Here is a 55,941-nt window from a genome sequence, read left to right on the forward strand (position 1 = left end):
GTCATTTATTGCGCAAATCCGCGCCAAATTTCGCGCCGCGCTACACCAGCCCGGTTCAGCGGGACAGCTTGCCGTCCAGCGAGAACTTGCCGGCGCCATCGATCAGCAGCGCCACGCTGATCATCAGCAGGGTCAGGGCATATTCATAGCCGTTGTCGGTGATGAAGAAGCCATTGCCGATGTGCACGCTGAAGATCGCCACGATCATGGTGAAGCCCACCACCACCGACGCCGGACGCACCAGCAGGCCGATCACCAGCGCCAGGCCGCCGAAGAACTCGGCGCTGCCGGCCAGGGTCGCCAGCAGGTAGCCAGGGGTCAGGCCGATGGATTCGAACCACTGCGCCATGCCGTTCAGGCCGGCGCCGCCGAACATGCCGAAGAGCTTTTGCGAACCGTGGGACATCAGGGTAAGACCGGTGACGATACGCAGGATGGCCAGGCCGGCACCGGCGTTGGTCGACAGGATGGTCTTGATCAGTGGATTCATGGTGCGTCCTCAGGTGTGGGATAAGATGGGCACACTATAGGCAAGATAATTCGATATTAAAACCGTAAAAAACGCGTTATCAATATCGAATTTATAGATTATTTTTGAGCCGTCGCCGTCTTCGCACGTACCCCGGGCTCCAGGCGAACCCGTTCGCGTTCATATGCAAGGTAGTACTTGTTGACGCTGCTGACATAACTCACCACACCCATGCCTATCTCTTCCGCAGCCACCCGCTCTACCTGGAAGAACCAGCGATTCGGATCGAGCCCCCGGCGACGCGCCTGGGTGCGCAGGTTCTGCACCCGCTCCGGGCCCATGTTGTAGGCCGCCAGGGTGAACGCCAGGCGCTCGCGTTCGTCGAGGTGCTTGCTGGAGAAGAACTGCTTGCGGATCTTGGTCAGGTAGCGACTGGCGGCCAGCACGTTGCTGTCCTTGTCGTGCACATTGCCGACCCCGACGCTGCGCGCCGCCGCCGGGGTGATCTGCATCAGCCCGCTGGCGCCGCCGGAACCGCGCGCCTTCGGGTTCAGGTGCGACTCCTTGTAGGCCACCGCCGCCAGCGCCAGCCAGTCCATGCTGCTCTGCTGCGCGTAGCGCTGCAGCAGTGGACGGACCGCTTCCAGGCGCTTGCGGTCCGCCGCGCCGAGGGGGTTGCGGACCTTGTAGGCGCGCCGGTAGACGCGCTGGAAAGCCACGTCCTGGTCGGCCGGCGCGCGGTAGTCGGCGAGGAAGCGGTCGATGGTCGCGCGCAGGGTGCTGGCATCGCGGCGCACGTACCAGGCCATGTCGGCGCGATTGTCCAGCACCAGGTGGCGGTCGACGCGCAGCTTCGGCAGCACCTTGGCCCAGCGTTCGGCGATGGGCTGCTCGACCACGGTGAAGCCGAGGATGCCTGCCTGGACCATTTCCATCACATCCTCGACGGCCAGGGAAGCGTCCAGCTTTTCGATACGGATCGGTGCCATGCGGCGTTGCGCCAGGCGCTGGTTGACCAGTTCGATGGCGCCCTCGGCGGCGCTGCCGGCCGGCAGCGGGATGGTCCGCCCGGACAACTGCTCCAGGCGCGTGTAGCGCCGATTGCCCTTGCGCGCCACCAGCACCAGCGGTACATCGGCGCGCACCGGCGCGCTCGGGCTGACCTGCAGGCCGTCGTGCGCCGGCAGCAGTTCGCCGGGGGCGACCAGGTCGCCTTCGCCACGCTGCAGGGCGGCAAGCAACTGGTCCTTGGGCTTGGGTATGAGCTTGAGGGTGAGGTTCCGCGCGGACGGCGAGCGGCTGTTGAGGTATTGCTCGAAGGCGCGCAGGCGACGGTACTCGACGCCGATCGGCTCGCCCTTCACCTCGCCCGAGCTGTTGCGGCTCTGGTTGACCAGCACCTTGAGCACGCCAGCGCGGCGGATGCTCGCCAGGTCGCGGGTCTCCGGCTGTTCCTTGTGCCAGTTGTCCGGCTGGCCGGTGATGCGCGCAGCCGCCGGCAAGGGTGCGAGCACCAGCAGGCAAAGCGAAAGCAGCAACAGACGCGTCATCCAGGTCTCCAGAGGCCAGGCTCGATGTCCCTCTCCGGGGGACCGGATCAATCAGAGCATGGCAGTCTTGGCAAGTTCCTCTCCGACAGCGGCTGCAAACGGAGGCATTGGGTAGATAATCCGGGCGCCGAAGAACCCGATCTGCGATTATAACGGATTGTTCTACAAGCGGTTTGCCACCCATCCCCCGGCGGGTCCGGCGCGATCGAGGGGGCGCCGCCTCGCTGCGAATTCCAGGAAGGCACCATGCAACTCATCGATATCGGCGTCAATCTGACCCACGCCAGCTTCGCCCCGGAACGTGAAGCACTGCTCGCCCGCGCGCGCGCCGCCGGGGTGGTGCAGATGGTGATCACCGGCACCAGCCTGGCCGACAGCGAACAGGCGCTGCAGCTTTGCGGAGAACTCGACGAGGGCGGCCGGCTGTTTACCACCGCCGGCGTCCACCCCCACGAGGCCAGCCACTGGAACGCCGACACCGCTCGCGGCCTGCGCGCCCTGTTCGACGACCAGCGGGTACGCGCGGTGGGCGAATGCGGTCTCGACTTCAATCGCGACTTCTCTCCCCGTCCGGCCCAGGAAAAGGCCCTGGAGGAACAACTGGCACTGGCCGTCGAGCTACAGCGTCCGGTGTTCCTCCACGAACGCGACGCCAGCGAGCGCCTGCTGGCGATCCTGCGCGACTTCCGCGATCGCCTGCCGGCCGCCGTCGTACACTGTTTCACCGGCGAGCGCCGGGCGCTGTATGGCTACCTCGACCTCGACCTGCACATCGGCATCACCGGCTGGATCAACGACGAGCGCCGCGGCACCCACCTGCATGATCTGGTAGGCGAGATCCCGGTCGGCCGTCTCATGCTGGAAAGCGACGCGCCCTACCTGCTGCCGCGCAGCCTGCGGCCGAAGCCGAAGAACGGGCGCAACGAGCCAGCCTACCTGGTCGAGGTGCTCGACTGTGTGGCCCGCCATCGCGGCGAGAGCGCGGAGCGCCTGGCCGCTCACACCAGCGCCGCGGCGCGGGCGTTCTTCGGCCTGCCGACGATCGACTGAGATCGCCCTCAAGCTCCCGGCGGATCGGCCGCTAAGCTGACGAACGGTCTCGTTGACCCGCATCAACGATTGCCCCTTACTCAGCTTTCAAGATAATGGCGCCTTGCCATTAGCTTGCCGATAAGAAGAAATCCCCCTATGGGCACCTGGATCAGCGACATTCCACTGAAATACAAGTTCTGGGCCGTCAACGCGGTGGCCTTCTTCACCACCCTGCTGTTGGTGTTGTTCGCCATGCAGCAGGAAGCCGCCGGGCGCAACGCTTCCGCCCAGCGCGCCGCCGCCGCCGAGGGCGAGCTGGTTCAGAGCTGGCCGGCGGGCAGCGCCCTGCCCGCCCGCAGCAACCTGCTGCCGCTGGAACAGGCCGCGAACCTGGGCGGCACCGCTGCCCAGGCGCTGGGCAAGGGGCAGGGTTGGATCGAGTTGTCCGGCGCGCGCCAGGGCGATACCCCGCTGCTCGGCGCCTGGGTCGGCCAGACCGGCTCCGGCCAGCGCTTCGCCGTGCTTGCCCCGGCCAGCGACCTGTGGCAGGTCTTCGCCGACCGGGCCGGCGCCTACGCCGTCGCCGTGCTGGTGCTGATGCTGGCGCTGCTGGCGGCCTCGCAACTGCTGATCCGCTTCATCCTCACCCACCTGCATACCCTCAAGGACGTGATGCTGCACGTCGAAAAGAGCGGCGACCTGTCCGCTCGCGTACCGCTGCAGGGACGCGACGAAGTCGGCCAGATGGCCAGCGCCTTCAACGCCATGCAGGCCGGCTACCAGCGCATCGTCGGCACCGTCGCCGCGGCCGCTACCAAGCTCGACGAAGGCGCCCAGGCGCTGGCCCGCAGCATGGGCCAGGTACGCCAGGGCATGCTCGGCCAGCAGAGCGAGACCGACCAGACCGCCACCGCGATCAACGAAATGTCCACCACGGTCTTCCATATCGCCCAGCACGCCGCCGATACCCGTGACCAGTCGCAGGAAGCCGACCGCCTGGCCGGCGCCGGCCAGCAGGCGGTGAGCCGGGTCAGCGCGTCGATCGCCGGGTTGTCCCAGGGCGTCCAGGACACCGCCGAGATGATCCAGAAGCTGGCCGAAGACAGCCAGAAGATCAGCGGCGTGGTCAACGTGATCCACGGCATCGCCGAACAGACCAACCTGCTTGCCCTCAACGCCGCCATCGAGGCCGCGCGGGCCGGGGAAATGGGCCGCGGCTTCGCCGTGGTGGCCGATGAGGTGCGCAACCTCGCCCGTCGCGTGCAGGACTCCACCGACGAGATCACCCAGATGATCCTCGCCCTGCAGTCGGGTACCCGCGACGCCGTGGAGTTCATGCAGGAAAGCTCGCTCAAGGCAGACGGTTGCGTCAGCCAGGCCGGCGACGCCGGCGAGGCGCTGGCGGCGATCGCCAACGCGGTGGCGCAGATGCGTGAAAGCAACACGCAGATCGCCGTCGCCGCGGAACAGCAGAGCCAGGTCGCGGAAGAGATGACCCGTTCGGTGGTGGGCATCCGCGACGTCACCGAACTCACCGTGCAGCAGACCGTCGAGTCGGCGGCCACCAGCCAGCAACTGGTCGACCTGGCGGGCGATCTGACCCGCGCCATCGGCCAGCTACGCCTCTGATCCGCAGGCGCACCTGCCTATCGCCCGGATAGGCAGGAATCATTCGCCGCGCTGCCGCACCCCGCCTAGACTCGACGACATGCAACGACCCGCCTCGCGGGTCGCCGTCACGGAGTACCGAGAACATGGGCAAACGTCATCCCAACCTGCTCGCCTGGCAATGGCGCGGCTATGCCGCCAACCACCGCAACCCGACCAACCTGGTCCTGCACCTGATCGCCGTGCCGCTGTTCGTCGTCGCTGCGATCCTGCTGCTCGGCGGCCTGTTCGGCCTGGACCTGCTGCAGGTGGTACTCGGTGTCATCGGCATCGGCGCCGGCCTGGCGATCCAGGCCAAGGGACACGCGCTGGAGGAACAGGCACCCGAGCCATTCAGCGATCGGCGCGACGCTGTCAGTCGCCTGCTCGTCGAGCAGTTCGTCACCTTCCCCCGTTTCGTCCTCAGCGGCGCCTGGTGGCGGGCCTGGCGCGAACGGCATAAGTGACAGTTCGTCCGGGATTTTGCACAGCCCTTCAGTTTTAGCGCGACGCTGCCGATATAATCGACGGAATCCTGTCGTGGACCGACAACATGCCGTCAATGCGTCAATTAATCGTCTTTTCCTGTTGCCTGGGGCTGCCTCTTGCCCAGGCCGCGGAACCCGTGCCGCTGGGCGGACGTCCGATCGTCACCCTGCAGCGGTCCGGCGGCGCTCCCGTACGGCTGACCCTGTCCGACCTCGAAGCCCTGCCCAGCGAGACCCTGGAAGCCCAGCTCCCCGGCGAGGCCAACGCCCGCTGGCAAGGCGTGCGCCTCAGCCTGTTGCTGCGCCACCTGGACCTGGCGCCGCCCAAGCGCCTGCGCGTGCTGGCGCTGAACGACTACTCGGCGATCATCCCGTACAGCGACCTCGACAGCTACCAGCCCATCCTCGCCTATCGCCGCAACGGCGCCTACATGGCGATCCGCGAACGCGGACCGCTTTTCATCATCTACCCGATGGCCCGCTATCCTGAGTTGAGAAACCAGGTCTACTACAACCGTACCGTCTGGCAGGTCAGCTCCATCACTCTTGAGTAAGTAACGGACATGACTGTGCCGCTGCTCGATCCGACAAAGCTGCGCCGGCAACGCCAGATCATGGGGCTGTTGCTCGGCCTGGTGCTGCTCATGGCGCTGATCGCCGGGGCTGCGCTGTGGCTGGCGGTGCGCCAGGCCCAGCAACTGGCCCAGCCGAACCTGCACAACGAGCTGTGGCAGACCTACTCGCTGCGCGCCGAACTGGATCGCACGCTGGACGCCGCGCGGCACATCGAGAGCGGCGAAGGCCAAGCCGACGACCTGGCGATCCGTCTCGAAGTCCTCGCCAGCCTGATCGCGCCGCTGCGCCGCCAGTCGTTGTTCAGGCATCTCGCCGAACCGCGTCCGGAGGTACAGGCCACCCTGCAACGCCTGATCGAGCTCAGCGATCGCTGGTCGGACCAGGCCCCCTGGGGCGATCCCGTCGCCGCGCGCCGCCTGGCCGCGGAGATCGTCCAGCAGGTCCCGCCCTTGCTCGAACCGACCCACCAGATCGTCGTCGCCAGCAACATCGCCCTGACCAACCAGTTGGACGTCGACCGCAAGCGCCTGCACCGGGCGTTCTACGCGTTGTTCTGGGCGCTGCTCGGGATCGGTGCCGGCGGTGCCCTGCTGGTGCTGCGCCTGGTCGCCGACTTCAAGCGCGCGCAGCAACTGGCCGGGCATCTGATCGAGCTTAACGCCACCCTGGAGAAACGCGTCGGCGAGCGCACCCGCCAGCTCAGCGAAGGCAAGGCGCTGCTGCATTTCATCCTCGAGGCCAGCCCGAGCGACGTGGTCCTGCTCAGCGCCTGCGGCGCCAGCATCCATTACGTCAGCCCGCGCCTGCTCAAGCGCCTGGGTTGCCAGGCCCAGGACGACTTCAACCTGCCCCGGCTGTTCGCCAGCGCCAGCGAATACAGCCGCCTGCAGAACGCCCTGGAGGCGCGCGGCCAGGTGGATGGCTGGGAAGCCCAGCTATGCGGGGAAACGCCTTGCTGGGCGGTGATCTGCGCGCGCCACCTGGAAATCGACGGCGAGCCGGCGACCCTGATCTGGTGCTACGACATCAGCCGGCGCAAGGCCATGGAACAGGAACTGCGCCTGCTGGCCAGCACCGATACCCTGACCGGCCTGCACAACCGCCACTCGTTCCTGCACCAGGCGGAACTCATGCTCAAGGCCGCCGAACGCTTCCGCCACCCCTGCGTGGCGCTGATGCTGGACATCGACCATTTCAAGAACATCAACGACAGCCACGGCCACCTGACCGGCGACCGCGCCCTGCAACGTGTCGCCGAGACCCTGCGCCAGGGCCTGCGCGAGGTGGACCTGCTCGGTCGCCTGGGCGGCGAGGAATTCGCCGCGCTGCTTCCGGAGGTCAGCCTGGACCAGGCGCTGGACGTCGCCGAACGGCTGCGCGCCGGCGTCGAGGCGCTACGGGTGAGCAATCCCGACGGCGAACCGTTGCGAATGACCGTGAGCATCGGCGTCGCCCTGCGCAGGGACGCCGGGGACGACCTGGAAAGCCTGCTGGTGCGCGCCGACAGCGCGCTCTACCAGGCCAAGAGCGGCGGGCGCAACCGCACCGAGTACGCGCCCGCCTGACATGCGCCTCAGCCGAACACCGTGACCATCTGCCGGCTGATCGCCAGCAACTGGCCGTCGGCGCTCCACATCCGCGCCGCCACGTGGCCGTAGCCGTCGCGCGCCTCCTCGATCTCCGCCAGGTAACGGCACCAGTCGCCGCTGCGCTGCTGCGGCAGCGGCTGGAGGAACTCGGCGGTCCAGGTCAGCGAGCTGGCCATCGCCGGGGTACCCAGGTGCGGCAACAGCGCCGGCGGCCAGGAGTCGAGCAGCGCCAGCAAGTGGGAAACCTCCATGGGCTCTCCCTCGGGTTCGTCGCGGAAACGCATCCAGCCGCCCATCTGGCGCGACTTGTTCGAAGAGAACGGCAGGCCGCCCACTGCCCAGCGCATGGCGATGTAGCGAGTGAACTCCGGGGTCACGTTACGGATATAGGGCAGCTCCTGGCTCTCTTCGGGGCCCTTCATCCCGGCCGCCGGCAACGCTTCCACCGCCACCGCCGACGCGCGGGCGACGCCGAAACTGGCCTGGACCAGCGTCACCACCTGCTCGCCCTGACGGACCTCGACCTGTACCTGGCTCACCGCCTTGCCCTCGCGCAACAGCCGGGCGCTGAAGCTCGCCGGCTGCTCGGGGGCCAGCGGTCCGACGAAGCTGACGCCGATGGAGCGCAACGGACGCCCCGCCTCGACCACCGCAAGCATGGCCTCGTAGGCCAACGCCACCACCAGGCCACCGAAGGTGGCGCGGCCCTGGCCCCAACTGGCCGGTACTACCACCGAGGAAGGGTCGCGGCGGACCGCCTGGATCAATTCGGAAAAATTCATGTGTGCCTCGCGAGGGGATTCGAGGGCCCATCTTAGGCGAGGCGATCCTTGGGAAAAAGCCGATCGGAATACCGGCGGCCTCAGTGCCCGGCAAGCGCCTGCTGCAATGTCGACAGGGCCCGTCCGGCACGCTCCCGGGCCAGTTCGAAGCGCGCCGTCCAGACCTCTCGCACAGGCGCCAGGTCCGGCTCGCGCTGGCATCGCAACAGCCACTGTTCGAGGTCGTGCCAATCGCCCAGCGCCGACTGGGCCGCCTTGAGCGGCGCCAGCAGCGAGCCGGGAATGCTGCAATCGTGCGGATAGGCCTCCAGCCCGTAGCGCACGCGCTTGATCCGCAGCCGTAGCGGGTGCCAGTGCTCGTAGGTGGTGTCCGCCAGCTCGGCGCGCAGGGTCTTCCATTGCCGGCGCAGGCGCTTGCGCACCCGGCCGTGCAAGCCATCCAGCACGGCATGCCGCTGGGCCGTACGCAACAGGGCCGGCCAGACGTCCAGGCAAAGCTGCAGGCGGTGCAGCGGCTGGCTGGCGAGAACCGCCACGTAGCCGGACTCCAGCACCGGCCGGCGCACCGCCAGCGCATCCCGCAGCCCTTCGGCGGCGAGCGCCGGCAGCAGCACCTCCAGGTCGCGGATCGGCCCGCTGAGCCGCCCGACCTCGGCGGCGGCATGCTCCAGCTCCTCGACGCCGGGGACTCCGCGGATCGGCCGCAGCAGGCTGCGCAGACGGCGCAGGGCGATGCGCAGGTCGTGCAGTGCCTCGCCATCCGTGCGCGCCTCCAGGCGGGCGACCGCCGACATCAACGCCACCTGCTGGCCGATCACCTCGGCCAGCAGTTCATCGATGAACCCCGTCATGCCTTCTCCTCTCCCCGGCCATCCCGCGTGGGCGCGCGCACCAGGCGCCAGGGCAGCGCCCGGCGCAATGCGCGCAGACGCAACCCTGGATCATCGGCACCGCCGTGTCCATAGCGTTGCGCTTCGAACGCGCCGACGAAGGCCGCGATGGCTGGCGCCTGCGCCGGCAGGACGCGGGCGGCGCGCTCGCCGTAGGAGCGTAGCCCTTCGCCGGGGGAACGGCGCAGGCCATGCATCTCCAGCAGGCGTTCGAAGCGGCGCAGTTGGCGGCTGCGTAGATCGCCACGGCCTTGCCAGGGCTTGAGCAGGAACAGCGCGAGCAGACCGACCGACAATATCGCCGCGGCACCGAGCAACAGGCCCAGTCGGGTCGGATCGAGCCCGCCGAACCAGCGCTGCAGGAAGGCGCCCTGCTGCTCACCCTGGTAGGCCAGGACCCAGCGTTGCCAGCCGTAGTTCAGGCTGTCCCAGGCCAGACGCATGTCGTTGAGCCAGGGCAGGCCACGGTAGCGCAACGGCGACAGCGGCGCGTCGGCGAGGTACTCGCTGTCCCCGGCCAGGGCCTGCTCCAGCCCCTGTTCGATCCGTTCGGGCGCCACCTGGTAGGTCGGGTCGACGCTCAGCCAGCCCTGCTCCGGCTGCCAATACTCGACCCAGGCGTGGGCGTCGAACTGATGCACCAGCAGGTAGTTGCCCGCCGGATTCAGCTCGCCGCCCTGGTAACCGGCCACCACTCGCGCAGGAATGCCCGCAGCGCGCAGGACGAAAGCCATCGCCCCGGCGTAATGCGCGCAGAAGCCGCTGCGCGTGTCGAACAGGAAATCGTCCACCCCGTCGGCGCCGGTCGCTGGTGGTTTCAGGGTGTAGGCGAAGGGCTCGTGGTTGAAGCGCTGCAACAGGGCCGCGACCAGCGCCTGCGGTTGCGCATGGGCCTGGCGCAACTCGTCGGCCAGCGCTCGCGCGCGCGGATTGCCGTGCATCGGCAACTGCAGGTTGCGCCAGCGCGTGCGCGGATCGATGCTGGACTCGCGCAGCGCCTGTGGCCAGGAACTGACTCGGTAGAACAGACGTTGCTCGACCGGCTGCCGCCGCTGCAGGTGGAAATCGCTCATCAGGCGCGTGTCGGTCTGGTCGGTCTGCGCCACGTCGAGGGCGAACAGCCAGGGCTGCGAACTGGGCTGCATGATCACGTCGTAGCGCAGCTCAGGGCCACGCTTCTGCCAGTGCAGAGCATCCTCGCCCGGCCATTGCGGCGCCTGAGCCCAACGTCGTCCGTCGAAACGCTCCATGGTCAAGGCGCGCCAGTAGAGCTGCTCGCGCGGCGGCGGTGCACCCTCGAAGCGGACCCGGAACGCCAGTTCGGCGGAGCGCCCAAGCTCGGCGATATCCCCTGGCGCCATGCTCTCCGAGAGTCCGGTGACCCCCTTGTTGCCGGGCATCGGCAACGACCACAGCGGCCCCAGGCGGGGGAAGAACAGGAACAGCAGGAGCATCAGCGGCAGCGCCTGCAGCAACAGCCCGCCGGCCAGCCGCAGGGTCGGCCAGGGCCGGCTGGCGAAAGCGCTCTGCTGCAAGCCGATCAGCGCCGCCAGCAACGCGGTCACCGGCAGCAGGCTGTACAGCGCGGCGAGGAAACCGTCGTCGAACAGGTAGCCCACCACCACTGCGAAGAAACCGAGGAACACCAGTACCAGCGCATCGCGGCGGGTCTTCATTTCCACCAGTTTGAGGATGAACGCGGCGATCAGCAGCACCGCCCCCGCGTCCAGGCCCACCAGGCTGCCGCGCGACAACCAGACCCCGGCCCCGGCGAGCAGCGCCAGGGCCAGCTTGACCCAGGCGCGCGGATAGCCGGCACGCATGCGGAAGACCTGCACCCGCCAGGCCGCGCAACCGACCCACATGGCCGCGATCCACAGCGGCATGTAGGCCAGGTGCGGCAGGATCACCAGTACCTGCGCCACCAGCAGCCAGACCAGCGCGACCCGCGGAATCGCGTTCATCGCGCCGCTCCGAACAACGCCAGCGCGCGCAGGCAGGCCTCGCGCTGGGCCTCGCCGCTGGCCGGTTGCAGGCGCGTGCCGGGCAGCGCCAGGCCATAGGGCTGCTGCCGCGCGGAGAGTTCCAGGACTGCATGGCACAAGCGGCCCAGGCGACTTTCGAGATCCCCGCCGAGGCGCTCGAATTCCAGCCACAGGTCTTCCCCGCCGAGCGCGGCGAAGTCCTTCACCAGCAGCCCCTGGCCACGGGAAAACGCCTTCCAGTGCAGGCGCCGCCGCGAGTCGCCCGGCTGATAGGCGCGCAGTCCCTGGTAGTCGTCGACGCCCGTGCTCGCCAGCGCGCGCCCCTGGTCCTCGGCATCCTCCGCGCCCGGCGCGAGGAACGGCTCGCCGGCCAGCGGCCGAGGGTAGACCAGCGCCTGCTGGCGCAGGTCGACCCAGCTCCAGGCCACCAGCAGGCCGAGGGGAAAGCGACTCTCCACCCGCAGGCGCCCCGGCCGCAGCCAGCCGCGTCGCTCGGTCGGGTGGAACAGCAGCACCTCGGCAGCCGCGTCGCCTGCCAGGTCGGCGTATTCCAGCGGCCGCTCCGGCCAGCCGACGGCGATGGCCTGGCGCGCCCGCCGCGGGCTTTCCAGGCGCACCCGGAAACCGGCGCGCTCGCCGGCGAACACCGGGTCCGCTCCCAACGCGGTGAGGCGCAGGCCGGCAAGGTTGCGATAGGTATGGAGGATGGTCACCACGCCCAGGGACAGCAGCAGGAAGGTCAACCCGTAGGCCAGGCTGTTCTGGTAATTGATCGCCGCCAGCAGCATCACCAGCAGCGCCAGACCGAAAGCGCCGCCCTGGCGGGTCGGCAGGATGAATACGCGGCGCTGGTTCAGCTCGACGCTGCTCGCCGGCGGTATCCGCCGGTTCAGCCAGCGCTGCCAGCGCGGCCAGTTGCGCAGGCGCATCAGAGCGCCGGGACTTCGCGCAGCAGCCATTGCACCAGCGCGCCGCCACCGTGCCCGGTGGGGTCCGCCTGGTCGCGCAGGCGATGCCCGGCGACCGCCGGCAACACCGCCTGGACGTCTTCCGGAATCACATAGTCGCGTCCCGCCAGCAGCGCCCAGGCACGCGCCGCGGCGAGCAACGCCAGGCTACCGCGCGGCGACAGGCCGAGGGCGAAGGCCGGCTGCGTGCGGGTCGCTTCGACCAGGCGCAGCACGTAGTCCACCAGCGCATCGCTGGCGCGGACCTTCGGCACTTCGGCCTGGAAAGCGGCCAGCGCCGCGTGGTCGAGCAAGGGCTCCAGGCGCGGCAGCAGATCGCGCCGGGCTTCGCCGAGCAACAGCGAGCGTTCCGCCGCGCGTCCGGGGTAGCCCAGCGACAGGCGCATCAGGAAGCGATCCAGCTGCGATTCCGGCAGGGAGAAGGTGCCGCCCTGGCTGGCCGGGTTCTGCGTGGCGATGACGAAGAACGGTTCCGGCAAGGGCCGGGTGGCGCCCTCGATGGTCACCTGGCCTTCTTCCATCGCCTCGAGCAAGGCGCTCTGGCTTTTCGGCGTGGCGCGGTTGATCTCGTCGGCGAGCACCAGCTCGGCGAAGATCGGCCCGGGATGGAAGACGAATTGCCCGCTGTCCTTGTCGAACACCGAGGTACCGAGGATATCGCCCGGCAGCAGGTCCGAGGTGAACTGGATGCGCTGGAAACTGAGCCCGAGCACCCGCGCCAGGGCATGGCTGAGGGTGGTCTTGCCCATCCCCGGCAGGTCTTCGATCAACAGGTGCCCACGGGCCAGCAGGCAGGCCAGGGCCAGGCGCACCTGGCGGTCCTTGCCCAGGAGAATCTCATCGACCGCCTTCAGGCAGGCTTCCAGGGTGTTCAGCATCCCGACCTCGCGTTTCCGGGGAAAACAGCGATCCTACTGGCCTGGGGCCAGCCGGCAAGGCACTTGCAATTTTTCCTCACGAAACTGTGAAACCGTTGCCACCGGTACTTGCCGGAGTGCCCGCTACAAGCCTAGACGCTGGGGAGGGACAGGCGCCCCCCTGGGTGCCGGTGCGGATGATGCCTGCGCCATGTCCGGCTCGACACGACGCGCGACGGTCACCGACGGCAGGCGTGGGGGAAGCCGCCTCAGCCCAGTTCGGCGACGATCGCCGCCAGCGCCTTGGCCGGGTCGGCGGCCTGGCTGATCGGCCGGCCGATCACCAGGTAGTCGGAGCCGGCGTCCAGGGCCTGGCGCGGGGTGAGGATGCGCCGCTGGTCGTCCTGGGCGCTGCCGGCCGGGCGGATGCCCGGCGTGACCAGTTGCAGGCCCGGATGGGCAGCCTTCAGCGCCGGCGCTTCCTGGGCCGAGCAGACCAGGCCGTCCATGCCGGCCTTCTGCGCCAGGGCGGCGAGGCGCAGTACCTGCTCCTGGGGCTCGATGTCGAGGCCGATGCCCGCCAGGTCCTCGCGCTCCATGCTGGTCAGCACGGTCACGCCGATGAGCAACGGCCTGGGTCCGCTGAAGGCCTCCAGCGTCTCGCGGCAGGCGGCCATCATGCGCAGGCCGCCGGAGCAGTGCACGTTGACCATCCACACGCCCATCTCGGCAGCGGCCTTCACCGCCATCGCCGTGGTGTTCGGGATGTCATGGAATTTCAGGTCGAGGAACACCTCGAAGCCCTTGCCACGCAAGGTCTCGACTATACCCGCGGCACAACTGGTGAAGAGTTCCTTGCCGACCTTCACCCGGCACAGTTTCGGGTCCAGCTGATCGGCCAGCGCCAGGGCGGCCTCACGGGTGGGGAAATCCAGGGCGACGATGATGGGGGACTGGCAGGCGGACATGGGCTCTCTCGCGGCGAATCGAAAACGGCGCGCATTGTCGCAGAATCCGGCCGTTTGCCGTAGCCCGGAACGCGCCGGGGAGATGAACGTCGCGGACTAGAGGCGGGCGCGGAGCAGTTGCTCCAGCCAGTCGACGAATGCCCTGACCCGCCGCGACAGATGCCGCCGGTGCGGATACAGGGCGTACGCCGGCATCGCTTCGGCCCGCCACTGCGGCAGCACCTCGCGCAGCTCGCCGCGTTGGAGGTGCTCGCGCACGTCGTAGGCAGGGATCTGGATCAGGCCCAGTCCGGACAGGCAGCAGGCGATGTAGCTTTCCGCGTTGTTCACCGTGACCCGGCTGCGCAACGCGCGGGTCAGGGTGCGCCCATCCTCGCGGTACTCCCAGGGCAACACCCGGCCGCTGCTGGGCGAGGCATAGTTGACCGCCCAGTGCCGGTCGAGGTCGGCCGGCGTCCGTGGCTCGCCATGCTCTTCCAGGTAGGCGGGACTGGCGCAATTGATCAGTTGCATCTCGCCAAGGCGTCGCGCCACCAGGCTGCTGTTGCCCAACTGGCCGACCCGCAGGACGCAGTCGACGCCCTCCTGCACCAGGTCCACCGAACGGTCGCTCGAGCCCAGTTCCAGTTCGATGTCCGGATGCTGGCGGAAGAATTCCGGCAGCGCCGGGGCGATCAGCAGTCGCGCCACCCGGCTCGGCACGTCGACCTTGAGCCGGCCGCTGGCACGGCTGCCGTCGTGGAACAGGCTCTCCAGCTCTTCCATGTCTTCCAGCAGGTGACGGCAACGCTCCAGCACCACGCTGCCGTCGTGGGTCAGCTGGACCTGCCGGGTGGTGCGATGCAACAGCCGGCTGCCGAGTTGCGCTTCGAGCTGCTGGACCGCCGCCGAGACCGTCGCCCGCGGCATGTCCAGCAGGTCCGCGGCCTTGGTGAAGCTGCCGGTTTCGGCAACACGCAGGAACACACGCATGCTGTCCAGACGATCCATGGGCAGGCCCCTTCTCTCTATTCGGGATGGCTGGACAGTCTATCCATGCCACCCACGTTTATCCAAAGAACCCGGACCAATAGCCTGGAGTCCCTACTCTACTTCCTGGATCCGCAGATGCCCCATGCAGTGCTTTTGCCTCCTCCCAGCGCGTCCCCGCTGCCGGAAGTGGTCGGTTTCTGGCGCGATGCCGGCCCTACCCTCTGGTTCGCCAGGAACGCCGATTTCGACCGGCGCTTCCGCGAGCGCTTCGCCCACCTCTACGAGCTTGCCTGCGCCAACGCGCTGCGCCCGGCTGCCGGTGAAGCCGAGGACCATCTCGGCCTGCTGTTGCTGCTCGACCAGTACCCGCGCAACGCCTTCCGTGGAACCCCGCGCATGTACGCCAGCGACGCCCAAGCGCGGCGCTGGGCGGAGCGGGCTCTGGGACAAGGCCTCGACCGCCAGGTCGGGGACGCGCTGCGGCTGTTCTTCTACCTGCCGTTCGCCCATGCCGAGAACCTTGCCGACCAGGATCGCTCGGTAGCGCTGAACCACGGACTCGGCCAGCCCTTCCTCGCCCACGCTCGTGAGCATCGCGAGATCATCCGCCGCTTCGGGCGCTTTCCCCATCGCAATCCGATCCTCGGTCGCCCGTCCAGCGCCGAGGAACTCGCCTTCCTCGCCGCCGGCGGCTTCGCCGGCTGAACCGGGGCTCAGCCGGCCCTCCCTAGATAGGCAGGTCGCGATCCAGCAAGCGGTCCAGCAACCAGTTGGCCGCCGGTCCCAACGGCCGCTGCCGCGACCAGACCACGTCCACCGCCTGGCTGCGCGGCCAGCCGGACACCGGCAACTCCTTCAGCCGTCCGTTGGCGTAGCCGCTGACCAGCCAGCGCGGCAGCTCGGCCCAACCGAAGCCGTGGGTGGCCATTTCCAGCAGCAACAGGTAGTTGGGCGCCGACCAGCAGCGCCCGCCGCTGGACGGCAGGCCGTCGTTGATCGCCGCGCCGGTCTCGCTATAGGTGTTCAGGCGCAGCAAACGCCATTCGGAAAGGTCGCGCTCGCTGACCCGCTCCAGGCCCGCCAGCGGATGGTCGACGGCGGCGAACAGGCCGAACTCGGCACGCTCGGCGACCGCCGCCACGCCCAGCTCCGGCGGGTAGTGCGGCTGCGCGGCGAGCAGGCCGAGGGTGGCGCGGCCGCGGCTGACCTGGGCGATCACGTCCTGGTCCTCGGCGATCAGGCATTCGAACTCCAGCTCAGGGTAACGCTCGTCCAGTTCGGCCAGGCGCGCCTCGTAGCGCGCCGAATGGTAGGTGTCGGATAGCGCCAGGGTCACCCGTGGCTCCGAGCCGCCGGCGAGCAGCGCGGCGACCCGGCGCAGGCGGTCGGATGCGCCGAGGACCTCCTCGACCCGTCCCAGCAGGGTGCGTCCGGCCTCGGTCAGTTGCGGCTGGCGGCCACTGCGATCGAAGAGTTCCAGGCCGAGGTCGATCTCCAGCCGGGCAATGGCCTCGCTGACGGTCGACTGGCTCTTGCCCAGCTTGCGCGCGGCGGCGCTGAAGGAGCCGAGGGAAACGGCCTGGACGAAGGCCTCGAGGGATTCGGGCGACAAATGCATATCGGTTTTTCCGATGGTATCCAACTTAACCCTATCCCAAAGACCGATGACAATACAGCCCGACTTCAACGACGAACCGGGAGCGTTCGCCATGACCCACACCCACACCGCCCTCGACAAGACTCTCAAGGAGCGGATCTTCCACGCCCTGGCCTTCGAGGGCCTGGCCGTCCTCCTCACCGCGCCGGTGCTGTCGCTGGTGATGAACAAGCCCCTGGCGCACATGGGTGCGCTGACGCTGATGTTCTCCACCGTGGCGATGCTCTGGAACATGCTTTTCAACAGCCTCTTCGACCGCGCCCAGCGGCGCATGGGCTTCCAGCGCACCCTGCAGGTCCGGGTGCTGCATGCGATGCTCTTCGAGCTGGGGCTGATCGTGGTGCTGGTACCGCTGGCCGCCTGGTGGCTGTCGATCGGACTGGTCGAGGCGTTCCTCCTCGACATGGGCCTGATCCTGTTCTTCCTGCCCTACACCATGGCCTTCAACTGGAGCTACGACGTACTCCGCGCACGCCTGGTGGAAAGCCGCCAGACCAAGGCCGCCGGTTGCGACGCCGGCTAGGCCGGCGTTCAGGCCGTCAGCCGCTCGCGCAGGCGGCCGAGCATGCCGAGCAGGCTGCCGACCCGTTCCTTCTCGCGCTCGTCGCGCGGCACCTCGGCCAGCCGGTCGACCTCCGGCAGGCTTCGCCCGCGCCACAACAAGGCCTGCTCGGCGGCCGCCTTCAGGCCTTTCTCGAACAATCCCCTGCGGATCGGCTTGGGCAGGTAGCGGAATATCTGCGCCTGGTTGATCAGCTCGAGCAGGGCCTGGGTGTCGCGGAACGGCGTAACCACCAGGCTGAGCAGGCGCGGATGGGCCTGGGCCAGGGATTTCAGCAGCGGCGCGGTATGCTCCCCGGCCAGCTTCAGGTCGCTGACCAGCACCTCCACCGGTTCGGTGTTCAGCCACACCAGCGCCTCGGCCAGGTTGCGCGCGCGCAGCAGGCGATGCCCGCCGGCATGGCAGAAGGCCCCGACGCAGTCCAGGGTTTCCGGGTCGTCGTCGAGCAGCAGCACGCTCAGCGGCGCCGCCAGCGTGGCCGCGGGCGGTGCCGGCAGGCCCTGGCGGCTGGCGATCTCCGCCGCCTGGCGCAGGGTGAAGGCCATTTCCTGGGGATTCCAGGGCTTGGTCAGGTAGCGGAAGATGCCGCCGTCGTTGAGCGCGTCGACGGCGGCGTCGAGGTCGGAATAGCCGGTGAGGAGAATCCGCAGGGTTTCCGGATAGCGCTCGCGAGCCTGCGCCAGCAGTTCGGCGCCGCTCATCTGCGGCATGCGCTGGTCGCTGACCAACACCTGTATCCGTTCCGTCTTCAGGCGCTCCAGGGCGCGCCGCGGGTCGCTCTCGGTGAGCACCTCGTAATGGCGACGGAACTGCATGGCCAGGCTGCGCAGGATGCGCTCCTCGTCATCGACGAAGAGGATGCGGACGGGAGATGGGCTCATGTCAGGCGCTCCGTTTCAGTTCGCGGGCCTGCTCTCGCGGCAGGCTGATGAGGAAGCGGGTTCCGCGGCCCGGTTCGGAGGCCACGCGGATGGTCCCGCCATGTTGCTGGATGATCTTGTAGCTGATCGACAGGCCGAGCCCGGTGCCCTGCCCCACCGGCTTGGTGGTGAAGAACGGGTCGAAGATCCGCCCGAGGACCTCGGCGGGCATGCCCTTGCCGTTGTCCTGCACGGAGAGGAACACCTGGCGCTCGTCGGCCCAGCTCTTCAGCAGGATGCGACCGAAACGCTCCATGGCCTGCGCGGCGTTGGTCAGCAGGTTCAGCAGCACCTGGTTGATCTGCGACGGCGCGCAGGCGATAAGCGGCAGCTCGCCAAGCTGGCTGCTGATCTCGGCCTTGTCCTTGATGGCGGTGCGGGCGATCAGCACGGCGTTGCGCACGCAGTCGTTGAGGTCGACCTCCTCGCTGAAGGCGCGGTCCAGGCGGGCGAAGTCCTTGAGCCCGGAAACCAGCTCGCCGATCTGACCGAGGCCGTAGCGGGTATCGACGAACAACTGCCGCAGGTCCTCGCGCAACTGTTCGACGGCGGCCTCGCGGCGCACCGCGTCGGCCGCCTGCAGCGCCTGCGCCAGGCGCGCTTCGTCGCACTGCGGGTCGCCCAGGCAGTCGACCAGCGCCGCCTGGGCATCGGCCAGGCGCAACAAGGGATCGCTCAGCTCCTCCAGCAGCGCCAGGTTGTTGCCGACGTAGCCGAGCGGCGTGTTCAGCTCGTGTGCGACCCCGGCCACCATCTGCCCGAGCGAAGCCATCTTTTCCGACTGCACCAGTTGCGCCTGGGACTCCTTGAGGTCCACCAGCGCCTTGCGCAGCACCCGGTTGCGCTGGGCGATGCGCGCCTCCATGGCCTTCAGCAGGTCGAGCACGGTGCCCAGGCCACGGTAGCGGCCCTCTTCGTCGACCAGGGCGAAGTCCTCGGTGATCGGATACTGCAGGCGACCGGTGACCTGCTGCGCCGCCTCTTCCAGGCTGGCGCCGAGGGAGACGCTGAGGGGCGCCCGGTTCATGACGTCGCGCACCGGATGGCGGCCCCAGAGGTCGCGGCCGAAACGCTGCATGAAGATGTCCTGGAGGGTGTAGCGGCTGACCAGGCCGAGGACCCGGCGCTCGTCGTCGACCACCGGCAGCGAGAGGAAGGCACGGTGCTCCGGCATCAGCAGGCGGTCGGCGACGTCGCTGATGCTCATCGCCGGAGTCAGGGGTTCCACCGGGCGCAACAGACGGGACAACGCGCTCGGAGACATCGGCAACCTCTCGCTGGCAGGCCCGGACGGGGCAATGAAGGGATACCCGCCAGTTAAGCAATGTCAGATTGCCAACATGTGACAGGCATCACGCCGACCAGGCTCAGCGCTTTCTCCGCCCGCAACTTCCAAGCGCCGCCGGGAGTCTCAACCACAGGACCTCGCGCCGGAACGTTGCCTGACAGAAAGGCAAACCCGGCGTATGGTGAACATTCATATCGATGAGGGAGAACAACATGCCCTGGTACGCCTGGTTGATCATCGTCCTCGCCCTGGGCTCCATCGTCGGCGGACTCCTGCTGCTGCGCGACTCGGCGAAGAAGCTGCCGTTGAGCGAGGAACAGCTCAAACGCATCCATGAACGCAACGCCGAGCTGGACGCGCAGGAGGCGAAGGACCGCTGAACCTATTGGCCTGCCGGCGGGTCACTAGGTCTCGTAGGAAAACCCCGGCGGGCGAAAAACCGGCGAGGCGAAGGCTCGCGTGGCGGAGTCATGCGGGCCGCGCGTGGTTTTTCCTGCGCAACCTGGGGTTCGTTCCCCGTGTGTTTCCCTCTGGCAGAAGGTCCGTTCCTTGCGCTTTTCCCATCCGCGGGTCGAAATGCCTTTAGAATCCCTCCTTTAAACGGGAGGCTGCATGCTCGGGCGTCTGATACCGCTTCTACCCATTCTGTTCCTGCTCGGGGGCTTCTTCACCGGGCACATCGCGCTGCTGACGGCGGTCATCGTCCTGCTCTACATCATCTGGGTGACCTACGCCGAACGCTGGCTGCCGACCCTGCTCTGGTGGCCGGTGAGCCTCGCCGCCAGCGCCCTGATCGCCATCCACTACCTGCCCGGCTTCATTCCCCTGCGCCTGTTCCCCTGGGACCTGGCCAGCGCCAGCCCGCCGATCCAGATGATCTGGCTGCCCTGGGACAAGGCCCTGGTCGCCCTTACCCTGCTCGCCTGGTGGCTGCGCCGGCCGAAGCAGCCGCTGGTGTCGCTGGATATCACCGCGCTGGCCTTCTGCCTGACCTTCTTCGTGGTGCCGCTGCTGTCGATCATGACCAATGCCGCGAGCTGGCAGCCGAAGTGGCCGGATGCCTTCTGGTGGTGGCTGGTACTGAACGTCGGGGTGGTCTCCCTGGCCGAGGAGGCGTTCTTCCGCGGCCTGCTGCAAAGCCAGTTGATCCGCTGGTTCGGCGCCTGGCCGGGAATCATCGTCGCGACCCTCGCCTACGCCGCGCTGCACCTGCTGGTGAACCCGGTGTACGCGCTGCTGGCCGGGATCGCCGGGCTGGGCTACGGCATGGTCCTGCACTTCAGCGGGCGGCTGTCCCTGGCGGTGCTGCTGCACGCTTCGATCAACACCCTGCACTTCCTCCTGCTGAGCTACCCGTTCCGCCTGATCTCCGAGTGATCAGGCGTTCTTGATCACCAGCGCCAGGGCCTCCTCGGCGAGCTGGTCGAGACTCATCGGTCCTTCCGGACGGAACCAGGTGGTGGTCCAGGACAGCGCGCCGGTGAGGAAGCGCCGCAGGATGAACGGATCGCCCTGGCAGTAGCCGGCCAGCCGCGCCTCCCCCAGCACGTCGAGCCACATCTGCTCGTAGATGTCGCGCAGGCCGAGGATGTACGCCTGGCCGTCGGCGGACAGCGAGCGCCACTCGTAGACCAGCACCGCCATCGCCTCGCCGGTGCCGCCCATGATCGATTGCAGCTCGCAGCGGATCAGTCCCAGCACCCGCTCGCGCAGGTCCTCGGCGTCGGCCAGGGCGGCGCGCATCAGGGCGGTGTTGTAGAGGATGGTCTCTTCCATCACCGAGCGCAGGATCTCGTCCTTGCTCTTGAAGTGATGGAAGATGCTGCCCGACTGGATGCCCACCGCGCTGGCCAGGTCGCGCACCGTGGTGCGTTCGTAGCCTTTGCTGCGGAACAGGTGGGCGGCGGTCTGCAGCAGCTTGCCGCGGGCGCTTTCCGGATCGGTGAGCTGTCCGGTAGCCACCAGCTCCAGCATCACTTCCCGGGCTTTCTGATCGTCCAACGCTGAGTACCCCTTTTCCGGATCGTCGGCGGCTCGGTGCCGCTCATCCGCGCGCCCGGCCGCTCCGTATTTGCCGACCGGCCTCGGGATTGCCCCGCAAGTGTTTGTCGGCATTCATGAAATGTATGCCTGCGAAGACGACCGAGCAAGCGCTTGGGTAACAGCCGAGAACGGATTTGTTTCTGCCCTCTTCTCAACCAAGCGCTTGCTTGGTAATGTCGCCCCACACTTCCGCCGTCACGGGTCAAGAACAATGCAAAAGACCGTACGCATCGGCTGCGCCTCGGCCTTCTGGGGCGACACCTGCACCGCGGCCGCGCAGCTGGTGCGCGGCGCGCCGCTGGACTACCTGGTGTTCGACTACCTGGCCGAGATCACCATGTCGATCATGGCCGGCGCCCGCCTGAAACAGCCGGACGCCGGCTACGCCACCGATTTCGTCGAGGTCCTCGCACCGCTGCTGGGCGAGATCGCCGAGAAGAAGATCCGCGTCATCAGCAACGCTGGCGGGATCAATCCGCAGGCCTGTGCCGCCGCCCTCGCCGCGGCCTGCGAGAAGGCCGGGGTGCAGTTGAAGATCGCCGTGCTCCATGGCGACAACCTGCAAGCGCGCCAGGCCGAACTGGCCAAGTCCGGCATCCGCGAGATGTTCAGCGACGCGCCTTTCCCGTCGATGTGCGTCTCGCTCAACGCCTACCTCGGCGCGCCGGGCATCGTCGAGGCCCTGCGCCTGGGCGCGGACATCGTGATCACCGGCCGGGTGGTCGACAGCGCGGTGGTCAGCGCCGCCCTGGTGCACGAGTTCGGCTGGGCCTGGGACGACTACGACCGACTGGCCCAGGCCGCCCTCGCCGGGCACATCGTCGAATGCGGCGCGCAATGCACCGGCGGCAATTTCACCGACTGGGAGCAGGTGCCGGACTACGAGCACATCGGCTTCCCCATCGTCGAGGTCGAGGCCGACGGGCGCTTCGTAGTGACCAAGGCGCCCGGCACCGGTGGCCTGGTCAGCGAACTGAGCGTCGGCGAACAGATGCTCTACGAGATCGGCGACCCACGCGCCTACCTGCTGCCCGACGTGGTCTGCGACTTCACCGAGGTGCGCCTGCGCCAGGCCGGTCCCGACCGGGTCGCGGTGGAAGGCGCGCGCGGCCTGCCGCCCACCGACCGGTACAAGGTCAGCGCCACCTATCCGGACGGTTTCCGCTGCACCGCCAGTTGCCTGATCGCCGGCATCGATGCGCTGAAGAAGGCCGAGCGGGTCAGCCAGGCGATCATCGCCAGGACCGAGGAAATCTTCGCCGAGCGCGGCTGGGAGCCCTACCGCGAGGTCAATGTCGAACTGCTCGGCAGCGAAGCCACCTATGGTCCCCATGGGCGACGGCAGGACAGCCGCGAAGTGGTGGTCAAGCTGGCCGTCCGGCATCCGCGCAAGGAAGCCCTGGTGCTGTTCTCCCGCGAGATCGCCCAGGCCGCCACCGGGATGGCGCCCGGCCTGACCGGCATCGTCGGCGGCCGGCCGACGGTGTATCCGGTGATCCGCCTGTTCTCTTTCCTGATCGACAAGGCGCAATGCGCGTTGAGCGTGGAGATCGACGGCCAGCGCCATCCGCTGGAACTGCCGGTCCTCGAAGCCTTCGACCCGGCACGATTGGCCGAGGCGCGCCAGCCTCCACGCCCGGAGCAGCCCGCCAGCGCCAGCGTGCCGCTGGTGAAGCTGGCGGTGGCGCGCTCCGGCGACAAGGGCAACCACAGCAACATCGGGGTCATGGCGCGGCGTCCGGAGTACCTGCCGTGGATCGCCGAGGCGCTGGAGGAAGGCGCGGTGGTGGACTGGATGCAGCATGTGCTCGACCCGCAGACCGGCCGGGTCGGCCGCTGGTACCTGCCGGGCAGCCACAGCCTGAACTTCCTGCTGGAGAACGCCCTCGGCGGCGGCGGCGTCGCCAGCCTGCGCATCGACCCGCAGGGCAAGGCCTTCGCCCAGCAGTTGCTGGAGTTCCCGGTGGCGGTGCCGCAGGCGCTCGCCGACGCGCTGGAAACGCAGGGCAGATAACCACGACCAGGAACGACGAATGCGGCGTTCCGCTGCAACCACCCCACGGGATTCATCGGAGTCACCAGAACAATGAGCTACGACTCGATCTTCCGACCTGGCCTGTTCGACGGCCAGACCATCATCGTCACCGGCGGCGGCAGTGGCATCGGCCGCTGCACCGCCCATGAACTGGCGGCCCTCGGCGCCCACGTGGTGCTGGTCGGACGCAAGGCGGAAAAGCTGGAGAAGACCGCCGGCGAGATCGTCGAAGACGGCGGCAGCGTCAGCTGGCACGCCTGCGACATCCGCGAGGAGGAAGCGGTGAAGACGCTGGTGGCGAATATCCTGGCCGAACGCGGGACCATCCATCACCTGGTCAACAACGCCGGCGGCCAGTATCCCTCGCCCCTCGCCTCGATCAGCCAGAAGGGCTTCGAGACCGTGCTCCGCACCAACCTGGTCGGCGGCTTCCTGGTCGCCCGCGAAGTGTTCAACCAGTCGATGAGCAAGACCGGCGGCAGCATAGTCAACATGCTCGCCGACATGTGGGGCGGCATGCCCGGCATGGGTCACTCCGGCGCCGCGCGCTCCGGCATGGAGAATTTCACCAGGACCGCCGCCGTCGAGTGGGGCCATGCCGGCGTGCGGGTCAACGCGGTGGCGCCGGGCTGGATCGCGTCCAGCGGCATGGATACCTACGAAGGCGCGTTCAAGGCGGTGATCCCGACCCTGCGCGAGCACGTGCCGCTCAAGCGCATCGGCAGCGAGTCGGAAGTCGCCGCCGCCATCGTCTTCCTGCTCTCCCCCGGCGCCGCCTTCGTCAGCGGCAACACGATCCGCATCGACGGCGCCGCCAGCCAGGGCAGCCGCGCCTTCCCGCTGCTCAAGGGCAAGCCGGGACAGAGCCGCGCGTACAACGGCTTCCACCGCGCCTACCTGCCCGACGTGCTGAAGGACCAGGAGGACTGACATGCCCGCGATCCAGTCGGAACTCGACGTCAACGGCGAGGACTTCGCCCGTAACCGCGAGGCCATGCTCGCCGCCGTGGCCGGCTTCCGCGAATTGGAGCAGAAGGTCCTGGACAAGGCCGCCGAGGCCAGGCCGAAGTTCGAGAAACGCGGACAACTGCTGCCGCGCGAACGCCTGGCGTTGCTGCTCGATCCGGGCGCGCCGTTCCTCGAACTGTCCTCGCTGGCCGGCTACAAGCTGCACGACGACAAGGACGGCACCCAGGCCGGCGGCGGGATCATCGCCGGGATCGGCTACATCGCCGGGGTGCGCTGCCTGGTCAGTGCCAGCAACAGCGCGATCAAGGGCGGCACCATCTCCCCGACCGGGCTGAAGAAGACCCTGCGCCTGCAGCAGATCGCCATGGAGAACAAGCTGCCGGTGGTGACCCTCACCGAAAGCGGCGGCGCCAACCTCAACTATGCGGCGGAGATCTTCGTCGAAGGTGCGCGCGGCTTCGCCAACCAGGCGCGGATCTCCGCCATGGGCATTCCCCAGGTCACCGTGGTGCATGGTTCCAGCACCGCCGGCGGTGCCTACCAGCCGGGGCTGTCGGACTACGTGGTGGTGGTGCGCGGCAAGGCCAAGATGTTCCTCGCCGGGCCGCCGTTGCTCAAGGCCGCCACCGGCGAGATCGCCAGCGACGAGGAACTCGGCGGAGCCGAACTGCACGCGCAGGTCGCCGGCACCGCGGAATACCTGGCGGAAAACGACGCCGACGGCGTGCGCCTGGCCCGCGAGATCGTCGGCATGTTGCCGTGGAACGCACAACTGCCGGCGCGCCCGGCGCGTTCCTGGCGCGAACCGCTGTACCCGGTGGAGGAGCTGCTCGGGGTGGTTCCGGCCGACCCGAAGAAGCCCTACGACGTCCGCGAGATCGTCGCGCGCATCGCCGACGGCTCCGAGTTCCTCGACTTCAAGAACGAGTTCGACGGCCAGACCGTCTGCGGCCACCTGCGCATCGAGGGCCACGCCTGCGGCCTGATCGGCAACAACGGACCGATCACCCCGCAGGGCGCGGCCAAGGCGGCGCAATTCATCCAGCTCTGCGAACAGAGCAACACGCCGCTGCTGTTCCTGCACAACACCACCGGCTTCATGGTCGGCACCGAGTCGGAGCGCCAGGGCGTGATCAAGCACGGCTCGAAGATGATCCAGGCGGTGGCCAACGCCCGCGTGCCCAAGCTGACCCTGGTGGTCGGCGGCTCCTACGGCGCCGGCAACTACGCGATGTGCGGACGCGGCCTCGACCCGCGCTTCATCTTCGCCTGGCCGAACAGTCGCACCGCGGTGATGGGCGGTGCCCAGGCCGGCAAGGTGCTGCGCATCGTCACCGAGGAGAAACACGCCAAGGAAGGCAAGGAAGCCGATCCGAAGATGCTCGAGATGCTGGAAACCGTCACCGCGCAGAAGCTCGACAGCCAGTCCACCGCGCTCTACGGCACCGCCAGCCTGTGGGACGACGGCCTGGTCGACCCGCGCGACAGCCGCAGGCTGCTCGGCTACCTGCTGGATATCTGCGCGGAAGCCGAGGCGCGGCCGCTGAAGGGCAACAGCTTCGGGGTCGCGAGGTTCTGACTGCAACAGGCGAGCCGGCGACAGCCCCTCTCCCCGCTCTCCCTGAAGGAAGAGGGTTGGGAGAGAGCAAGCGGATCCTGCCGGAAAACAATGATGCCCAGGAGGAAAGACAACCCATGATCTTCACCCAGGAACACGAGGAACTCCGCCGCACCGTTCGCAGCTTCGTCGAGCGGGAAATCAACCCCAACGTCGACCAGTGGGAAAAGGACGGCCGCTTCCCGATCCACGAGATCTTCCGCAAGGCCGGCGAACTCGGCCTGCTGGGCATCTCCAAGCCGGAGAAGTTCGGCGGCATGGGCCTGGACTACAGCTACTCGATCGTCGCCGCCGAGGAATTCGGCAGCATCACCTGCGGCGGCATCCCGATGGCCATCGGCGTGCAGACCGACATGTGCACCCCGGCCCTGGCCCGCTTCGGTTCCGACGAGTTGCGCGAGGAGTTCCTCCGCCCGGCCATCGCCGGCGAGATGGTCGGCTGCATCGGCGTCTCCGAGGTCGGCGCCGGCTCCGACGTCGCCGGCCTGAAGACCACCGCGCGCAAGGACGGCGACGACTATGTGATCAACGGCAGCAAGATGTGGATCACCAACTCGCCGTCGGCCGACTTCATGTGCCTGCTCGCCAATACCTCCGACGACAAGCCGCACGTCAACAAGTCGCTGATCGTGGTCCCGATGAAGACCCCGGGCATTACCCTCAGCCCGCACCTGGACAAGCTCGGCATGCGCAGTTCGGAGACCGCCCAGGTGTTCTTCGATAACGTCCGCGTACCGCAGCGCAACCGCATCGGCGCGGAAGGCGCCGGCTTCATGATGCAGATGCTGCAGTTCCAGGAAGAACGGCTGTTCGGCGCGGCCAACATGATCAAGGGCCTGGAGCACTGCATCGACGTCACCATCGAGTATTGCAAGGAGCGCAGGACCTTCGGCCAGCCGCTGATCGACAACCAGGTCATCCACTTCCGCATGGCCGAGATGATGACCGAGGTCGAGGCGCTGCGCGCCCTGGTCTACCAGGCCACCGAGCTGTACGTGAAAGGCAGGGACGTGACGCGCCTGGCTTCCATGGCCAAGCTCAAGGCCGGCCGCCTCGGCCGCGAGGTCAGCGACGCCTGCCTGCAGTACTGGGGCGGCATGGGCTTCATGTGGGACAACCCGGTCTCCCGCGCCTACCGCGACACCCGCCTGGTATCCATCGGCGGCGGTGCCGACGAGATCATGCTCGGCATCATCTGCAAGCTGATGGGCATCCTGCCGGGCAAGAAGAAAGGCTGACGTTCCAGGAGGAAACCGGCATGAGCCTGCCGCATTGCGAGACCCTGCTGCTGGAACCCGTCGAGGGCGTCCTGCGGATCACCCTGAACCGCCCGCAAAGCCGCAACGCCATGAGCCTGGCGATGGTCGGCGAACTGCGCGCGGTGCTCGCCGCCGTGCGCGACGACCGTAGCGTGCGGGCGCTGGTGCTGCGCGGCGCCGGCGGGCACTTCTGCGCCGGCGGCGACATCAAGGACATGGCCGGTGCCCGCGCCGCCGGGGCGGAAGCCTACCGCACGCTGAACCGCGCCTTCGGCAGCCTGCTGGAGGAAGCCCAGGCCGCCCCGCAACTGCTGGTGGCGCTGGTGGAAGGCGCGGTGCTCGGCGGCGGTTTCGGCCTGGCCTGCGTGTCGGACGTAGCGATCGCCGCCGCCGATGCGCAGTTCGGCCTGCCGGAAACCAGCCTCGGCATTCTCCCGGCGCAGATCGCGCCTTTCGTGGTCCGCCGCATCGGCCTGACCCAGGCCCGCCGCCTGGCCCTCACCGCCGCCCGCTTCGACGGCCGCGAGGCGCTGCGCCTGGGCCTGGTGCATTTCTGCGAGGCCGACGCCGATGCCCTCGAACAGCGCCTGGAGGAAACCCTCGAGCAACTGCGCCGCTGCGCGCCGAACGCCAACGCCGCCACCAAGGCCCTGCTGCTGGCCAGCGAAAGCGGCGAACTCGGCGCTCTGCTGGACGATGCGGCGCGCCAGTTCGCCGAAGCGGTGGGCGGCGCCGAAGGCAGCGAAGGCACCCTGGCCTTCGTACAGAAACGCAAGCCGGTCTGGGCCCAGTGAGCCACGACCGCGAAACAGGGCAACAGCCTCCAGGAGCCGAACGACATGCCCAGCTTCAACAAGATCCTCGTCGCCAACCGCGGTGAAATCGCCTGCCGGGTGCTGCGCACCGCCCATGAACTGGGCTACCGCAGCGTCGCCGTGTACAGCGAGGCGGACGCCGACGCCCGCCATGTGCAACTGGCCGACGAGGCCGTGTGCATCGGCCCGGCAGCGGTGGCGCAGTCCTACCTGAACCTCGAGGCGATCCTCGACGCCGCCCGTCGCAGCGGCGCCGAGGCGATCCACCCCGGCTACGGCTTCCTCTCCGAGAACGCCGAGTTCGCCCGTGCCTGCGAAGCCGCCGGGATCGTCTTCATCGGCCCGGATGCGGAAGCCATCCACCTGATGGGCAGCAAGCGCCTGTCGAAGATCGCCATGCTCGCCGCCGGGGTGCCGTGCATCCCCGGCTACGAAGGCGCCGAACAGGACGACGCGACCCTGCGGCGCGAGGCCGAACGCATCGGCTACCCGCTGATGATCAAGGCCAGCGCCGGCGGTGGCGGCCGCGGCATGCGCCTGGTGCAGGAACCCGGCCAACTGCTGGAACAGTTGCGCACCGCGCGCTCGGAAGCGCTGGGCGCCTTCGGCAGCGCCGAGCTGATCCTGGAGAGGGCCGTGCCGCGCCCGCGCCACGTGGAGATCCAGGTGTTCGGCGACCGCCACGGCAACCTGCTCTACCTCGGCGAACGCGACTGCTCGGTGCAGCGCCGCCACCAGAAGGTCATCGAGGAAGCCCCCTGCCCGGTGCTCGATGCCGACCTGCGTCGCGCCATGGGCGAGGCGGCGGTGAAGGCCGCGGCCTCGGTCAACTACGTGGGCGCCGGCACCGTCGAGTTTCTTCTCGGCGAGGATGGTCGCTTCTACTTCCTGGAGATGAATACCCGCCTGCAGGTCGAACACCCGGTCACCGAACTGGTCACCGGCCAGGACCTGGTGGCCTGGCAGATCCGCGTCGCCGAGGGCCATCCGCTGCCGCTGCGGCAGGAACAGGTGGAACTGCGCGGGCACGCCATCGAGGTCCGCCTCTACGCCGAGGACGCCGGTCGCGGCTTCCTGCCGCAGACCGGCACGGTGCTGCGCTGGGACCCGGAACTGCTGCCCGGCGTACGCATCGACCATGGCCTGGTCGAGGGGCAGGCGGTGACGCCCTTCTACGACCCGATGCTAGCCAAGCTGATCGCCTACGGGGCGACCCGCGACGAAGCCCGGCGCAAGCTGATCCGCGCGCTGGAGCGCTGCGTGCTGCTGGGGGTCGACGGCAACCAGCGGTTCCTCGCCAACCTCCTGGCGCATCCGGACTTCGCCGCCGGCGAGGCGACCACCGCCTTCATCGGCGAACGCTTCGCCGAAGACCCCAGCCTGCAACCGCGCCAACCGGGCACCGAGGAACTGGCCCTGGCCGCCGCCCTGCTCTACCAGGCCGGCGCCGAGGCCAGTGCGCACCAGCCCGGCCTGGCCGGCTGGCGCAGCGCCGCCGGGGCACCGTGGAAGATCGTCCTGAAGCACGCCGAACAGCGCCTGGAGATCGGCCTGGAGGTCCTCGAAAGCGGTCGTCGGCCGCGACTGCTGGCGCGCCTGGAGCGACGCGAGATCGCCGTGCGCCTGCTCGACTGCGACGGACGCTGGACCAGCGCCGAACTCGACGGCATTCGCCGTCGCCACGCCTACCACCTGGACGGCGGGCGCCTCTGGCTATACGGCCACGGCGGCAACCTCGAACTGCTCGACGTCACCCACGCCGGCGCCAGCGCCCAGGTCGGCGCCAGTTCCGGCACGCTCAAGGCGCCGATGGACGGCGCCATCGTCGAGGTGCTGGTCGGCGAGGGCGAACGGGTCGGCAAGGGCCAACTGCTTCTGGTACTGGAGGCAATGAAGATGGAACACCCGCTGAAGGCCGGAGTCGACGGCGTGGTCCGCCGCGTCCAGGTCGGCCGTGGCGAGCAGGTACGCAACCGGCAGGTGCTGGTCGAGGTGGAAGCCGACGCCTGAGACAACCCGCCGCTCATCCGCAACGACAACGACAAGAAAACGGAGACGCCCATGTCACTGCACGGCAAGACCCTGTTCATCACCGGCGCCAGCCGCGGCATCGGCCGGGAGATAGCCCTGCGCGCCGCGCGCGATGGCGCCAACCTGGTGATCGCGGCGAAGAGCGCCGAGCCGCATCCGAAGCTGGAAGGCACCATCTTCAGCGTCGCCGCCGAGGTCGAGGCCGCCGGCGGCCAGGCCCTGCCGCTGCAACTCGACGTGCGCGACGAGCAGGCCGTGGCGGCGGCCATGGCCCGCGCCGCCGAACGCTTCGGCGGGATCGACGCGCTGGTCAACAACGCCGGGGCGATCCGCCTGGTCGGGGTGGAAAAGCTGGAGCCCAAGCGCTTCGACCTGATGTACCAGATCAACACCCGCGCGGTGCTGGTCTGCAGCCAGGCCGCCCTGCCCTACCTGCGCAGGAGCGCCAACGGCCACATCCTCAGCCTGTCGCCGCCGATCAACCTGGCCGGCAGGTGGTTCGCCCAGCACGGCCCCTACACGGTCACCAAGTACGGAATGAGCATGCTTACCCTGGGGATGCACGAGGAGTTCGGGAAATACGCCATCAGCGTCAACGCGCTGTGGCCGAAGACCATGATCGCCACCGCCGCCATCGAGTTCGAGCTGGGCAGCCGTGACGCCTTCCGCCGCGCGCGCACCCCGGCGATCATGGCCGACGCCGCGCACGCCATTCTCACCAGCGAGGGGCGCAGCCTCAGCGGGCGCCTGCTGGTCGACGAGGAATTGCTGCGCGAGCGCGGCCAGAGCGATTTCGAGCAGTACCGCTACGACCCGGAGGGTGGCGCGCTGGTGCCCGACCTGTTCCTCGACTGAGGTCTCCGACGAAAGGCGCGCGGTGCTCTGCGGCGGGCTTCCGGGCTATTTGCCGAAGTGCCCCGGGGCGACCGCGCAACGGTCATAGCCGAGGCGGCGGCTGCGGTCTAGAGTCGCGGGAGCGTCCTACGCCCCGCACAACAACGACAAAGCGCGAGAGCCATGACCCACGCCGACCTGATCACTTTCAACCGTTTCGTTGCCCGCCTGCCTGCCACCTTCGGCCGCGTGCCGCGCATGCTGCGCGGCCTGTACTACACCGCGATCCGTAACCGCGAGAAGAGCCTGTCCCTGGGCTGGGCGCTGGAGCGCGCGGCACGCCTGTACCCGGACAACCCGGCGGTGCTCGACGGCCAGCGGCGGATCAGCTACGCCCTGTTCAACGGCTGGGCCAATCGCCTGGCGCGCGCCTTCAAGGCCGAGGGCGTAGGCCACGGCAGCGTGGTCGCGGTGATGCTGGAGAACCGCGTCGAGCTGCTGGCGATCCTCGCCGCCCTGGCCAAGCTCGGCGCCATCGGCGCACTGGTCAACACCACCCAGCGCGGCAAGGTCCTGGTGCACAGCCTGAACCTGGTGAAGCCCGGCCACTTCGTGGTCGGCGAAGAGTTGCGCGAGGTGTTCGAGGAAGTCCGCCAGGAGGTGCTCGGCAACGCCGGCCATTGCTACTGGGTCGACGACGGCGACACCCTCGGCGATCCCGGCTCGCCGCCGATGGGCTGGCGCAACCTGATGCGCCTGGCCCAGGGACAGACCTCGGAGAACCTCGAGGACACCGGCAGGGTGCGGCTCAAGGACTCCTGCTTCTACATCTACACCTCCGGCACCACCGGCCTGCCGAAAGCCTCGATCATGAGCCACGGCAAGTGGATCAAGGCCTACGGCGGCTTCGGCCATTCCGGCCTGGGCCTGGGCCGCGACGACGTGCTCTACCTGACCCTGCCCTGCTACCACAACAACGCCGTGACCGTCTGCTGGAGCGCGGCGCTCGCCGGCGGCGCGGCCATGGCCCTGCGCCGCAAGTTCTCCGCCAGCGGTTTCTGGAAGGACGTGCAGCACTACCGGGCGACCTGCTTCGGCTACATCGGCGAACTCTGCCGCTACCTGCTGAACCAGCCGCCGTGCGCCGAGGAACGCGGCAATAGCCTGACCTGCATGATCGGCAACGGCCTGCGCCCGTCGATCTGGGCCGAGTTCAAGCAACGCTTCGAGATCCAGCGGATCACCGAGTTCTACGCTTCCAGCGAAGGCAACATCGGCTTCACCAACGTATTCAATTTCGACAATACGGTGGGCTTCTCCCCAGCCACCTACGCCATCGTCCGCTACGACCTGGAGAACGACCGCCCGGTGCGCGACGCCAAGGGCTTCATGGAGAAGGTCGGCAAGGGCGAGGTCGGCCTGCTGATCAGCGAGATCAGCGCGAAGTGGCCGTTCGACGGCTACACCGATCCGGCCAAGAGCGAAGCGGTGATCCTCCGCGACGTGTTCAAGAAGGGCGACGCCTGGTTCAACACCGGCGACCTGATGCGCGACATCGGTTTCAAGCACACCCAGTTCGTCGACCGTCTCGGCGACACCTTCCGCTGGAAGGGCGAGAACGTTTCCACCACCGAGGTGGAAAACGCCCTCGGCGCCTTCGACGGGGTCGAGGATGCGGTGGTCTACGGCGTGGAGATTCCCGGCACCAACGGCCGCTGCGGGATGGCCGCACTGCGCCTGGCCGATGGCGTCGAACTGGACCGCGAGGCCCTCGCCGCGCACCTCGACCGCGAGTTGCCGGCCTATGCCACGCCGGTGTTCCTGCGCCTGCTGCGCGAAGTCGAGACCACCGGCACCTTCAAGTACAAGAAGACCGACCTCAAGCGCGACGCCTACGATCCCGCGCGGGTGAGCGACAAACTCTTCGTCAGGTTGCCCGGCAGCGCCGGCTACCAGCCGTTGGACGCGGAGCTGTACCAGGCGTTGCAGGAGCAGCGCTACCGCTTCTGAGCGCCGGGGCGGCCTACTGGCGGAACTCGAACTGCAACTCGGCCCCTTCCAGGGGCCGCGACACGCCCAGTTCGCGGTCGCGATAGAGCAACTGGCCGTTGAGGCGGAAGTCGCTGTCGTCCTTTTCCTCGAACATCGGCGGCAACAGCGGCTTGGGCTTATGGGTCTCTTCCGTGCCGGGCGGCGCCATCTTCTGCACCAGTTCCTTCGGCAGGCGCAGGTCCAGCTTGGCGCTCGGCAGCGGCTTGCGCACCTCGGGGTCGAGACGAGCGGTGGAAGCGCGCTTCGCCGGCGCCGGCTTGTCCTTGGCGACCGGCCTGCTGGCCGGCTTCGGCGGCGCAGCCGCAGGCTTCGGCTTGGCCGGCGGCTTGGGTTCGGCAACCTGCTCCGCGGCTGGCGCGACCTTCTTCGAAGCTGTTTTCGGCGCGGCAGGCACGGCAGGCGCTGGCTCCGCTCGTGCAGGCTTCACTGGCTTGGCAGGGGCGCGCTGCTCCTGCGGCGGTGCTTCCGGGGCTTTCTTTTCCGGTGCCTTGGAGCCGTCATCACAGGCCGCCAGGAAGCAACCGAAAAGAACAACGACGCAAATTCGGCAAAGACGTTTCATAGTCACGCAGGTATGGCCAATTGCGGCAATGCTGACGGCAGACTGCAACCAAGGCAAGGGGTCACTATCGTCATCCTGGCACTCTCTCGGTTGTTCGCCCCATGTCTAACCTGTCATGCACGGATAACCGCTTGATGTCAGCCCGCGACGCCATCACGGCGTCGCGGGCCATGGTCGTCACGGCCGTTTCTTGGCGCTCGCGGCTATCGTCGCGAGGCGTTCCAGTCGTTCCACCAGGTTCTCTCCGGGGAAACGTTTCTGCAGCTCGGCCAACTGGGTCGCGGCCTGCTCCGTCTTGCCCTGCTCACGCAGGGCAAGGACCGCCCCGAGCGCCTCGTCGAGCACCTCCGGCTTCACCGCAACCGCCTTGCCCCTGGCCTGGGCGACGAAGTCGTCAGCCAGCTCCGCCTGGACCTTCGCCTGCTGCGCGGCCTGGGCCGGCGGTCGGTCGGCCAGGGCAGCCGGAGCCGGCGGCGCGGCCTCGGCCATCAGTTGCGGCGCCTCCCCGGACGATGCGTAGCTGGCCAGCAAGGCCGGGGACTCCGACATCTCGCCGGACAGCGGAGCCGGCGCCGCCGGCGCGCGCATGGCCCGCTTCGCCGCAGCGGCCCCGGCGACTCCGTCGCGCAGGGGCACATCGCTGAACGCCACTTCGGGCCGGGCCTGGCGCTCGGCGTCGTCCAGCACGTTGTGGCTGACCAGCCCCAGCACCAGCGCCACGCCCAGCAGGCTGGCGAAGGCCGCCTGCCAACGCGGCCTGCGGGAGGCTTCCAGCCAGCGCCGCCACCAGGGCCGGGCAGGTTCGACATGCGCCGCCTGGCGTCGCGCGGCGGCGAGGATCGCCTGGTCCAGCGCCGGCGCCGGCTGCTGCGGCGCGTGGGCGCGGAAATGCGCCAGCATCTGCTCTTCGGCGACGCTCGCGGAATGCTTCTGTGGGTTCATACCGCCACCTCCTCGGCCAGCAGCCGGCGCAGCTTCTGCACCGCGTAGCGGAAACGGCTCTTCACCGTCTCCAGCGGCGACTGGGTGAGCGTGGCGATCTCGGCCAGTTCCAGTTCGCCGTGGGCGCGCATCAGGAATACCTCGCGCTGTTCCTCGGGCAGGGTCTCCAGCGCGCTCTGCAAGCGCTCGCCGTCGCGGCTCAGGCTGAGCTGCTGCTCGGGGCCGGCGCCCTGGTCGGGTTGCGCGTGCAACTGTTCGTCGTAGCTGTCCTGCAACGGCTGGCGCTGGCCATGCTTGCGCCAATGATCGATCAGGCGGTTGCGGGCGATCTGGTAGAGCCAGGTGCGGAAGCTCGCCCGGCCCTGCGGCTGGCTCTCGCTGCGGATCAGGCTGAGCCAGGTTTCCTGGTAGATCTCGTCGGCCAGTTCGGTCTGTCCGGCCAGGCCGCAGAGAAAACGGTAGAGACCTTGCCGATGGCGCTGGTAGAGCACCTCGAAGGCCGCGCTGTCGCCCTTGCGGTAACGCGCCAGCAGCGTTTCGTCGCTGCCGGCGGCCATCGTGGCGCTGGTGGAGGCATGCATGCCGCTGGTCGACTCCTGTCCTGTGTCAAAGGCGACCGAGAGCAGGCTCATCGGCCACATCCTTCGCGGCACGCATCGGCGTCGCCACGAAACGCCCGGACCGTCGCCAGAAGCGCGGCCGGAGCGGCTATCGGTAGACATTTTCCAGCGTCGGACAGTTCGGCGAAAGTGCCGGTCCGGATGGAAGCCGGGAAAAACATCGAGACGACCTCGTCGTGCAGCGGAGAGATACCCGCTGAGACGAAGCTGTCGGTGGATTCGGGTTAATCCCCGGGAAAATTCTTCGCGGACTGTCGCGGGGCGCCCCTCAGCCAGGGGAGCGCCTCGCGCTCAGGCGGCGATCAGGCCTTCCTGGCAAAGCTGCCCGGCAAGCATGCCGAGGGTCATGATCGCCCGCTCCGCCTCGCGGTTCCAGGGAATCCCGCAGGTCAGCCGCAGGCAGTTGTTGAACTGCTCGGTGTTGCTGAAGATCAGCCCCGGGGCGATGCTGATGCCCTGCTCCAGGGCCCGCACGTGGAGTTCCTTGGTGTTGACCTTGGCCGGCAGGCTGACCCAGAGGATGAAGCCGCCCTTGGGCCGGGTCATCTGCGTCCCCTCCGGGAAGTACTGCTGCACCGCCAACTGGTAGGCGGTCATGTTCTTCCGGTACTCCTGGCGGATGTAGCGCAGGTGGCGGTCGTAGCCGCCGTTCTCCAAGTAGGCGGCGACGCCCATCTGGGTCACGGTGCAGGCCGAATGGGTGGTGAAGGTCTGCAGGCGACGGATCTCCTCCTGGTAGCGCTCGGCGATGATCCAGCCGATGCGTACGCCGGGCGAGATGGTCTTGGAGAAACTCGAGCAGTAGATCACCCGGCCGTCGCGGTCATGGGACTTGAGCGAGCGCGCCTGGCCCTGGTCGAACATCAGTTCGCCGTAGATGTCGTCCTCGACCACCCCGATGTTGTGTTCGGCGGTCAGTTTCAGCAGTTGCTTCTGGCGATCCTCGGGAATCGTCCCACCGAAGGGATTGCTCAGCCGCGCGGTCAGCACCAAGGCCTTGATCGACCACTGGTTGGCCGCCAGTTGCAGCGCCTCCAGGCTGATCCCGGTGCGCGGGTCGCTGGGGATCTCGATGACCTTCAGGCCCAGCACGTCGGCCAGTTGCAGCAGGCCGTAGTAGCTCGGCGACTCGGTGGCGATCAGGTCGCCGGGACGGGTCAGCACCCGCAGGGCCATGTGGATCGCATCCACGCAGCCGTGGGTGATGGTCACCTGCGACGGGTCGACCACCACGCCGGCGTCGCGCATGCGGATCGCCACCTGCCGCCGGAGCGGCTCGAAACCGGGGCTGAACATGTAGCTGAACGCCCGTGGGCTCTGGAAGCGGGTGACCTTGGCCAGTTGCTGGTGCAAGGCGCGCACCGGCAGGTAGTCCACATGCGGCACCGCCGCGCCGAGCGGGAATACCCCTTCGCGGCGGGACTCGGCGAGCACCTGGTTGATGATGCTGCTGCGGGTAACCAGGCCGGGACGCTCGACCCGCGCGATATCCGGGGTCGGCGCGGTCAGCGCCGGGGTGCGGTGGACGTAGAAGCCGGATTGCGGACGGGCACGGATCAGTCCCTGGTCCTCGAGGGTGGCGTAGGCCTGCAGCACGGTGGCGTGGCTGACGTTCAACTGGGTGCTGAGCTTGCGCACCGACGGTACCCGCTCGCCCGGCTGGTAGACGCCACGGCGAATGTCCTCGGCCAACTGCTGGGCGATGCGTTGGTAAAGCAGCAGATTGGTCATGGCGGGTTTTCCTCGGCGATTGAACCGAAACAGTAGCTCAATTCGTGAAACTGCTCCAGAACAGTTCGGCCGACAACCAGGCATACAGTCGCAAAACTGTACGGGTCGGTCGCAGAGACGGCGCGTTTGCGAGGAAAAGAAAACCCGGTCGGTCGCCACCGGCCGGGTGCGGGCGGGAAATAGTCCGCCAAGAGCCGCCTGGGGAGCGGCCATAGGGAAAGTCAGAAACGCAACGCGTCCGCCGCCGCGCTCTCGCCGGTCGACGCTTGCCAGGCGAAGGGGCTTGGCGCCAGGCCGAGATCGCCGAACAGGCGGTAGTCCGGGACGGCGGCGGGCTGGCGGGAGGTCGGGGAAAAGTCATCGCGGCTGAGGCGGGTGACCAGAACCCGGGCCTGCACCTGCAATGCCACCAGGCTGAGGCTTTCCCGCGCCGTGCAGCCCGCCTCGCCGCACGCCACCGGCGAGTCCTCCAGCAGGAGTTCCTGGCGGCGTGCTTCGGCAACCGCGCGGAGTTCGGCGGCGAAGGACGGCTGGCACAGGCTCAGCAACAACGGCAGGACGAAACGGGCAAAGCGGGGCTGGCGGATCATGCGGATTCCTCGGCTGCGGCGGGATGGCTCCCGGGGGCTGGCGAGGATTGTTCCGCAACTGGCGGTCGAGATGTTTCGAACCCCGGTCAGGCGAGTTCGTGGAGCCAGTTCATCACGCCCAGGGCGATCAGTTCGGCGTCACTGTTGAGGCCTATCTTGACCATCGCGTTCTTCTTGTGGGTGCTGATGGTCGACACGCTGCGCATGGTCCGCTGGGCGATCTCGCTGACCGTGTCGCCACGCGCCAGGCGCCGGAGGATGTCCACCTCGGTGGGGCTCAGCGGCTTGCCGGTATGCCGCTGCGGGTGCAGGCCGGGGTCGAGGAAGGTCTGTCCGAGCGCCATGCACTCCAGCGCCGCCTTCAACGTCTCCAGCGGGCTGCGCTTGCTGATGTAGGCCGAGGCGCCGCTGCGCAGGACCGCCTTGGCCAGCAACGGCGCGCTGAACACCGAGTAGACCATCACCTTCATTTGCGGGCAGTGCCGGGTCAGCCATTCCACCAGGTGGATACCGTCGCGGCTGCGCTGGCCAGGCAAGCCCAGCTCGGTGATCAGGATGCTTTCCGGCGGCAGGTCGGCCAGACGCTCCACCAGGCTGTCGCTATCGCCGACCACCGCCAGCACCTGGCGTCCGCACTCCTCGCTGAGGTAGCGCTGCAGCGCCCACTGCATGACCGGGAAGGAATCGGCGATCACCAACCCCGGCAGGGTTTCGTTCGAACTCATGGCGCCTCTCTACTCGTTATAACGAAATACAAGGTGCTTATGCTGCACGGATTGCCGCTCGAACTAGTTCGATCCCGATGATAGCCCGCTCTTGCGCAAGTTCTGAAAGAGGAATCCGGCGCCACCCGGTTCGCCAGACGAAAAAAGCCCCGGACCCTTTGGGGTACCGGGGCTTCCCGCGGCGGCGCGGTTCTCAGCGCGGCGCGCTGAGCTGGCCCTTGTCGTTGGAGAAGACGATCTCCACCCGGCGGTTCTGCGCCCGTCCCCGGTTGGAGGCGTTGTCGGTGACCGGGAAGGCTTCGCCGTAGCCGACCACCTGCATGCGCGCGGGATCCACGCCAAGATCGGCGAGCACGTCGGCCACCGCCTGGGCGCGCTCGCGCGACAGGTCGAGGTTGGCCTGCCTGTCGCCGACGCTGTCGGTATAGCCTTCGATGCGGATCACCCGCCGCGGATTGAGCTGGAGGAACTGCACCAGCTTCAGCGCGGTGCGGTTGGCCGCCGGCTTGAGTTCGGCGCGGTTGAAGTCGAACAGCACGTCGCCAAGGGTGAGCACCAGGCCACGCTCGGTTTCCTCGGTGCTGAGACTGGCGATCTCCTCGCTCAGGCGCTGGCCCTGCTCCTGCACGCTGAGCAGCTTGGCTTCGCGCAGGGCCAGTTGCAGGCGCTCGCGCTCCAGTTGCAGGCGGGTCAGGCGCTCCTGGTTGAGGTTGAGCAAGGCGTGCTGGCGAGCGATCTCGCTGTAGCGCTGGCTCAGGTAGGCATACTGGATCACGTCGCTGCTGCTGCCCCAGTAGCTGGACAGGCGTTCGGCGCGGGCCAGCGATTCGCCGGCGCGAATCACATCCTTGGGCGCCGCGCGGAGCACGTCGGAATCTTCCTTGACCTGGTCGAACTCGCTCTGCGCCTTGGCCAGCGACTGTTCGCTGAGCTTGTGGTCGGCGCAGCCAGCCAGCGCTGCGCAGGCCAGCAGGGTGGCGAAGAGAGTCGCTTTGCCCGGCATCAGTCGGTCTCCCCCAGTTGCTTGCGCAGACGTTTCAGGCTCTTGTCCAGCTCGCCGAGCTGGTCCTTGCTCTTCTGCGTCAGCACCTTGGACTCGGCGAGGCGTGCGTCCAGCTCGGCCTGCTCGGCCAACAGGCGCGCCTTCTTGTAGGACTCCGCGGTCATCGCGATCTGCGCCGCGGCGTACTTGTCCTGGGCCAGTTTCAGCTCGGCCACGTCGTCGGTGGCACCCACCGCCTTGGCCTGCTCCAGCGCCTGTTCGGTCAGGCGCATCTGCTCCAGCGGAGCCGGGTCGTTGCTCGCACAACCGCTCAGGGTCAGCGCGGCGAGGCCTGCGGCCATCATCCATCGAATGCTCACAAGTCACTTTCCTGCGTAGTCGAACTGGCGCCGGAAGCCGGCAATTGCTGGGCTTTCCAGCGTTCGAGATTGTCCTGCAAGAGCGTTACGGGAACGCCGGCAGCCGACAATTCTGTCATCTTTTTCGCCAGTTGTCCGCGCAGCCACGGATCGTTGCAGGCGGAGTTGTGCGACAGCGTCAGGTACAGCCCCTCGCTGCTCAGCACCGGTTCCAGCGCCTCCAGGTCGTCGGCCATGCCCAGCGCCTCGACCTGGGCCTGCCCGGGCAGCGCCTGGTAGAGGAGGAACTCGCTGCGCTTGAGCATCAGGTCCTGCAAGCCCTGGGTCAGGCTCGGCACCGGCTTCAGGTCGAGGCTGGCCTTGGCGAAGCGGTCGAACTCCTCGCCCAGGCTGCTGCCGGCCAGCACGCTGCCCTTGTGCCCGATCAGGTCGTCGCGGCCGATGAACGGGAACGCGGCGTCCTTGTTCACCCAGACCACCCCGCTGGTCATCAGGAACGGAGGATGCACGTAGTCCATGCTGCCGAGCCGTGCCAGGGTCAGATAGGCTCCGGCGAGCAGGTCGGCGCGACCGCTGGTCACCTCTTCCTGGGCCTTCTCCCAGGAGCCGCTGTAGAGCACGTCGATGCGCACGCCAAGTTCCTTGCCCAGGCGCTGCAACAGGTCGGCATTGGCTCCGATCAGGCGCTTCGGATCCTGCGGGTCGCGCCACAGGTAGGGTGGGTATTCCGGGTTGCCGGTGGCCACCAGGCGCTCGCAGGAGCCGGCCGCCGCGGCCAGCCCCGGAACGAACAGCGCCGCCAGCAGGATGCCGGCCAGGCGGCACGGGGAACAGCGAAAGGACATGGATTCAGGCTCCGCGGTACAGGGATGCGCGCAGCAGTCTGCCACATTTCCGCGCGCTCTCCCGCCCCGCTATTCCGATGGGTACCAGCGCGGCGTGTAGACCCAGGCTTCGCCGTCGGCGCGCGGGAAGCTGCAGGTGGTGGACGAGCCGATGATCACCAGGGTGCGCATGTCCACCTGCTCCGCACGCAGCTCGCCCAGGGTGGTGCGCAGCAGGCGCTCGCCGGGCCGCCCGATGTCGCGACCGAGCACTACCAGGGTCTGCGGCGAACGATGGCGGGCGACGATCTCCAGCGCCCGTCCCAGTTGCCAGGGCCGCGCCCGCGAGATCGGATTGTAGAAAGCCATCGCCAGGTCGGCGGCGCCGGCCAGGTCGAGGCGCCGCTCGATCACCTCCCAGGGCTTGAGGTTGTCGGACAGCGACAGCAGGCAGAAATCGTGGCCCAGAGGCGCCCCCGCCCTGGCCGCGGTGGCCAGGGCCGCCGAGACACCAGGGAAGATCCGCAGCTCGACCGCGTCCCAGGCCGGCTCGCCAGCGCCATGCAGGGCTTCCAGCACCGCGGCGGCCATGGCGAACACGCCGGGGTCGCCGGACGATACCAGCACCACCGCCCTGCCCGTCGCCGCCAGTTCGAAGGCATGCCGGGCGCGCTGCAATTCCTCGCGGTTGTCGCTGCCATGCAGCACCTGTCCGGCGCGGAAGGGTCCGGCCATGTCGACGTAGGTCTGGTAGCCGAGGATGTCCTCGGCCTCGTCCAGCGCCCGTCGCGCCGCAGGCACCATCAGCTCGGCGCAGCCGGGCCCCAGGCCGATCACCGTGAGTCGGCCGCGACGCTGGCCGATGCGGTCCATCGCCAAGGGCGCGGCGGCCACCGCCAGCCGGTCGCCGACCTGCTCGGCGGCGGGCAAGGCCTGGCGCAGGCGCGCAGCGGGATCGGCCTGCGGCAGGAAGCGCAGCGGTACGCCGAGCGCATCGGCGGCGGCCTGCAGGCGCGGATCGGCCATCCGCGCGCTGTCGGCCAGCAAGCCGCCGAGCGCCGCCGCGGCCAGGCCGGCATCGACCAGCGCCTGGCGCACCGCGTCCGCCGCCGCGTCGGCAGGTTCGAGCGCCGCCAGCACGCAGCGCGGATGGATCAGCAGTTCCTCGGCCCGCGGCGCACGCGCCGAGGGCGTCACGTGAATCGCCAGCGTCGCCGCCGGGTCGCGCGGCAAACGGGCCGCGTCGAGCCAGCCGGCGGTACCCTCGACGCGCACCGGCTGGCCACCGAGCAAATCGGCAACGAAGCGCTTGCCCTGCTCCAGGTCGGCCAGGACATAACCGACGGGCGGGTTGAGCACGCAGGTGCCGAAGCGCAGCTCGCCGCTGGTGGTGATCGCCGGCGCCACGGCCAGCACCTCGCCGATTTCCCGCGCCAGCCGGTTGACCCCGGCCAGCCCGCCGAGCAGCGGCACCACCGCGCTGCCGTCCTCGGCCAGGGCCAGCACCGGCGGCTCCGCTCCCTTGCGTTGCAACAACGGCGCCAGGCTGCGAATGACGATGCCGGCGGCGCACAGGGCGACGATCGGGCGGTCGGCGCAATACAGTTCGCGCAGGGTGTCGCCGAAGTCCGTATAGGAACGGTCGGCCTCGACCCGCCCGGCGAGCCCATGGACCAGCGCTCCGGGATAGCGCGCCTGGACCCGCCGCGCGGTATCCAGCGCGCCCTGGCCGAGGATGACGATGGCCGGAACCTGCTGGGCGTCACTCACCGCCGGCCCCTCCCTGCCACTTGTCGCCGGGAACGACGATCAGCGAGAAGTACGGCGAGGCCATCGGCTCCACCCGTTCCAACGGCACGATCCGCTGGTTGGCCATGGTCGCCCGCTCGACGTACAGCGCGCGGCGCTCGAGGCCAAGCTCGACCAGCACGCGGCGGACCTTGTCGAAATTGCGGCCGAGCTTCATCACCACCGCCGCGTCGGCATCCGCCAGGCGCCGGCGCAACTCCTCCTCGGGCAGCACTCCGGAGAGCACCGAGAGGCTCTGGTTGCGGTACACCAGCGGCGCACCGAGCACCGCCGCGCCGCCGAGCATCGAGCAAACGCCAGGCACCACTTCGCTTTCGTAGCGCGTCGCCAGGCGGTCGTGGAGGTACATGTAGGAACCGTAGAAGAACGGGTCGCCCTCACAGATCACCGCCACGTCGCGGCCGGCGTCCAGGTGCGCGGCCAGCTGTTCGGCGGCGGTGTCGTAGAAATCGCTGATGATGGTCTCGTAGCACAGCGGCGGTTCCAGCTTCTCGGTGGTCACCGGATAGACCAGCGGCAGGCGCACTTGGGCCTGGTCCAGGTGCGCCTCGATGATGCCGAAGGCGTTGCCCTTCTTGCCCTTGGCCACGAAATAGCCGACCACCGGCGCCGCGCGCAGCAGGCGCAGGGCCTTGAGGGTGATCAGTTCGGGATCGCCGGGCCCGACGCCCAGGCCCAGCAGGCGGCCCTTCACGACACTCATCATTCGCGCTCCGTGGCCAGGGCGTTCACCGCCGCGGCGGCCATGGCGCTGCCGCCACGGCGACCGCGGACGATCACGTAGGGCACCCCGCGGCTATCGGCGGCGAGCATCTCCTTGGATTCCGCGGCGCCGACGAAGCCGACCGGGAAGCCCAGGATCAGCGCCGGTTTCGGCGCGCCGGCGTCGAGCATTTCCAACAGGTAGAACAGCGCGGTCGGCGCGTTGCCGATCACCACCACGCTGCCCTCCAGGTGCTCGCGCCAGTGCTCCAGGGCCACCGCCGAGCGGGTATTGCCGAGTTCCGTGGCGAGCGCCGGCACGTCCGCTTCGTTGAGGGTGCAGATCACCCGGTTGGCGGCGGGCAGCCGCGAGCGGGTCACGCCTTCGGCGACCATCCGCGCGTCGCAGAGGATCGCCGCGCCGGCGGCCAGCGCGGCGCGGCCGGCGGCGCCGGCGCCCGGCGAGAAGCGCAGGTCGTCGACCACGTCGACCATGCCGCAGGCGTGGATCACCCTGACCGCGAGCTTTTCCAGGTCGGCCGGGATGCCGGCGAGGTTCGCTTCGGCGCGGATGGTGGCGAACGACTGGCGATAGATCGCCTGGCCATCGCGGATGTAGTCAATCATGCGGGTTTTCCGGAAGTGGGCTGGGAAGGCAGGGCCGCCAGGTAGTCGGCGGCCGTGGCGAAAGTCAGGCGGCTGGCCAGCAACTGGCCGAATCCGGGGTGACATGGGTCGTGCCGGTACAGGTCGTAGAACCCGCCGCTGCGCGCCAGCAGGGTGAGCGGCGCGCGGTGGGCAGCGGCGCAGGACCGTTCGCAGCCGCACAGGTGCAGTTGCGGCAGGTCGCTGCGCGGGCCGAGGCGTTCGGCCAGGCGCAAGGCGTCGCCCTTGGTGTCGGCCAGGCCCCTGGCGCAGGCGCTGGAACCGCTGCAGGCGATCAGCCGCGCCAACGGCGCATCGGGCTCGGTCAGCAGGCCGAGTCCGCGCAGGCCGAGCAGCGCCTGGTCGGCCTCGGCGTGCGCCAGGTTCGGCAGGAGCACGCCTTGCCAGGGGGTCAGGCGCAGGCTGCCGTCGCCATGGCGTTCGACCAGCTCGGCCAGGCCTTCCAGGCAAGCGCTGTCGAGCCGGCCGAGCGGCGCCGCCGCGCCGACCATCGCCAGGCCCGGCTGGCGTTGCGGCTGGACGCCGAGATGACTCCACGCACGCCCCGGCGGACGCCGCCAGGCCGCCACCCGCTCGTCACGCCGCAGAGGGAAATCCAGGCGCGCCTGCAAGGCCTCCAGCAAGGGTTCTCCGGCCAGCTCCTGCAACAGGTGGCGCATCCGCGTCTGTTGCGGCTGGGCGCGTTCGAGGAACAGGTCGAGCAGCGCCAGCACCAGGGACTCGCCCCGCTCCGCCGGCAACGCCGCCAGGGGGCGGTCGCGGGCCGGGCAGCCGGCGAGTCCGAAGACCAGCGTCGCGGTCGGCGCCGCAGGCATCGGCGAGAGCCAGATGTCATGGGGATGTTCGAGCATCGCCAGGTCTTCGCCGCCGTCCAGCTGGATGGCGAACTTGGCCGACAGCGCGTGGTAGCGGCTGTCCGCCTGGAGCCGCAGCAACAGCCGAGCGGCCAGCGGGCGCACGTCCAGCGACAGGTGCGGATCGAGCCCGGCGGCCGGGCTGAGCATCAGGTTGCGCACGTCGTCGGCGCCGGCCAGGGCCCCATGCCGGGGACCGAGGCCGGCGTCCAGCAGGCGGCGGACGAGCCGCTCTTCCTCGCCGCGGCGGACGCCACGCAATTGCAGGTTGGAACGGTTGGTCGCCTCGATCACGCCGCTGGCGCAATCCCGCGCCGCGGCCGCCACGGCGCGTGCCTGGGCGGCGTCCAGGCGACCGGCATCGAGCTTGATGCGGCAGATGCCGCCGTCCAGCGCCTGGACGATACGCAGCAGGCCGGGACAGGGTGACGGACGTGGTACGGGCAGGGGCGCCGGGGTCTGGTCGTCGTTCAAAAACGCTACTCGAATCGGCGTCGCGGCGACCGCACCGCTGTCCCCCAGGGACAGACCACGGCATCGGTACACCCCGCCCGATGTTGGCACTCGCGACTGGTTTCGGCGGCAGGTCTCCTGGCTCGCAGCCCGGCGTTCCACCCGGGGGAGGAACCTCCGCTTCGCGCCGCCTTCCCGGTAATCCAGTGGCGAATGGCGCGAATACAGGCTGCATACAGTTGCGGGGGCAGCCACGGCTAGGCCCGGGCTTCGAAAAGACCGCGGCTCCGTGTTCCCTCTTCAGCCCTCGTTGGCCCCGCGCTAACGCGAAAGGGCCGGGCACCGACGAACGCGCTATTATGCCGCCCAGCCCGGGGCCGGGAAAACCCATTCCGTCCGGAAGCCGTCGCGGGCCCTTCACAGACGCATTTCAGGAGTATCGGAACCGTGTCATCGGCAGACTCGACGCCGCCCTGGCTGACCCTGGTGGGCATCGGCGAGGACGGTTATCCCGGCCTCGGCAAGCAGGCCCGGCGTGCCCTGCTACAAGCCAGCCGGATCGTCGGCGCGGCGCGCCAGCTGGAACTGCTGCCGCCGTGCATCGGCGCCGCCCGCGAAACCTGGCCGACGCCGTTCTCCCTGGAACCATTGCTGGCCCGGCGCGGCCAGCCGACCTGCGTGCTGGCCAGCGGCGACCCGATGCTGTTCGGCGTCGGCGCCAGTCTCGCCCGGCAACTGCCGGCGACCGAACTGCGGGTCCTGCCGGCGCCCTCCTCCCTCTCGCTGGCCGCCGCCCGCCTCGGCTGGGCCCTGCAGGAAGTCGCCTGCCTGTCACTGGTGGCGCGTCCGCTGGCGGCGCTGCAGGCACAGGTCCACGACGGCCGGCGCCTGCTGGTCCTCAGCAATGACGGCGACAGCCCGGCCGCCATCGCCCGCCTGTTGAACGCCCGTGGCTTCGGCGCCAGTCGCCTGAGCGTGCTGGAACACCTCGGCGGGCCGCTCGAGCGCCGTCTCGACGGCCTCGCCGGCGACTGGTCGCTGCCGCGCGCCGCCGATCTCAACCTGGTGGCGGTGGAATGCCGCGCCGGCACCGACGCCGTGCGCCTGCCGCTGACCCCGGGCCTGGCCGACGAAGCCTATCGCCACGACGGCCAGTTGACCAAGCGCGACGTCCGCGCCGTGACCCTGGCGCGCCTGGCGCCCTGCCCCGGCGAGCTGCTCTGGGACGTCGGCGCCGGTTGCGGCTCCATCGGCATCGAATGGATGCGCGCGCACCCCAGTTGCCGGGCGATCGCCATCGAAGCCAACGACGAGCGCCAGGAACATATCCGCCACAACCGCGACGCCCTCGGCGTACCGACCCTGCACCTGGTCGCCGGCAGCGCCCCGGAGGCGCTGCTGGAACTGCCCGAGCCGGACGCCATCTTCATCGGCGGCGGGGTCACCGCCGAGGGCGTGCTGGAGACCTGCTGGGAGCGCCTGCGGCCCGGCGGCCGCCTGCTCGCCAACGCCGTCACCCTGCAGAGCGAACGGGTGCTGCTCGACTGGCAGCAACGCCTGGGGGGCGACCTCACCCGCCTCGGCGTCGCCCACGCGCGACCGCTGGGCGGTTTCGACACCTGGCGCCAGGCCTTGCCGATCACCCTGCTGGAATTGCGCAAACCCGCCGCCAGGAAGCCTCCCCGCGATGCGTGAGGAAACCCCCGAGCAGCCCGCGCCGTTGCGCAGCGGCTACACCACCGGCAGTTGCGCCACCGCCACCAGCCTGGCGGCGGCGCGCCTGCTGCTGGGCGGCACGATCAGCGACGCGGTGCAGATCGTCCTGCCCAAGGGCCAGCAGGTGCTGATGCGCCTGGAATTCTGCCGCGCCTGGGAAAACGGCGCGGAAGCCGGCACCCTCAAGGATGCCGGCGACGATCCCGACGTCACCCACGGCGCCCTGGTGTTCGCCCGGGTGCGCCTGGGCGCCGAGCCTGGCGTGCGCTTCCATGCCGGCCCCGGGGTCGGTACGGTGACCCGCCCGGGGCTGACCCTGGCGGTCGGCGAGCCGGCGATCAATCCGGTGCCGCGACAGATGATCGAACGCCACCTCGCCCAGCTCGCCGCCGAACGGGGCTACGCCGGCGGCTTCGAGGTCGCCATCGGCGTGGAGGGCGGCGCCGAGCTGGCGCTGAAGACCATGAACCCGCGCCTGGGCATCCTCGGCGGGCTGTCGATCCTCGGCACCAGCGGCATCGTCCGGCCGTTCTCCTGCTCGGCCTATATCGCCTCGATCCATCAGGGCATCGATGTCGCTCGCGCCAACGGCGTCCGCCACATCGCCGCCTGTACCGGCAACGCCAGCGAGGACGCCATGCGCCGGCGCTATGGGCTGCCGGAGATCGCCCTGATCGAGATGGGCGACTTCGCCGGCGCGGTGCTCAAGCACCTGCGCAAGGCACCGGTGGAAAAGCTCAGCCTGTGCGGCGGCTTCGGCAAGATCAGCAAGCTCGCCGGCGGCCACCTCGACCTGCACAGCCGCCATTCCAGCATCGACCTGCCGCAATTGGCCGGCTGGGCCGCCGCGCTCGGCGCCAGCGCCGCGCTACAGGACTGCATGCGCGCCGCCAACACCAGCCAGCAGGCGCTGGCCCAGGCACACGCCGAAGGCGTGGCCCTGGGCGATGCGGTCTGCGCCCACGCCCTGCGCTTCGCCCGCAGCATCGTGCCCACCGAGGTGGCGCTGGAAGTCTTCGCCATCGACCGCCAGGGCAACCTGGTCGGCCAGGCCTGCGAGGAGCGCCGATGAAACGCCTGTTGCTGCTCGGCGGGATCGGCGAGGCCCTGGCCCTCGCCCGCCGGCTCGGCCCGGCGCATCTCTACAGCCTCGCTGGGCTGGGCAAGGTGCCCGGCGACCTGGCCTGCCAGGTCCGGGTCGGCGGCTACGGCGGCGCCGAAGGGCTGGCGGCGTTCATCGACGAGCAGGGCTTCGACCTGCTGGTGGACGCCACCCACCCCTACGCCGCACGGATCAGCCGGAACGCCGTGCGCGCCGCGCGACTGGCCGGAGTGCCCTGCTGGGCGCTGCGCCGGCCCGGCTGGCAGGCCGGGCCCGGCGACGACTGGCGCGAGGTAGCCGACTGGCGCGAGCTGATCGCCGCCCTCGCACCCTTCCGCCGTCCGCTGTTCACCCTCGGCCGCGAACCGCTGGAGCATCTCGGCCAGGTCCCGCCGCACCAGCACTGGACCGTGCGCTGCCTGCAAGGCCAGCCGGCCGCGCCGCGCGCCGAGGTGATCGGCGCGCGCGGGCCGTTCAGCCTGGATGGCGAACGGGCGTTGTTCGAGCGCCTCGCCTGCGACGTGCTGGTGAGCAAGAACAGCGGTAGCCAGGCCACCGAGCCGAAGCTCCAGGTGGCGCGGGAAATGGGCCTGCCGGTGCTGGTCCTGGCACGTCCGCCGCTGCCGCCGGCGGACCGCGAGTTCGCCGACGGCGAGGCGCTGCTGGCGGCAATCCGCGATTGGGAAAGCGCCTGAAGCGAACGCCCACCCACTCGCCGCGACCTGTCCCGCCCCGTCTCCGATGCCGCTCACGCCGCGCTGAGATGCTCGTAGAGAATGGTCGCACCGACCAGGATCAGCACCACCCCGCCGACCATCTCCGCGCGCTTGCCGGTCACTGCGCCGAGCGCCCGGCCGAGCATGGTGCCGAGGGTGACCATGGTCATGGTGGCCAGGCCGATGGCGCCAGCGGCGAGGAAGATGTTGACGTCGACGAAGGCCAGGCCGACGCCCACCGCCAGCGCGTCGATGCTGGTGGCCAGCGCCGTCACCGCGAGAATCCAGAACGAATGCTGGCCGGGCTTTTCCTGTTCCGTCGCATGATCCGCGCGCAGGCCGTTGTGGATCATGTGCAGGCCGAGCAGCACCAGCAGGACGAAGGCTATCCAGTGGTCCCAGTCGGCGACGAACTGGCTGGCGGCCTGGCCAAGCAGCCAGCCGACCAGAGGGGTGATCGCCTCGATCACGCCGAAGATTATCCCGGTGCGCAGCGCCTCCGACAGGCGCGGCCGATCCAGGCTGGAGCCCTTGCCGATGGCCGCGGCGAAGGCATCGGTGGACATGGCGAAGGCGAGGAAGATCAGGGAAACGGGATTCACGCGGATACTCCAGCCGGGCATGAGTCAACGACATGACCCCGCGGCCCGGCTTTGGCGCAGGAATGTCGTTGGTCTCACCAATCCGGTTGGATGCGCTGGCCATGGCAGGTTGCCAAGAATGTTGACCAGCGCGCCGTCAACGGGTGACGGCAGGCTACTCCCCAAGGAAGGCCGGCAGCATAGCAGGCCGGCGTGAAGAAAATGTGATGACCCGGGAAGCTGCGCCAGGGCGTGGGGTCCGGCGAAGAAAGACTGCACAAGCGAATTGTTATAGTATAACATTTTATTCAATCCAGATCGTTCAAGGCTTGACTGGAAACGGTGCGGATGTTCCCATCCGGCCCGTTCCAGGTGCCTCCTGCCGCCGCGCAGGAGGTGAAACGGGAAGCCGGTGCGTCACTTCAGTGATCAGTCCGGCGCTGCCCCCGCAACGGTAAGCGAGCGAAATCCTCTTCAGGCCACTGTGCTCCGGCATGGGAAGGCGAGGATTTCACGACCCTCGCAAGCCCGGAGACCGGCCTGCAACGCCCTGTTGGCACACCCGCGGTGGGCGGGAGCGAGCCGGTTGTTCGAGGCGCTGTCGCGCCTGCGATTTCCTGCGCGTTCCGTCCTGCCCGGTCATGAGATGGAACGCCCATGCCCCGCTTCAGCCGTTTGCGCACCGAGCCTTTCGCCCTCGGCCTATCCACCAGCCTGCTGCTGGTACCGCCCGCCCTCGCCGAAACCGAGGAAGCCGCCCTCGCCCTGCCCAGCCAGTTGGTCAGCGTTCGCCAGGATCCCGCCGAACTCGACCACATCGACCTCGCCACGCCGGTCAGTGCCGGTTCGCGCCTGGGCCTCAGCGCCCTGGACACCCCGGCGAGCACCAGCAGCATCAGCGGCGAGGAAGTTCGCCGACGCAACAACCCCAGCGTCCAGGCCGCCGTCACCCGCAGCCCCGGCATCAGCTTCATCGGCACCCCCGGAGATGGCGGTACCGGCCTCTCGGCGCGCGGCTTCAGCGGCCACGCATCGGTGATGCAACTGTTCGACGGCACGCGCCTGTACACCGGCATGGGCACGGTGAACTTCCCCAGCGATCCGTGGATGGTCGAGCGCATCGACGTGATCCGCGGCCCGGCCTCGGTGCTGTACGGCGAAGGCGCCACCGGCGCGGTGATCAACGTGGTGCCGAAGAAGCCTTTCGCCGGCGAGATCCGCAACCACCTGCGCCTCGGCTACGGCTCCTACGACAACCGCCAGTTGGCCCTGGACAGCGGCGGCTCGCTGACCGACAGCCTCAGCTACCGGCTCAACCTGAACCAGCAGCAGAGCCACGGCTGGATCGACCGTGGCGACTCGCGCAACCTGGGCATCAGCGCGGCGCTGCGCTGGCAGGCCAGCGACGATCTGGCCTTCACTCTCGCCCACGACTATGGCGACCAGGAGCCGATGAACGACTTCGGCACCCCGCTGGTCGGCGGCAAGTACCACAAGCGCCTGCGCGAGAAGAACTACAACGTGCGCAACGACGTGCAGCGCTACAACGACCAGTGGACCCGCCTGACCAGCGACTGGAGCCTTTCCGACAGCGTCACCGCGAGCAACCAGCTGTACTACATCAAGGCCCGCCGTCACTGGCGCAACGCCGAAACCTACGAATGGGACGTCCCGCGCGAAGAGCTGTTGCGCAGGGACTACCTGCGCATCAGCCACGAGCAGGAGCAGATCGGCGACCGCCAGACCTTCGCCTTCCAGCACGCCCTGTTCGGCCTCGACAGCCGCACCCTGGTCGGCGCCGAGTACAACCGCATCCGCTTCCGCCTGACCAACAACTCGCCCTATACCGATGTCGGCGGCGACTACATCGACCCCTGGCACCCCGCGCCTGGCTACTTCGAAAGCCGCTCGCCCTACCGGCCGCACTCGCGCAGCCAGACCCGCACCTTCGCCCTGTTCGCCGAGAACCGCCTGCAGCTCAACGAGCGCCTGTCGCTGGTGACCGGGGTGCGCCGCGACCAGAACCATATCGACCGCGACGACCTGCGCGCCGGCACCCGCAGCGACCGCAGCCTGCAGGGCGGCAACTGGCGCGCCGGGCTGGTCTTCGCGCTGACCCCGGAACTGTCGCTGTACGGCCAGTACTCCACCAGCGAGGACGGCGTGAGCAACCTGATCACCCTCAACGCGGCCCAGCAGCAAATGGACCTGACCCACTCGAAGCAGACCGAGGTCGGCCTCAAGCAACTGTTCCCGGACGGTCGCGGCGAATGGACCCTGGCCGCCTACCATATCGTCAAGAAGAAGCTGCTCAGCGCCAACCCGCTGCCGCCGCACGACGCGCAGCAGGTCGGCCAGCAGAGTTCGGACGGCCTGGAGGCCAGCCTGGAACTGAACCTGGCCCAGGACTGGCGGCTGTCAGCGAACGCCGCGCTGGTGCGTGCCGAATACGACGACTTCGACGAAACGATCGACAAGCAGACCTACTCGCGCAACGGCAACCGCCCCAGGAACGTGCCACGGCGCACCGCCAACCTCTGGCTGGACAAGTCCTTCGCCGAGACCCTGCGCGTCGGCGCCGGGCTGCGCTACGTCGACCGGCGCTACGCCGACGCCGCCAACCAGGCCAGCCTGCCCGGCTACACGGTGGTCGACGCCAACCTGGGCTGGCGGGTACGGCCGGACCTGACCCTCGGCCTTGAGCTGTACAACCTGTTCGACCGCCAGTACGCCCTGGCTGACAACAACAACGGCCAGCAATGGATCATGGGCCGGCCGCGCTCGTTCAACGTCACCGCCGACTTCAGTTTCTGAAGTCGGCACCGCGGCAATCGTCTCTGCTGAACCACCGGACCTGCGAGTAGCCATGTCGTCCCTTCACCTCGATGCCCTGCACTGGTCGCCCGACGCCTCCACCGAGTTGCTGCGCGGCGTGCACCTGGAAGTCCCGGCCGGCAGCTTCGTCGGCCTGATCGGCCCCAACGGCAGCGGCAAGACCAGCCTGCTGCGCTGCGCCTTCCGCTATGCGCGACCGCAGCGCGGCCGGGTGGTGCTCGACGGCGACGACCTCTGGCGCCAGCCGCCGCGCTGGGCCGCCCGGCGCATCGCGGTGGTGTTGCAGGAATTCCCCGAGGACTTCGGCCTCGCCGTCGAGGACGTGGTCGCCATGGGCCGCACGCCGCACAAGGGCCTGTTCGACGGCCACGGCGCGGACGACCGCCAGCGGGTCCGCCAGGCGCTGCTCCAGGTCGGTCTCGAAGGGCGTGCCGCGAGCCCCTTCGCCAGCCTCTCCGGTGGCGAGAAGCAGCGCGCCCTGCTGGCTCGCGCGCTGGTCCAGGAACCGCGCCTGCTGATCCTCGACGAACCGACCAACCACCTCGACCCGCGCTACCAGCTGGAGCTTCTGCGCCTGCTGCGCGGCCTCGGCCTGAGCACCCTGGCGAGCTTCCACGACCTCAACCTGGCGGCGGCCTTCTGCGACCGCCTCTACGTGCTCGACGGCGGGCGCATCGTCGCCCAGGGCACGCCGACCGAGGTGCTCGACGCCGACCTGCTGTGGCGGGTGTTCGGCGTCCGCGCCCTGGTCGACCGCCACCCCCTCGCCGACCACCCGCGCCTGACCTGGATTACCCAAGCATGAAGCACCCGATCCTGCACCACCTGCTGCTCGGCGCCCTGCTCGCCTGCGCCGATGCCGCGCTGGCCGAGCGCTACCCGCTCAGCGTGCGCAGTTGCGAGCGCGAAGTGACGTTCGAGCGCGCGCCGTCGCGCGCGGTCAGCCACGACATCAACCTCACCGAGATGATGGTCGCCCTCGGTCTGCAGACGCGCATGGTCGGCTATACCGGCATCAGCGGCTGGTGGAAGAATGCCGATCCCGGATTGATCGCCGCGCTCAAGCCGCTGCCCGAGCTGGTGGCGCGCTACCCCACGGCGGAAACCCTGCTCGATGTCGACGCCGACTTCTTCTTCGCCGGTTGGGGCTACGGCATGCGCGTCGGCGGCGACCTCACTCCGGCCAGCCTGGAGCCGCTGGGGGTGAAGGTCTACGAGCTGAGCGAATCCTGCGCGCAGATCGGCGAGCCGCGCCGCGCCAGCCTCGACGAGCTGTACCGCGACCTGCGCAACCTGGGACGGATCTTCGACGTCGAACCGCGCGCCGAGCGCCTGGTCGCCAGCCTCCAGGCACGCATCGAGCGCGCCCGCGCCGGCATCCCGGCGAACGCCGAGGCGCCGCGGGTGTTCCTCTACGACAGCGGCGAGGACCGCCCCTTCACCTCTGGCCGCCTGGGCATGCCGCAGGCGCTGATCGAGGCCGCCGGCGGTCGCAGCGTGACCGACGACGTGGCGGCCAGCTGGACCCAGGTCAACTGGGAAAGCGTGGTCGCCCGCGATCCGCAGGTCATCGTCATCGTCGACTACGGCGAGACCAGCGCCGCGCAGAAGCAGCGTTTCCTCGAAGAGAACCCGGCGCTGCGCAGCCTGACCGCGATCCGCGAGCGACGCTTCATCGTCCTGCCCTATAACCAGGCCACGCCAGGCATCGGCAACGCCGCGGCGATAGAAACCCTGGTCGCCGGCCTCCACCCTCGGGCGCCACGTCCATGACCCTGTTCCGCAGCCCTCGCGCCTATTGCCTGTTGCTGGGCAGCCTGGTCCTGTTGCTCGGCCTGTCCTGCGTTCTCGCCCTCGGCTTCGGTCCGGCGCGACTGGACAGCGGCCTGGTCGGCCGCATCGTCCTCCAGCGCCTGTTCGGCGTGGCGGCGGAGCCCGGCGCCTGGAGCGCTGGCCAGGAGCACATCGTCTGGCTGATCCGCGCCCCGCGGGTACTGCTCGGCGCTTGCGTCGGCGCCGGCCTGGCGCTGGTGGGGGCGGCGCTGCAGGCGGTCACGCGCAATCCGCTGGCCGATCCGCACCTGCTCGGCGCCACCTCCGGCGCGACCCTCGGCGCGGTGCTGGTGGTGCTCTACATCGGCGAGGTGATCGGCCTGCTGACCCTGCCGCTGGCGGCCTTCCTCGGCGCCCTCGGCAGCATGCTACTGGTGCTCGGCGTGGCCAGCCGCGGCGGCCGCCTGGGCAGCGACCGGCTGTTGCTGGCGGGGGTCGCGGTGTCGTTCGTGCTCCTGGCGCTGGCCAACCTGCTGCTGTTCCTCGGCGACCACCGCGCCGCCTCCTCGGTGCTGTTCTGGATGCTCGGCGGCCTCGGCCTGGCGCGCTGGTCGTTGATCTGGCTGCCGGCGCTGTGCGTGGCCGGCGGCCTGCTGGTACTGCTCGGGCTGGGCCGTGCGCTGAACGCGCTGATGGCCGGCGAACAGACCGCCGTGACCCTCGGCCTGGACGCCCGTCGCGTACGCCTGTGGGTCTTCGTCTGCTGCTCGCTGCTGACCGGCGTGCTGGTCTCGGTGAGCGGCGCCATCGGCTTCGTCGGTCTCATGCTGCCGCACGCCGCGCGCCTGCTGGTGGGCGCCGAGCACCGCCGACTGCTGCCGGTGTGCGCCCTGCTCGGCGCGCTGTTCCTGGTCTGGATGGATGTCGCCGCGCGCACCCTGATCGCCCCCCAGGACCTGCCCATCGGCATCGCCACCGCGGCCATCGGTGGGCTGTTCTTCATTCTCCTGCTGCGTCGCCGCAGCTGATCAGAACAGATCCAGCGGGATCTTCAGGTAACGCACCCCGTTGCCTTCCACCGGCGGCAGGTTGCCGCCGCGCATGTTGACCTGGATCGCCGGCAGCATCAGGGACGGCATGCCGAGGGTGGCATCGCGCTGCTGGCGCATGGCGACGAACGCCTCCTCGTCGACGCCTTCGCGGACGTGCACGTTGTGCCGGCGCTGCTCGCCGACGCTGGTTTCGCAGCGGTGGTCGTCGCGGCCGGGAGCCGTGTAGTCGTGGCACATGAACAGGCGGGTCGCGTCGGGTAGCGCGAACAGGCGCTGGATCGAGCGATACAACTGGCGCGCGTCGCCGCCGGGGAAATCGCAGCGGGCGGTGCCGTAGTCGGGCATGAACAGGGTATCGCCGACGAAGGCGCTGTCGCCGACCAGGTAGGTCATGCACGCCGGGGTATGCCCCGGGGTATGCAGCGCGCGGCATTCCAGGGCGCCGATGCGGAACGACTCGCCGTCCTCGAACAGGTGCTCGAACTGGCGGCCGTCCACCGGGAACGCCTCGCCCAGGTTGAACAGGCCGGAGAATTTCGCCTGCACCTGGGTGATTCGCGCGCCGATGGCCAGGCGCCCGCCCAGTTCGCGCTGCAGGAAGATGGCCGCCGACAGGTGGTCGGCGTGCACGTGGGTCTCCAGCAGCCATTCCACCTGCAGGTCGTGCTGGCGAACGTGGCCGATCAGGCGTTCGGCGCTGGCATGGCTGGTACGCCCGGCGGCCGGGTCGTAGTCGAGCACCGGGTCGACGATGGCGCAGGCGCGGCTGGACGGGTCGCGCACCACATAGCTGTAGGTGGAGGTGGCCGGGTCGAAGAAGGCAGTGATGTCGGGTTTCAACATGGAGGTTCCTTGCGCGGCGTGCTGACGGCGACCGCGCCATGGCTACGGATCGTCCCACCATAGCCAACCCGGGCCCGGCGTACCAACCCACAGGTTTGTCAGGAAGCTACCGGACCGCCTCAGAGCAGCAGGGCGGCCCAGGCCGAGGCCAGCAGCAACAGCGCCATGCCCTGGTTGAAGCGCTTCATCAGCGACGGCGAGCGCAGCAGCCGCGCGCTGCCGACGCCGAGCAAGGCCCAGCTGGCCAGGCACGGCAGCGAAACCAGGAAGAACAGCAACGCCAGCAGGCCGATCCGCCCGGCCTGTCCGGCGCCTTCCCCGGCGAACAGCGCCAGCGCGGCGAGGGCCATCATCCAGGCCTTGGGATTGACCAGTTGCAACGCCGCGCCGCCGAGCACGCCGAGGCGCCGCGGCGGCTCCGCGCCGTCGATGCCGCCCGCGCTGCGGAACAGGCTCCAGGCCAGGTAGCTGAGCCAGCCGACGCCAAGCCAGGCGAGCCCCTGCTGGAGCAACGGGTGGCGCCGCAGCAGCTCGCCCAGGCCGAGCCCGAGCAGCAGGATCAGCGCCGCCACCGCCGCGCAGGCGCCGAGCACGATCGGCCAGGCGGCGGCCAGGCCGTGGCGCTGG

At 69.0% G+C, this 55,941-nt stretch carries 53 protein-coding genes and 3 riboswitches (1 of these 56 only partly in view); of the genes, 24 read left to right on the top strand and 29 right to left on the bottom strand.

Annotated elements, in window-relative coordinates; translation table 11 throughout:
• Positions 1-55 precede the first annotated feature (55 nt).
• On the bottom strand, positions 56-490 hold the full coding sequence (locus LT948_RS13625) for a DoxX family protein (RefSeq protein WP_003090958.1): 435 nt from the start codon (positions 488-490) through the stop codon (positions 56-58).
• A gap of 98 nt (positions 491-588) precedes the next feature.
• On the bottom strand, positions 589-2,019 hold the full coding sequence (locus LT948_RS13630) for a transglycosylase SLT domain-containing protein (protein WP_003138728.1): 1,431 nt from the start codon (positions 2,017-2,019) through the stop codon (positions 589-591).
• A 246-nt stretch (positions 2,020-2,265) separates the two neighbouring features.
• Between LT948_RS13630 and LT948_RS13635 the strand changes: the two genes are divergently transcribed.
• The 5 genes from LT948_RS13635 (at position 2,266) to LT948_RS13655 (ending at position 7,327) form a co-directional block, all read left to right on the top strand.
• A complete protein-coding gene (locus LT948_RS13635) occupies positions 2,266-3,069 on the top strand; it encodes a TatD family hydrolase (protein ID WP_003090961.1) in 804 nt (267 codons plus the stop codon).
• 138 nt (positions 3,070-3,207) lie between these two features.
• Positions 3,208-4,680, top strand: coding sequence for a methyl-accepting chemotaxis protein (locus LT948_RS13640; RefSeq protein WP_009313875.1), 1,473 nt, complete (start codon positions 3,208-3,210; stop codon positions 4,678-4,680).
• 125 nt (positions 4,681-4,805) lie between these two features.
• The gene (locus LT948_RS13645) at positions 4,806-5,165 is read left to right on the top strand and encodes an Mpo1-like protein (protein WP_009313874.1); all 360 of its coding nucleotides are present in this window, start codon (positions 4,806-4,808) and stop codon (positions 5,163-5,165) included.
• 86 nt (positions 5,166-5,251) lie between these two features.
• A complete protein-coding gene (locus LT948_RS13650) occupies positions 5,252-5,740 on the top strand; it encodes a molybdopterin-dependent oxidoreductase (protein ID WP_003130791.1) in 489 nt (162 codons plus the stop codon).
• A gap of 9 nt (positions 5,741-5,749) precedes the next feature.
• Positions 5,750-7,327: a GGDEF domain-containing protein gene (locus LT948_RS13655; protein ID WP_023098510.1), complete on the top strand. Its 1,578-nt coding sequence runs from the start codon at positions 5,750-5,752 to the stop codon at positions 7,325-7,327.
• Between the two features lie 8 nt (positions 7,328-7,335).
• On the opposite strand, the gene LT948_RS13660 is transcribed toward LT948_RS13655, so the two are convergent.
• From LT948_RS13660 to LT948_RS13690, 7 genes are all read right to left on the bottom strand, one after another.
• Positions 7,336-8,133 (bottom strand): acyl-CoA thioesterase, encoded by a 798-nt coding sequence (locus tag LT948_RS13660; protein ID WP_019371656.1) that lies wholly within the window; start codon positions 8,131-8,133, stop codon positions 7,336-7,338.
• A gap of 80 nt (positions 8,134-8,213) precedes the next feature.
• The gene (locus LT948_RS13665; protein WP_003114744.1) at positions 8,214-8,984 is read right to left on the bottom strand and encodes a CHAD domain-containing protein; all 771 of its coding nucleotides are present in this window, start codon (positions 8,982-8,984) and stop codon (positions 8,214-8,216) included.
• On the bottom strand, positions 8,981-10,987 hold the full coding sequence (gene tgpA / locus LT948_RS13670; protein WP_023111595.1) for a protein-glutamine gamma-glutamyltransferase TgpA: 2,007 nt from the start codon (positions 10,985-10,987) through the stop codon (positions 8,981-8,983). Before tgpA ends, LT948_RS13665 begins: the two co-directional genes overlap by 4 nt.
• Positions 10,984-11,937 carry a DUF58 domain-containing protein gene (locus LT948_RS13675; RefSeq protein ID WP_003119856.1) on the bottom strand — a complete coding sequence of 318 codons (954 nt, stop codon included), beginning with the start codon at positions 11,935-11,937 and terminating at the stop codon, positions 10,984-10,986. The genes tgpA and LT948_RS13675 overlap by 4 nt, the downstream gene beginning before the upstream one ends.
• A complete protein-coding gene (locus LT948_RS13680) occupies positions 11,937-12,854 on the bottom strand; it encodes an AAA family ATPase (protein ID WP_003090974.1) in 918 nt (305 codons plus the stop codon). The genes LT948_RS13675 and LT948_RS13680 overlap by 1 nt, the downstream gene beginning before the upstream one ends.
• Positions 12,855-13,102: 248 nt before the next feature.
• A complete protein-coding gene (gene pyrF, locus LT948_RS13685; RefSeq protein ID WP_003090975.1) occupies positions 13,103-13,801 on the bottom strand; it encodes an orotidine-5'-phosphate decarboxylase in 699 nt (232 codons plus the stop codon).
• A 96-nt stretch (positions 13,802-13,897) separates the two neighbouring features.
• Positions 13,898-14,791, bottom strand: coding sequence for a LysR family transcriptional regulator (locus tag LT948_RS13690; protein WP_003101696.1), 894 nt, complete (start codon positions 14,789-14,791; stop codon positions 13,898-13,900).
• Positions 14,792-14,836: 45 nt separating this feature from the next.
• On the opposite strand from LT948_RS13690, the gene LT948_RS13695 reads away from it, so the two are divergent.
• On the top strand, positions 14,837-15,478 hold the full coding sequence (locus LT948_RS13695) for a DUF924 family protein (protein WP_009313871.1): 642 nt from the start codon (positions 14,837-14,839) through the stop codon (positions 15,476-15,478).
• Positions 15,479-15,500: 22 nt separating this feature from the next.
• Here LT948_RS13695 and LT948_RS13700 read toward each other — a convergent pair whose 3' ends face one another.
• On the bottom strand, positions 15,501-16,391 hold the full coding sequence (locus tag LT948_RS13700; RefSeq protein WP_003090978.1) for a LysR family transcriptional regulator: 891 nt from the start codon (positions 16,389-16,391) through the stop codon (positions 15,501-15,503).
• Between the two features lie 91 nt (positions 16,392-16,482).
• Here LT948_RS13700 and LT948_RS13705 point away from each other — a divergent pair, with 91 nt between their 5' ends.
• Positions 16,483-16,953, top strand: a complete 471-nt coding sequence (locus LT948_RS13705) for a multidrug/biocide efflux PACE transporter (RefSeq protein ID WP_003110276.1) — start codon at positions 16,483-16,485, stop codon at positions 16,951-16,953.
• 8 nt (positions 16,954-16,961) lie between these two features.
• Here the strand turns inward: LT948_RS13705 and LT948_RS13710 are convergent, their stop codons facing one another.
• Together LT948_RS13710 and LT948_RS13715 are read right to left on the bottom strand one after the other, a co-directional pair.
• The gene (locus LT948_RS13710) at positions 16,962-17,873 is read right to left on the bottom strand and encodes a response regulator (RefSeq protein WP_003090981.1); all 912 of its coding nucleotides are present in this window, start codon (positions 17,871-17,873) and stop codon (positions 16,962-16,964) included.
• Between the two features lies 1 nt (position 17,874).
• Positions 17,875-19,176 carry a sensor histidine kinase gene (locus tag LT948_RS13715; RefSeq protein WP_003160587.1) on the bottom strand — a complete coding sequence of 434 codons (1,302 nt, stop codon included), beginning with the start codon at positions 19,174-19,176 and terminating at the stop codon, positions 17,875-17,877.
• 236 nt (positions 19,177-19,412) lie between these two features.
• Here LT948_RS13715 and LT948_RS13720 point away from each other — a divergent pair, with 236 nt between their 5' ends.
• Both LT948_RS13720 and LT948_RS13725 read left to right on the top strand, forming a co-directional pair.
• The gene (locus LT948_RS13720; protein WP_003090984.1) at positions 19,413-19,580 is read left to right on the top strand and encodes a DUF2897 family protein; all 168 of its coding nucleotides are present in this window, start codon (positions 19,413-19,415) and stop codon (positions 19,578-19,580) included.
• Positions 19,581-19,812: 232 nt separating this feature from the next.
• Entirely contained in the window at positions 19,813-20,577 is a 765-nt protein-coding gene (locus LT948_RS13725; RefSeq protein ID WP_003090986.1) for a CPBP family intramembrane glutamic endopeptidase, read from the top strand.
• Here the strand turns inward: LT948_RS13725 and atuR are convergent, their stop codons facing one another.
• The gene (gene atuR / locus LT948_RS13730; RefSeq protein ID WP_034029520.1) at positions 20,578-21,201 is read right to left on the bottom strand and encodes an atu genes transcriptional repressor AtuR; all 624 of its coding nucleotides are present in this window, start codon (positions 21,199-21,201) and stop codon (positions 20,578-20,580) included.
• A 253-nt stretch (positions 21,202-21,454) separates the two neighbouring features.
• Between atuR and LT948_RS13735 the strand changes: the two genes are divergently transcribed.
• The 8 genes from LT948_RS13735 to LT948_RS13770 all read left to right on the top strand — a co-directional run bounded on the left by LT948_RS13735 (position 21,455) and on the right by LT948_RS13770 (position 32,814).
• Entirely contained in the window at positions 21,455-23,257 is a 1,803-nt protein-coding gene (locus LT948_RS13735) for an acyclic terpene utilization AtuA family protein (RefSeq protein ID WP_073657014.1), read from the top strand.
• A gap of 72 nt (positions 23,258-23,329) precedes the next feature.
• Positions 23,330-24,208 (top strand): SDR family oxidoreductase, encoded by an 879-nt coding sequence (locus LT948_RS13740; protein ID WP_009313867.1) that lies wholly within the window; start codon positions 23,330-23,332, stop codon positions 24,206-24,208.
• A gap of 1 nt (position 24,209) precedes the next feature.
• Positions 24,210-25,826, top strand: a complete 1,617-nt coding sequence (atuC, locus tag LT948_RS13745) for a geranyl-CoA carboxylase subunit beta (protein ID WP_003114738.1) — start codon at positions 24,210-24,212, stop codon at positions 25,824-25,826.
• A gap of 116 nt (positions 25,827-25,942) precedes the next feature.
• The gene (gene atuD, locus LT948_RS13750; RefSeq protein ID WP_003101733.1) at positions 25,943-27,103 is read left to right on the top strand and encodes a citronellyl-CoA dehydrogenase; all 1,161 of its coding nucleotides are present in this window, start codon (positions 25,943-25,945) and stop codon (positions 27,101-27,103) included.
• 20 nt (positions 27,104-27,123) lie between these two features.
• Positions 27,124-27,918 carry an isohexenylglutaconyl-CoA hydratase gene (atuE, locus tag LT948_RS13755; protein ID WP_003119850.1) on the top strand — a complete coding sequence of 265 codons (795 nt, stop codon included), beginning with the start codon at positions 27,124-27,126 and terminating at the stop codon, positions 27,916-27,918.
• Between the two features lie 45 nt (positions 27,919-27,963).
• Entirely contained in the window at positions 27,964-29,949 is a 1,986-nt protein-coding gene (atuF, locus tag LT948_RS13760; protein WP_073657013.1) for a geranyl-CoA carboxylase subunit apha, read from the top strand.
• A 51-nt stretch (positions 29,950-30,000) separates the two neighbouring features.
• Positions 30,001-30,825 carry an SDR family oxidoreductase gene (locus LT948_RS13765; protein ID WP_003101741.1) on the top strand — a complete coding sequence of 275 codons (825 nt, stop codon included), beginning with the start codon at positions 30,001-30,003 and terminating at the stop codon, positions 30,823-30,825.
• 162 nt (positions 30,826-30,987) lie between these two features.
• A complete protein-coding gene (locus LT948_RS13770) occupies positions 30,988-32,814 on the top strand; it encodes a long-chain-acyl-CoA synthetase (protein WP_003101743.1) in 1,827 nt (608 codons plus the stop codon).
• A gap of 13 nt (positions 32,815-32,827) precedes the next feature.
• Here the strand turns inward: LT948_RS13770 and LT948_RS13775 are convergent, their stop codons facing one another.
• The 13 genes from LT948_RS13775 to cobG all read right to left on the bottom strand — a co-directional run bounded on the left by LT948_RS13775 (position 32,828) and on the right by cobG (position 44,717).
• Entirely contained in the window at positions 32,828-33,250 is a 423-nt protein-coding gene (locus tag LT948_RS13775) for a hypothetical protein (protein WP_003091000.1), read from the bottom strand.
• A 345-nt stretch (positions 33,251-33,595) separates the two neighbouring features.
• Positions 33,596-34,360 (bottom strand): anti-sigma factor SbrR, encoded by a 765-nt coding sequence (gene sbrR / locus LT948_RS13780; RefSeq protein WP_073657012.1) that lies wholly within the window; start codon positions 34,358-34,360, stop codon positions 33,596-33,598.
• The gene (gene sbrI / locus LT948_RS13785) at positions 34,357-34,941 is read right to left on the bottom strand and encodes an ECF family RNA polymerase sigma factor SbrI (protein ID WP_073657016.1); all 585 of its coding nucleotides are present in this window, start codon (positions 34,939-34,941) and stop codon (positions 34,357-34,359) included. Before sbrI ends, sbrR begins: the two co-directional genes overlap by 4 nt.
• Before the next feature lie 330 nt (positions 34,942-35,271).
• Positions 35,272-36,711: an aminotransferase-like domain-containing protein gene (locus LT948_RS13790; RefSeq protein WP_003091003.1), complete on the bottom strand. Its 1,440-nt coding sequence runs from the start codon at positions 36,709-36,711 to the stop codon at positions 35,272-35,274.
• A 221-nt stretch (positions 36,712-36,932) separates the two neighbouring features.
• Positions 36,933-37,301 carry a hypothetical protein gene (locus LT948_RS13795; RefSeq protein ID WP_003091004.1) on the bottom strand — a complete coding sequence of 123 codons (369 nt, stop codon included), beginning with the start codon at positions 37,299-37,301 and terminating at the stop codon, positions 36,933-36,935.
• An 86-nt stretch (positions 37,302-37,387) separates the two neighbouring features.
• Positions 37,388-38,026, bottom strand: coding sequence for a response regulator transcription factor (locus LT948_RS13800; RefSeq protein WP_003091005.1), 639 nt, complete (start codon positions 38,024-38,026; stop codon positions 37,388-37,390).
• Positions 38,027-38,219: 193 nt separating this feature from the next.
• A complete protein-coding gene (locus tag LT948_RS13805; RefSeq protein WP_003091007.1) occupies positions 38,220-39,029 on the bottom strand; it encodes an OmpA family protein in 810 nt (269 codons plus the stop codon).
• Entirely contained in the window at positions 39,029-39,388 is a 360-nt protein-coding gene (locus tag LT948_RS13810; protein ID WP_003091008.1) for a DUF4398 domain-containing protein, read from the bottom strand. Before LT948_RS13810 ends, LT948_RS13805 begins: the two co-directional genes overlap by 1 nt.
• The gene (locus LT948_RS13815; protein WP_003091009.1) at positions 39,385-40,233 is read right to left on the bottom strand and encodes a substrate-binding periplasmic protein; all 849 of its coding nucleotides are present in this window, start codon (positions 40,231-40,233) and stop codon (positions 39,385-39,387) included. Before LT948_RS13815 ends, LT948_RS13810 begins: the two co-directional genes overlap by 4 nt.
• Before the next feature lie 69 nt (positions 40,234-40,302).
• Positions 40,303-41,982, bottom strand: coding sequence for a precorrin-3B C(17)-methyltransferase (cobJ, locus tag LT948_RS13820; protein WP_073657011.1), 1,680 nt, complete (start codon positions 41,980-41,982; stop codon positions 40,303-40,305).
• A complete protein-coding gene (locus LT948_RS13825; protein ID WP_003091011.1) occupies positions 41,975-42,727 on the bottom strand; it encodes a precorrin-2 C(20)-methyltransferase in 753 nt (250 codons plus the stop codon). Before LT948_RS13825 ends, cobJ begins: the two co-directional genes overlap by 8 nt.
• Positions 42,724-43,350: a precorrin-8X methylmutase gene (locus LT948_RS13830; RefSeq protein WP_003107929.1), complete on the bottom strand. Its 627-nt coding sequence runs from the start codon at positions 43,348-43,350 to the stop codon at positions 42,724-42,726. The genes LT948_RS13825 and LT948_RS13830 overlap by 4 nt, the downstream gene beginning before the upstream one ends.
• Entirely contained in the window at positions 43,347-44,717 is a 1,371-nt protein-coding gene (gene cobG / locus LT948_RS13835) for a precorrin-3B synthase (protein WP_023095408.1), read from the bottom strand. Before cobG ends, LT948_RS13830 begins: the two co-directional genes overlap by 4 nt.
• Positions 44,718-44,807: 90 nt before the next feature.
• Positions 44,808-45,058, bottom strand: a riboswitch (cobalamin riboswitch).
• 85 nt (positions 45,059-45,143) lie between these two features.
• On the opposite strand from cobG, the gene LT948_RS13840 reads away from it, so the two are divergent.
• The 3 genes from LT948_RS13840 to LT948_RS13850 are packed head-to-tail and all read left to right on the top strand — an operon-like array spanning position 45,144 to position 48,209.
• Complete coding sequence (locus tag LT948_RS13840) at positions 45,144-46,391, top strand: bifunctional cobalt-precorrin-7 (C(5))-methyltransferase/cobalt-precorrin-6B (C(15))-methyltransferase (protein WP_014603921.1); 1,248 nt, start codon at positions 45,144-45,146, stop codon at positions 46,389-46,391.
• Positions 46,384-47,484: a cobalt-precorrin-5B (C(1))-methyltransferase gene (locus LT948_RS13845; RefSeq protein WP_003091014.1), complete on the top strand. Its 1,101-nt coding sequence runs from the start codon at positions 46,384-46,386 to the stop codon at positions 47,482-47,484. Before LT948_RS13840 ends, LT948_RS13845 begins: the two co-directional genes overlap by 8 nt.
• Positions 47,481-48,209 (top strand): cobalt-precorrin-6A reductase, encoded by a 729-nt coding sequence (locus tag LT948_RS13850; protein WP_023095406.1) that lies wholly within the window; start codon positions 47,481-47,483, stop codon positions 48,207-48,209. Before LT948_RS13845 ends, LT948_RS13850 begins: the two co-directional genes overlap by 4 nt.
• Before the next feature lie 53 nt (positions 48,210-48,262).
• Here LT948_RS13850 and mntP read toward each other — a convergent pair whose 3' ends face one another.
• Positions 48,263-48,832: a manganese efflux pump MntP gene (mntP, locus tag LT948_RS13855; protein WP_003091017.1), complete on the bottom strand. Its 570-nt coding sequence runs from the start codon at positions 48,830-48,832 to the stop codon at positions 48,263-48,265.
• 6 nt (positions 48,833-48,838) lie between these two features.
• A riboswitch (yybP-ykoY riboswitch) is annotated at positions 48,839-49,007 on the bottom strand.
• Between the two features lie 157 nt (positions 49,008-49,164).
• Positions 49,165-49,369, top strand: a riboswitch (cobalamin riboswitch).
• Positions 49,370-49,468: 99 nt separating this feature from the next.
• On the opposite strand from mntP, the gene LT948_RS13860 reads away from it, so the two are divergent.
• Genes LT948_RS13860 through LT948_RS13875 form a run of 4 tightly spaced genes read left to right on the top strand, consistent with a single transcriptional unit; the run spans position 49,469 to position 54,447 of the window.
• The gene (locus tag LT948_RS13860) at positions 49,469-51,625 is read left to right on the top strand and encodes a TonB-dependent receptor (protein WP_019486429.1); all 2,157 of its coding nucleotides are present in this window, start codon (positions 49,469-49,471) and stop codon (positions 51,623-51,625) included.
• A gap of 52 nt (positions 51,626-51,677) precedes the next feature.
• Entirely contained in the window at positions 51,678-52,451 is a 774-nt protein-coding gene (locus tag LT948_RS13865; protein WP_003091019.1) for an ABC transporter ATP-binding protein, read from the top strand.
• Positions 52,448-53,419, top strand: coding sequence for an ABC transporter substrate-binding protein (locus LT948_RS13870; RefSeq protein WP_003101423.1), 972 nt, complete (start codon positions 52,448-52,450; stop codon positions 53,417-53,419). Before LT948_RS13865 ends, LT948_RS13870 begins: the two co-directional genes overlap by 4 nt.
• Positions 53,416-54,447 (top strand): FecCD family ABC transporter permease, encoded by a 1,032-nt coding sequence (locus LT948_RS13875; RefSeq protein ID WP_023099424.1) that lies wholly within the window; start codon positions 53,416-53,418, stop codon positions 54,445-54,447. Before LT948_RS13870 ends, LT948_RS13875 begins: the two co-directional genes overlap by 4 nt.
• Here the strand turns inward: LT948_RS13875 and LT948_RS13880 are convergent, their stop codons facing one another.
• Together LT948_RS13880 and LT948_RS13885 are read right to left on the bottom strand one after the other, a co-directional pair.
• Entirely contained in the window at positions 54,448-55,314 is an 867-nt protein-coding gene (locus LT948_RS13880) for an MBL fold metallo-hydrolase (protein WP_019486430.1), read from the bottom strand.
• 119 nt (positions 55,315-55,433) lie between these two features.
• Positions 55,434-55,941, bottom strand: the 3' portion of a protein-coding gene (locus LT948_RS13885; RefSeq protein WP_014603924.1) for a LysE family translocator. Its footprint extends 86 nt past the window's final position; the window shows 508 of its 594 coding nt (coding positions 87-594); the start codon falls outside the window, past its right edge; the stop codon is at positions 55,434-55,436.

The sequence above is a fragment of the Pseudomonas sp. CP-1 genome, from assembly GCF_021213715.1.
GTDB classification, from domain to species: domain Bacteria; phylum Pseudomonadota; class Gammaproteobacteria; order Pseudomonadales; family Pseudomonadaceae; genus Pseudomonas; species Pseudomonas aeruginosa.

Coding starts and splice junctions, on each gene's coding strand:
- sbrI (WP_073657016.1), bottom strand. CDS start 34,941: ATGCATGCCTCCACCAGCGCCACGATGGCCGCCGGCAGCGACGAAACG.
- LT948_RS13665 (WP_003114744.1), bottom strand. CDS start 8,984: ATGACGGGGTTCATCGATGAACTGCTGGCCGAGGTGATCGGCCAGCAG.
- LT948_RS13870 (WP_003101423.1), top strand. CDS start 52,448: ATGAAGCACCCGATCCTGCACCACCTGCTGCTCGGCGCCCTGCTCGCC.
- LT948_RS13875 (WP_023099424.1), top strand. CDS start 53,416: ATGACCCTGTTCCGCAGCCCTCGCGCCTATTGCCTGTTGCTGGGCAGC.
- LT948_RS13695 (WP_009313871.1), top strand. CDS start 14,837: ATGCCACCCACGTTTATCCAAAGAACCCGGACCAATAGCCTGGAGTCC.
- LT948_RS13710 (WP_003090981.1), bottom strand. CDS start 17,873: ATGAGCCCATCTCCCGTCCGCATCCTCTTCGTCGATGACGAGGAGCGC.
- LT948_RS13860 (WP_019486429.1), top strand. CDS start 49,469: ATGCCCCGCTTCAGCCGTTTGCGCACCGAGCCTTTCGCCCTCGGCCTA.
- LT948_RS13770 (WP_003101743.1), top strand. CDS start 30,988: ATGACCCACGCCGACCTGATCACTTTCAACCGTTTCGTTGCCCGCCTG.
- LT948_RS13845 (WP_003091014.1), top strand. CDS start 46,384: ATGCGTGAGGAAACCCCCGAGCAGCCCGCGCCGTTGCGCAGCGGCTAC.
- LT948_RS13630 (WP_003138728.1), bottom strand. CDS start 2,019: ATGACGCGTCTGTTGCTGCTTTCGCTTTGCCTGCTGGTGCTCGCACCC.
- LT948_RS13660 (WP_019371656.1), bottom strand. CDS start 8,133: ATGAATTTTTCCGAATTGATCCAGGCGGTCCGCCGCGACCCTTCCTCG.
- LT948_RS13725 (WP_003090986.1), top strand. CDS start 19,813: ATGCTCGGGCGTCTGATACCGCTTCTACCCATTCTGTTCCTGCTCGGG.
- LT948_RS13790 (WP_003091003.1), bottom strand. CDS start 36,711: ATGACCAATCTGCTGCTTTACCAACGCATCGCCCAGCAGTTGGCCGAG.
- LT948_RS13635 (WP_003090961.1), top strand. CDS start 2,266: ATGCAACTCATCGATATCGGCGTCAATCTGACCCACGCCAGCTTCGCC.
- LT948_RS13690 (WP_003101696.1), bottom strand. CDS start 14,791: ATGGATCGTCTGGACAGCATGCGTGTGTTCCTGCGTGTTGCCGAAACC.
- LT948_RS13740 (WP_009313867.1), top strand. CDS start 23,330: ATGAGCTACGACTCGATCTTCCGACCTGGCCTGTTCGACGGCCAGACC.
- atuC (WP_003114738.1), top strand. CDS start 24,210: ATGCCCGCGATCCAGTCGGAACTCGACGTCAACGGCGAGGACTTCGCC.
- LT948_RS13735 (WP_073657014.1), top strand. CDS start 21,455: ATGCAAAAGACCGTACGCATCGGCTGCGCCTCGGCCTTCTGGGGCGAC.
- LT948_RS13655 (WP_023098510.1), top strand. CDS start 5,750: ATGACTGTGCCGCTGCTCGATCCGACAAAGCTGCGCCGGCAACGCCAG.
- LT948_RS13880 (WP_019486430.1), bottom strand. CDS start 55,314: ATGTTGAAACCCGACATCACTGCCTTCTTCGACCCGGCCACCTCCACC.
- LT948_RS13625 (WP_003090958.1), bottom strand. CDS start 490: ATGAATCCACTGATCAAGACCATCCTGTCGACCAACGCCGGTGCCGGC.
- LT948_RS13765 (WP_003101741.1), top strand. CDS start 30,001: ATGTCACTGCACGGCAAGACCCTGTTCATCACCGGCGCCAGCCGCGGC.
- LT948_RS13700 (WP_003090978.1), bottom strand. CDS start 16,391: ATGCATTTGTCGCCCGAATCCCTCGAGGCCTTCGTCCAGGCCGTTTCC.
- LT948_RS13800 (WP_003091005.1), bottom strand. CDS start 38,026: ATGAGTTCGAACGAAACCCTGCCGGGGTTGGTGATCGCCGATTCCTTC.
- LT948_RS13850 (WP_023095406.1), top strand. CDS start 47,481: ATGAAACGCCTGTTGCTGCTCGGCGGGATCGGCGAGGCCCTGGCCCTC.
- atuF (WP_073657013.1), top strand. CDS start 27,964: ATGCCCAGCTTCAACAAGATCCTCGTCGCCAACCGCGGTGAAATCGCC.
- sbrR (WP_073657012.1), bottom strand. CDS start 34,360: ATGAACCCACAGAAGCATTCCGCGAGCGTCGCCGAAGAGCAGATGCTG.
- pyrF (WP_003090975.1), bottom strand. CDS start 13,801: ATGTCCGCCTGCCAGTCCCCCATCATCGTCGCCCTGGATTTCCCCACC.
- LT948_RS13650 (WP_003130791.1), top strand. CDS start 5,252: ATGCCGTCAATGCGTCAATTAATCGTCTTTTCCTGTTGCCTGGGGCTG.
- LT948_RS13825 (WP_003091011.1), bottom strand. CDS start 42,727: ATGATGAGTGTCGTGAAGGGCCGCCTGCTGGGCCTGGGCGTCGGGCCC.
- LT948_RS13705 (WP_003110276.1), top strand. CDS start 16,483: ATGACCCACACCCACACCGCCCTCGACAAGACTCTCAAGGAGCGGATC.
- tgpA (WP_023111595.1), bottom strand. CDS start 10,987: ATGAACGCGATTCCGCGGGTCGCGCTGGTCTGGCTGCTGGTGGCGCAG.
- LT948_RS13865 (WP_003091019.1), top strand. CDS start 51,678: ATGTCGTCCCTTCACCTCGATGCCCTGCACTGGTCGCCCGACGCCTCC.
- atuD (WP_003101733.1), top strand. CDS start 25,943: ATGATCTTCACCCAGGAACACGAGGAACTCCGCCGCACCGTTCGCAGC.
- LT948_RS13645 (WP_009313874.1), top strand. CDS start 4,806: ATGGGCAAACGTCATCCCAACCTGCTCGCCTGGCAATGGCGCGGCTAT.
- LT948_RS13720 (WP_003090984.1), top strand. CDS start 19,413: ATGCCCTGGTACGCCTGGTTGATCATCGTCCTCGCCCTGGGCTCCATC.
- LT948_RS13805 (WP_003091007.1), bottom strand. CDS start 39,029: ATGCCGGGCAAAGCGACTCTCTTCGCCACCCTGCTGGCCTGCGCAGCG.
- LT948_RS13675 (WP_003119856.1), bottom strand. CDS start 11,937: ATGCGCCTGCGCAACTGGCCGCGCTGGCAGCGCTGGCTGAACCGGCGG.
- atuE (WP_003119850.1), top strand. CDS start 27,124: ATGAGCCTGCCGCATTGCGAGACCCTGCTGCTGGAACCCGTCGAGGGC.
- LT948_RS13830 (WP_003107929.1), bottom strand. CDS start 43,350: ATGATTGACTACATCCGCGATGGCCAGGCGATCTATCGCCAGTCGTTC.
- LT948_RS13795 (WP_003091004.1), bottom strand. CDS start 37,301: ATGATCCGCCAGCCCCGCTTTGCCCGTTTCGTCCTGCCGTTGTTGCTG.
- LT948_RS13680 (WP_003090974.1), bottom strand. CDS start 12,854: ATGCTGAACACCCTGGAAGCCTGCCTGAAGGCGGTCGATGAGATTCTC.
- LT948_RS13815 (WP_003091009.1), bottom strand. CDS start 40,233: ATGTCCTTTCGCTGTTCCCCGTGCCGCCTGGCCGGCATCCTGCTGGCG.
- LT948_RS13715 (WP_003160587.1), bottom strand. CDS start 19,176: ATGTCTCCGAGCGCGTTGTCCCGTCTGTTGCGCCCGGTGGAACCCCTG.
- LT948_RS13640 (WP_009313875.1), top strand. CDS start 3,208: ATGGGCACCTGGATCAGCGACATTCCACTGAAATACAAGTTCTGGGCC.